The 55,126-nt window shown below is 61.0% G+C and carries 57 protein-coding genes (1 of these 57 cut by a window edge); 38 read left to right on the forward strand and 19 right to left on the reverse strand.

Annotated features, from left to right (window positions below; all coding sequences use genetic code 11):
• Positions 1-308 (reverse strand): AraC family transcriptional regulator ligand-binding domain-containing protein (locus tag H7995_RS03310; RefSeq protein ID WP_185817989.1); only part of this gene is annotated, 308 nt, incomplete at its 3' end.
• Positions 309-532: 224 nt separating this feature from the next.
• Here H7995_RS03310 and H7995_RS03315 point away from each other — a divergent pair.
• From H7995_RS03315 to H7995_RS03365, 11 genes are all read left to right on the forward strand, one after another.
• Positions 533-1,054, forward strand: coding sequence for a 2,4'-dihydroxyacetophenone dioxygenase family protein (locus tag H7995_RS03315; RefSeq protein ID WP_166591228.1), 522 nt, complete (start codon positions 533-535; stop codon positions 1,052-1,054).
• A 132-nt stretch (positions 1,055-1,186) separates the two neighbouring features.
• A complete protein-coding gene (locus H7995_RS03320; RefSeq protein WP_198422817.1) occupies positions 1,187-2,209 on the forward strand; it encodes an NAD-dependent epimerase/dehydratase family protein in 1,023 nt (340 codons plus the stop codon).
• 68 nt (positions 2,210-2,277) lie between these two features.
• Positions 2,278-3,876, forward strand: a complete 1,599-nt coding sequence (locus H7995_RS03325; RefSeq protein ID WP_185817990.1) for an arylsulfatase — start codon at positions 2,278-2,280, stop codon at positions 3,874-3,876.
• A 69-nt stretch (positions 3,877-3,945) separates the two neighbouring features.
• The gene (locus H7995_RS03330) at positions 3,946-5,025 is read left to right on the forward strand and encodes a zinc-binding dehydrogenase (protein WP_182344433.1); all 1,080 of its coding nucleotides are present in this window, start codon (positions 3,946-3,948) and stop codon (positions 5,023-5,025) included.
• A gap of 324 nt (positions 5,026-5,349) precedes the next feature.
• Positions 5,350-6,765: an SRPBCC family protein gene (locus tag H7995_RS03335; RefSeq protein WP_166591225.1), complete on the forward strand. Its 1,416-nt coding sequence runs from the start codon at positions 5,350-5,352 to the stop codon at positions 6,763-6,765.
• Positions 6,766-6,926: 161 nt separating this feature from the next.
• Entirely contained in the window at positions 6,927-7,937 is a 1,011-nt protein-coding gene (locus tag H7995_RS03340; RefSeq protein WP_166591224.1) for a thiamine pyrophosphate-dependent dehydrogenase E1 component subunit alpha, read from the forward strand.
• Between the two features lie 9 nt (positions 7,938-7,946).
• A complete protein-coding gene (locus H7995_RS03345; protein ID WP_166591223.1) occupies positions 7,947-8,990 on the forward strand; it encodes an alpha-ketoacid dehydrogenase subunit beta in 1,044 nt (347 codons plus the stop codon).
• An 11-nt stretch (positions 8,991-9,001) separates the two neighbouring features.
• Positions 9,002-9,250 carry a lipoyl domain-containing protein gene (locus tag H7995_RS03350; RefSeq protein WP_166591222.1) on the forward strand — a complete coding sequence of 83 codons (249 nt, stop codon included), beginning with the start codon at positions 9,002-9,004 and terminating at the stop codon, positions 9,248-9,250.
• A 5-nt stretch (positions 9,251-9,255) separates the two neighbouring features.
• On the forward strand, positions 9,256-9,945 hold the full coding sequence (locus H7995_RS03355; protein ID WP_166591221.1) for a 2-oxo acid dehydrogenase subunit E2: 690 nt from the start codon (positions 9,256-9,258) through the stop codon (positions 9,943-9,945).
• On the forward strand, positions 9,945-10,685 hold the full coding sequence (locus H7995_RS03360; RefSeq protein WP_182344435.1) for a lipoyl protein ligase domain-containing protein: 741 nt from the start codon (positions 9,945-9,947) through the stop codon (positions 10,683-10,685). Before H7995_RS03355 ends, H7995_RS03360 begins: the two co-directional genes overlap by 1 nt.
• Before the next feature lie 132 nt (positions 10,686-10,817).
• Positions 10,818-11,606, forward strand: coding sequence for a hypothetical protein (locus H7995_RS03365; protein ID WP_166591219.1), 789 nt, complete (start codon positions 10,818-10,820; stop codon positions 11,604-11,606).
• A gap of 126 nt (positions 11,607-11,732) precedes the next feature.
• Here the strand turns inward: H7995_RS03365 and H7995_RS03370 are convergent, their stop codons facing one another.
• The 8 genes from H7995_RS03370 to H7995_RS03405 form a co-directional block, all read right to left on the reverse strand.
• Positions 11,733-12,953 carry a BatD family protein gene (locus tag H7995_RS03370; RefSeq protein ID WP_185817991.1) on the reverse strand — a complete coding sequence of 407 codons (1,221 nt, stop codon included), beginning with the start codon at positions 12,951-12,953 and terminating at the stop codon, positions 11,733-11,735.
• Positions 12,950-14,413, reverse strand: coding sequence for a VWA domain-containing protein (locus H7995_RS03375; RefSeq protein ID WP_185817992.1), 1,464 nt, complete (start codon positions 14,411-14,413; stop codon positions 12,950-12,952). Before H7995_RS03375 ends, H7995_RS03370 begins: the two co-directional genes overlap by 4 nt.
• Positions 14,413-15,384: a VWA domain-containing protein gene (locus tag H7995_RS03380; protein WP_185817993.1), complete on the reverse strand. Its 972-nt coding sequence runs from the start codon at positions 15,382-15,384 to the stop codon at positions 14,413-14,415. The genes H7995_RS03375 and H7995_RS03380 overlap by 1 nt, the downstream gene beginning before the upstream one ends.
• Entirely contained in the window at positions 15,371-15,847 is a 477-nt protein-coding gene (locus H7995_RS03385) for a DUF4381 domain-containing protein (protein WP_182344443.1), read from the reverse strand. Before H7995_RS03385 ends, H7995_RS03380 begins: the two co-directional genes overlap by 14 nt.
• Positions 15,844-16,842: a DUF58 domain-containing protein gene (locus tag H7995_RS03390; protein ID WP_185817994.1), complete on the reverse strand. Its 999-nt coding sequence runs from the start codon at positions 16,840-16,842 to the stop codon at positions 15,844-15,846. The genes H7995_RS03385 and H7995_RS03390 overlap by 4 nt, the downstream gene beginning before the upstream one ends.
• Entirely contained in the window at positions 16,824-17,795 is a 972-nt protein-coding gene (locus H7995_RS03395) for an AAA family ATPase (protein WP_166591213.1), read from the reverse strand. Before H7995_RS03395 ends, H7995_RS03390 begins: the two co-directional genes overlap by 19 nt.
• A gap of 57 nt (positions 17,796-17,852) precedes the next feature.
• On the reverse strand, positions 17,853-19,406 hold the full coding sequence (locus H7995_RS03400; protein ID WP_232534606.1) for an arylsulfatase: 1,554 nt from the start codon (positions 19,404-19,406) through the stop codon (positions 17,853-17,855).
• A gap of 415 nt (positions 19,407-19,821) precedes the next feature.
• Positions 19,822-20,823: an AraC family transcriptional regulator gene (locus H7995_RS03405; RefSeq protein ID WP_166591212.1), complete on the reverse strand. Its 1,002-nt coding sequence runs from the start codon at positions 20,821-20,823 to the stop codon at positions 19,822-19,824.
• A gap of 341 nt (positions 20,824-21,164) precedes the next feature.
• Here H7995_RS03405 and H7995_RS03410 point away from each other — a divergent pair, with 341 nt between their 5' ends.
• The 3 genes from H7995_RS03410 (at position 21,165) to H7995_RS03420 (ending at position 23,578) form a co-directional block, all read left to right on the forward strand.
• Positions 21,165-21,836, forward strand: coding sequence for a glutathione S-transferase family protein (locus tag H7995_RS03410; protein WP_185817995.1), 672 nt, complete (start codon positions 21,165-21,167; stop codon positions 21,834-21,836).
• A 301-nt stretch (positions 21,837-22,137) separates the two neighbouring features.
• The gene (locus H7995_RS03415) at positions 22,138-22,668 is read left to right on the forward strand and encodes a CPBP family intramembrane glutamic endopeptidase (RefSeq protein ID WP_244647605.1); all 531 of its coding nucleotides are present in this window, start codon (positions 22,138-22,140) and stop codon (positions 22,666-22,668) included.
• Between the two features lie 73 nt (positions 22,669-22,741).
• Positions 22,742-23,578 carry an MliC family protein gene (locus tag H7995_RS03420; RefSeq protein ID WP_166591209.1) on the forward strand — a complete coding sequence of 279 codons (837 nt, stop codon included), beginning with the start codon at positions 22,742-22,744 and terminating at the stop codon, positions 23,576-23,578.
• A gap of 279 nt (positions 23,579-23,857) precedes the next feature.
• On the opposite strand, the gene H7995_RS03425 is transcribed toward H7995_RS03420, so the two are convergent.
• Positions 23,858-25,288, reverse strand: coding sequence for an IS1182 family transposase (locus H7995_RS03425; RefSeq protein ID WP_166591208.1), 1,431 nt, complete (start codon positions 25,286-25,288; stop codon positions 23,858-23,860).
• Positions 25,289-25,575: 287 nt separating this feature from the next.
• Between H7995_RS03425 and H7995_RS03430 the strand changes: the two genes are divergently transcribed.
• A complete protein-coding gene (locus tag H7995_RS03430) occupies positions 25,576-26,475 on the forward strand; it encodes an alpha/beta fold hydrolase (RefSeq protein WP_185817997.1) in 900 nt (299 codons plus the stop codon).
• 45 nt (positions 26,476-26,520) lie between these two features.
• On the opposite strand, the gene H7995_RS03435 is transcribed toward H7995_RS03430, so the two are convergent.
• The gene (locus tag H7995_RS03435) at positions 26,521-27,075 is read right to left on the reverse strand and encodes a YdeI/OmpD-associated family protein (protein ID WP_166591206.1); all 555 of its coding nucleotides are present in this window, start codon (positions 27,073-27,075) and stop codon (positions 26,521-26,523) included.
• Positions 27,076-27,309: 234 nt separating this feature from the next.
• Between H7995_RS03435 and H7995_RS03440 the strand changes: the two genes are divergently transcribed.
• Positions 27,310-28,026 (forward strand): class I SAM-dependent methyltransferase, encoded by a 717-nt coding sequence (locus tag H7995_RS03440; protein ID WP_166591205.1) that lies wholly within the window; start codon positions 27,310-27,312, stop codon positions 28,024-28,026.
• Between the two features lie 31 nt (positions 28,027-28,057).
• Here the strand turns inward: H7995_RS03440 and pdxR are convergent, their stop codons facing one another.
• Complete coding sequence (gene pdxR / locus H7995_RS03445) at positions 28,058-29,458, reverse strand: MocR-like pyridoxine biosynthesis transcription factor PdxR (protein WP_182344461.1); 1,401 nt, start codon at positions 29,456-29,458, stop codon at positions 28,058-28,060.
• Between the two features lie 87 nt (positions 29,459-29,545).
• Between pdxR and H7995_RS03450 the strand changes: the two genes are divergently transcribed.
• The 4 genes from H7995_RS03450 (at position 29,546) to H7995_RS03465 (ending at position 31,710) form a co-directional block, all read left to right on the forward strand.
• Positions 29,546-29,992, forward strand: coding sequence for a GNAT family N-acetyltransferase (locus H7995_RS03450; protein WP_166591203.1), 447 nt, complete (start codon positions 29,546-29,548; stop codon positions 29,990-29,992).
• A complete protein-coding gene (locus H7995_RS03455) occupies positions 29,989-30,609 on the forward strand; it encodes an FMN-dependent NADH-azoreductase (protein WP_166591202.1) in 621 nt (206 codons plus the stop codon). The genes H7995_RS03450 and H7995_RS03455 overlap by 4 nt, the downstream gene beginning before the upstream one ends.
• A 27-nt stretch (positions 30,610-30,636) precedes the next feature.
• Positions 30,637-31,068: a carboxymuconolactone decarboxylase family protein gene (locus H7995_RS03460; RefSeq protein ID WP_185817998.1), complete on the forward strand. Its 432-nt coding sequence runs from the start codon at positions 30,637-30,639 to the stop codon at positions 31,066-31,068.
• 141 nt (positions 31,069-31,209) lie between these two features.
• Complete coding sequence (locus H7995_RS03465) at positions 31,210-31,710, forward strand: DUF2867 domain-containing protein (protein ID WP_425312218.1); 501 nt, start codon at positions 31,210-31,212, stop codon at positions 31,708-31,710.
• Between the two features lie 7 nt (positions 31,711-31,717).
• Here H7995_RS03465 and H7995_RS03470 read toward each other — a convergent pair whose 3' ends face one another.
• On the reverse strand, positions 31,718-32,152 hold the full coding sequence (locus H7995_RS03470; RefSeq protein WP_095169736.1) for an Lrp/AsnC family transcriptional regulator: 435 nt from the start codon (positions 32,150-32,152) through the stop codon (positions 31,718-31,720).
• Between the two features lie 139 nt (positions 32,153-32,291).
• Between H7995_RS03470 and H7995_RS03475 the strand changes: the two genes are divergently transcribed.
• On the forward strand, positions 32,292-35,339 hold the full coding sequence (locus H7995_RS03475) for an aminotransferase class III-fold pyridoxal phosphate-dependent enzyme (RefSeq protein ID WP_166591199.1): 3,048 nt from the start codon (positions 32,292-32,294) through the stop codon (positions 35,337-35,339).
• A gap of 247 nt (positions 35,340-35,586) precedes the next feature.
• Entirely contained in the window at positions 35,587-36,117 is a 531-nt protein-coding gene (locus tag H7995_RS03480; protein WP_185818000.1) for a glyoxalase superfamily protein, read from the forward strand.
• A 40-nt stretch (positions 36,118-36,157) separates the two neighbouring features.
• On the opposite strand, the gene H7995_RS03485 is transcribed toward H7995_RS03480, so the two are convergent.
• On the reverse strand, positions 36,158-37,408 hold the full coding sequence (locus H7995_RS03485) for a 2-aminoadipate transaminase (protein ID WP_185818001.1): 1,251 nt from the start codon (positions 37,406-37,408) through the stop codon (positions 36,158-36,160).
• Between the two features lie 370 nt (positions 37,409-37,778).
• Between H7995_RS03485 and H7995_RS03490 the strand changes: the two genes are divergently transcribed.
• The 4 genes from H7995_RS03490 to H7995_RS03505 all read left to right on the forward strand — a co-directional run bounded on the left by H7995_RS03490 (position 37,779) and on the right by H7995_RS03505 (position 40,712).
• Positions 37,779-38,567, forward strand: a complete 789-nt coding sequence (locus H7995_RS03490) for an ABC transporter substrate-binding protein (protein ID WP_166591196.1) — start codon at positions 37,779-37,781, stop codon at positions 38,565-38,567.
• Between the two features lie 63 nt (positions 38,568-38,630).
• On the forward strand, positions 38,631-39,278 hold the full coding sequence (locus tag H7995_RS03495) for an amino acid ABC transporter permease (RefSeq protein WP_159995468.1): 648 nt from the start codon (positions 38,631-38,633) through the stop codon (positions 39,276-39,278).
• A 10-nt stretch (positions 39,279-39,288) separates the two neighbouring features.
• Positions 39,289-39,948, forward strand: coding sequence for an amino acid ABC transporter permease (locus H7995_RS03500; RefSeq protein WP_166591195.1), 660 nt, complete (start codon positions 39,289-39,291; stop codon positions 39,946-39,948).
• The gene (locus H7995_RS03505) at positions 39,945-40,712 is read left to right on the forward strand and encodes an amino acid ABC transporter ATP-binding protein (protein WP_166591194.1); all 768 of its coding nucleotides are present in this window, start codon (positions 39,945-39,947) and stop codon (positions 40,710-40,712) included. The genes H7995_RS03500 and H7995_RS03505 overlap by 4 nt, the downstream gene beginning before the upstream one ends.
• Positions 40,713-40,843: 131 nt before the next feature.
• On the opposite strand, the gene H7995_RS03510 is transcribed toward H7995_RS03505, so the two are convergent.
• Positions 40,844-41,458 (reverse strand): histidine phosphatase family protein, encoded by a 615-nt coding sequence (locus H7995_RS03510; protein ID WP_342345326.1) that lies wholly within the window; start codon positions 41,456-41,458, stop codon positions 40,844-40,846.
• Positions 41,459-41,572: 114 nt separating this feature from the next.
• On the opposite strand from H7995_RS03510, the gene H7995_RS03515 reads away from it, so the two are divergent.
• Together H7995_RS03515 and H7995_RS03520 are read left to right on the forward strand one after the other, a co-directional pair.
• On the forward strand, positions 41,573-42,313 hold the full coding sequence (locus H7995_RS03515) for an AzlC family ABC transporter permease (RefSeq protein WP_166591193.1): 741 nt from the start codon (positions 41,573-41,575) through the stop codon (positions 42,311-42,313).
• Positions 42,310-42,636 carry an AzlD domain-containing protein gene (locus H7995_RS03520; protein WP_166591192.1) on the forward strand — a complete coding sequence of 109 codons (327 nt, stop codon included), beginning with the start codon at positions 42,310-42,312 and terminating at the stop codon, positions 42,634-42,636. Before H7995_RS03515 ends, H7995_RS03520 begins: the two co-directional genes overlap by 4 nt.
• Positions 42,637-42,666: 30 nt before the next feature.
• Here H7995_RS03520 and H7995_RS03525 read toward each other — a convergent pair whose 3' ends face one another.
• A complete protein-coding gene (locus H7995_RS03525; protein WP_166591191.1) occupies positions 42,667-42,876 on the reverse strand; it encodes a hypothetical protein in 210 nt (69 codons plus the stop codon).
• A gap of 403 nt (positions 42,877-43,279) precedes the next feature.
• On the opposite strand from H7995_RS03525, the gene H7995_RS03530 reads away from it, so the two are divergent.
• A complete protein-coding gene (locus tag H7995_RS03530) occupies positions 43,280-43,507 on the forward strand; it encodes a hypothetical protein (RefSeq protein ID WP_166591190.1) in 228 nt (75 codons plus the stop codon).
• A 32-nt stretch (positions 43,508-43,539) separates the two neighbouring features.
• Here the strand turns inward: H7995_RS03530 and H7995_RS03535 are convergent, their stop codons facing one another.
• Positions 43,540-43,740 (reverse strand): hypothetical protein, encoded by a 201-nt coding sequence (locus H7995_RS03535; RefSeq protein ID WP_166591189.1) that lies wholly within the window; start codon positions 43,738-43,740, stop codon positions 43,540-43,542.
• Positions 43,741-44,029: 289 nt separating this feature from the next.
• Positions 44,030-44,506, reverse strand: a complete 477-nt coding sequence (locus H7995_RS03540; RefSeq protein ID WP_166591188.1) for a PA2171 family ribosome-binding persister protein — start codon at positions 44,504-44,506, stop codon at positions 44,030-44,032.
• Between the two features lie 310 nt (positions 44,507-44,816).
• Here H7995_RS03540 and H7995_RS03545 point away from each other — a divergent pair, with 310 nt between their 5' ends.
• On the forward strand, positions 44,817-45,860 hold the full coding sequence (locus H7995_RS03545; RefSeq protein WP_185818002.1) for a sterol desaturase family protein: 1,044 nt from the start codon (positions 44,817-44,819) through the stop codon (positions 45,858-45,860).
• On the opposite strand, the gene H7995_RS03550 is transcribed toward H7995_RS03545, so the two are convergent.
• Positions 45,852-47,189, reverse strand: a complete 1,338-nt coding sequence (locus H7995_RS03550) for an MFS transporter (protein WP_182344471.1) — start codon at positions 47,187-47,189, stop codon at positions 45,852-45,854. The two genes, H7995_RS03545 and H7995_RS03550, sit on opposite strands and share 9 nt — an antisense overlap.
• Positions 47,190-47,456: 267 nt before the next feature.
• On the opposite strand from H7995_RS03550, the gene H7995_RS03555 reads away from it, so the two are divergent.
• From H7995_RS03555 to H7995_RS03590, 8 genes are all read left to right on the forward strand, one after another.
• Entirely contained in the window at positions 47,457-47,762 is a 306-nt protein-coding gene (locus H7995_RS03555; protein WP_166591185.1) for a hypothetical protein, read from the forward strand.
• Positions 47,763-47,941: 179 nt separating this feature from the next.
• Positions 47,942-48,121 carry a ribbon-helix-helix protein, CopG family gene (locus H7995_RS03560; RefSeq protein WP_166591184.1) on the forward strand — a complete coding sequence of 60 codons (180 nt, stop codon included), beginning with the start codon at positions 47,942-47,944 and terminating at the stop codon, positions 48,119-48,121.
• A gap of 644 nt (positions 48,122-48,765) precedes the next feature.
• A complete protein-coding gene (locus tag H7995_RS03565; RefSeq protein WP_166591183.1) occupies positions 48,766-48,990 on the forward strand; it encodes a hypothetical protein in 225 nt (74 codons plus the stop codon).
• A gap of 104 nt (positions 48,991-49,094) precedes the next feature.
• On the forward strand, positions 49,095-49,328 hold the full coding sequence (locus H7995_RS03570) for a hypothetical protein (protein ID WP_166591182.1): 234 nt from the start codon (positions 49,095-49,097) through the stop codon (positions 49,326-49,328).
• 346 nt (positions 49,329-49,674) lie between these two features.
• Positions 49,675-52,506, forward strand: a complete 2,832-nt coding sequence (locus H7995_RS03575) for a xanthine dehydrogenase family protein molybdopterin-binding subunit (protein WP_185818003.1) — start codon at positions 49,675-49,677, stop codon at positions 52,504-52,506.
• Positions 52,499-53,038, forward strand: coding sequence for a (2Fe-2S)-binding protein (locus tag H7995_RS03580; RefSeq protein ID WP_095168494.1), 540 nt, complete (start codon positions 52,499-52,501; stop codon positions 53,036-53,038). Before H7995_RS03575 ends, H7995_RS03580 begins: the two co-directional genes overlap by 8 nt.
• A 2-nt stretch (positions 53,039-53,040) precedes the next feature.
• Complete coding sequence (locus H7995_RS03585; protein WP_185818004.1) at positions 53,041-54,288, forward strand: cytochrome c; 1,248 nt, start codon at positions 53,041-53,043, stop codon at positions 54,286-54,288.
• A 1-nt stretch (position 54,289) separates the two neighbouring features.
• A protein-coding gene (locus tag H7995_RS03590) for an XdhC family protein (RefSeq protein WP_166591179.1) crosses the window boundary here: on the forward strand, positions 54,290-55,126 show its 5' portion. The gene runs 135 nt beyond the window's last position; the window shows 837 of its 972 coding nt (coding positions 1-837); it begins with the start codon at positions 54,290-54,292; the stop codon falls past the right edge of the window.

Genomic DNA, 55,126 nt, shown 5'->3' on the forward strand with positions numbered 1-55,126 from the left:
AAGTAATTGCCCAGCTCGACCAGGGCCGCGCGTACGTCTTTGGCATTGCGGATCAGGTAGAGCAATGGGCCAAACACATTCAGGCCCTGAAACAGGCCGTATTGCAGGGCGAACAGTCGGTTGCGGCTTTGCAGCTCGCATTCATCGAGCAGGTTGAGCACCTTGCGATAGGAAATCAGGCTGTCCGGATGGGCTTCCAGGTCACGGGGCAAGCCGGCTTGCAGCAGCAAGATTTCAGCGTTCAAGCCCTGGCTGGCGGCAAATGTTGAAAAGTTGGCTAGACCAGAGGCCCGGACAAAGTCGGTCATGATGTGGGCACCTATTTATTTTTATTGGGCCATGGCGCCAGAAAGTCTGGGGCTGCCGGCTTTTTATGAGTGGTTACTGCGGCAATGAGTCGTCGCCGCAGCCAGTATACGGCTGTCGCGTATTGAAATGTTTATAGCGGTAATTATCAAATCTTTGCGCAGTGCCTGGGGCAGTATGAATCTCAGATTGGATATTGATTCAGCAGCCTTCCAGGAGAATAACAATGGCCTTTCCAATTCCTTTTTATGACCACAAAGACTTGCTCAGCCTCGACACCAATGAGTTGCCGATCTACGAAAACGCCATGGCACCGTATTTCCCTGGTGTTGACGTGCAGCCGCTGTTCCTTGATCCGAGCGTCGGCATCTGGGTGCTGCGGGTTATTTTCCACCCAGGCGTAATGCTGCCCTGCCATTACCACACCGGGACAGTGCACTTGTTCACCCTGTCCGGAAAGTGGAACTACGTGGAGCACCCGGACCAGCCGCAGACCGCTGGTTGCTACCTGTACGAGCCAGGTGGCTCGATCCACACCTTCATGACACCGGCGGATAACACCGAACCGACCGATACCTTCATGGTGGTCTACGGTGCCAACGTCAATTTCGACAAGGACGGCAACTACGTCAACATGATGGACGCCAGCGACATCATGCAAATGATCGATCGCCTGACCAGGGAGCGAGGCCTGGAACCGGCCAAGTACATTCGTCCAGGCCCGGCCAGCTACAGCATCGGCCGTTGATGTCTACCTGTACCAGAGTCGTTCGGACGCTGGTACCGACCCCCTGAATTCCTATCCTGTGTGCTCCGTCTGGCTGGAAACTTCCACGCTGGCGCTTGAGCGTGCACGAGTGTCAGCCGTGAAGGACAGATCATGACAAACGCCACTATGCCCATCGGCAGTGCCGGACAAACCCCTGACGTACCGCGCTCGGTATTTATCACTGGCGCCAGCGGCTTTATCGGCCGCGCCTTGGCCAACCGCTACCGGGCATTGGGTGCCGAGGTGCGCGGTATGGACTTGCAGGCCGACCCGGCGAGCAATGTCGTCGCCGGCAACCTGACCCAGCCAGCGGCCTGGTCCGGGCACGCCAAGGGGTGTGAGCTGTTTATCAACACAGCGGCAGTGGTTTCGCTGGCCGCACCCTGGAAGCTCTACCGTGACGTCTCGGTGCAGGGCGTGCGTAATTGTCTGGACGCCGCCGTCGCCGGGGGCGCCAAGCGTTTCGTGCAGTTTTCCTCGATTGCAGCGCTGGGCTGGGACCACCCCAATGACGCCGATGAGCATTGCCCGGTGGTCATCGGCAAACAGTACCGCTACGGCGTGGCCAAAGGCGCCAGCGAGCATCTGGTGCTGGCCGCCCATGCTGCCGGTGAGATCGACTGCACCGTGATCCGTCCGGGCGATGTCTACGGGCCGGGTTCGCGCGCCTGGCTCAGCGAACCGCTGAAGATGGCCAAGGCCGGGGCGCTGATTCTGCCCAATGGCGGGAGCGGTGTGTTCACGCCGGTGTATGTCGACGACCTGCTTGACGGCGTGATGCTCGCGGCGGGCTTGGCGCAGGGGGCCGGGCAGATTTTCCACCTGTGTGGCGACGGCCCGGCGACCTGCAAAAGTTTTTTCTCCAACCACTGGCGTTGGGCTGGTCGCAGCGGTTCGCCGCGCAGCCTGCCGCTGTCGGCCGCCGTTGCGCTGACCCGCGTGATCTGGGGCGTCAACAAGCTGCTGCAAACGACCAATGAAGTCACCCCGGATGCCATGTACATGTTGGCCCGCAAGGGCAACATTTCCAGCGCCAAGGCCCAGCGTCTGCTCGGTTACCTGCCCAAGGTGGACCTTGCGGAAGGGGTGCGCCGCTCCGAAGCCTGGCTGCGTGAAACCGGCCAGATCAGCTGACTCGATGAGCCCTGTGGTTGTGGGTGCGCCAAGTGCCCCGGCCGCTTTTACTGATACGGAGAACAATAATGAAGATAAAACTCTCGTGTACAGCATTCGCCCTGGCACTGGCAGCGTTGCCATTGGCGGCGACGGCGGCGGGCGACCCGTTTCTCAAGGCGCAGATGATCGCCGAAAACCTGGAACCGGTGATCGTTCATCCCGAGCAGCAAAAAGCCGTACAGGAAAAACTCGCGGCACTGGAAAAACACAGCGGGCGTAAGCCGAATATCCTGATCTTGCTGGTCGACGACCTGGGGTGGGGCGATGTCGGTGCCTATGGCGGCGGTACAGCCGTCGGTGCGCCGACGCCGCACATCGACAGCCTCGCCAGTGGGGGGCTGAAGCTGACCTCCACTTACGCCCAGCCGACCTGTACGCCGACGCGTTCGGCGATGATGACGGGCCGCCTGCCGGCGCGCACCGGCCTGACCCGGCCGATCCTCACGGGCGAAAATCCCAAGGTCAACCCCTGGGCCTCTGAGCAAACCGCCGCGGGCCTGCTTTCTGCTGCCGGCTACCGCACCGCACTGTCCGGCAAATGGCACTTGGGCGAGCCCGACGGTTTCCAGCCGCAGCAAGTCGGTTATGACGAATACCTGGGCATCCTCAGCGTTTCCAGTGAATTCTCTCAGGGGCTGGATGCGCGCTTGGTGCCCAACCTGGTGCTTAAGCCGGAGCGCATGGCCGCATTGAAAAAAGTCAGCCGCTCGGCGATCACCGCCGGCAAGCGCGGTGAACTGGCGCAGGTGCTCGAGCCCATCGACTCAATCGAGGCGCTGGCACAAATCGACCAGAAGTTCGCCAACTTCTCCGAGGACTTCATCCGTCGTTCAGTGAAGGCCCAGAAGCCGTTCTATCTGATCCACTCCTTCTCGCGGGTGCACAACGACAACTACCCGGCCAAGGGATACGCCGGGAAAAGTCCGGCCGGATTTCCCTACAAGGATGCCGTGGTTGAGGTGGACGATATCGTTGGCCGGCTGATGCAGACCCTCAAGGACACGGGGCAACTGGACAACACCCTGGTGTTCTTCACCTCGGACAACGGGCCGTCCGACGACCTGCTGCCCGACAGCGGCTACACCCCGTTCCGGGGTGGCAAGGGCAGCACCTGGGAAGGCGGCGTACGCGTACCGGGCATCGCCTACTGGCCGGGGATGATCAGCGCCGGGCGCCAGAGCGATGGTTTGTTCGACCTGATGGACCTCTTCAACACCAGCCTGGCTGTCACGGGTAACAGCGCCAAGGTGCCGAAAGATCGATACATCGACGGTATCGACCAGAGCTCATTCCTGCTCAGTGATCAGGGGGTATCCAACCGTGAAAGTGTCTACATGTATGCCGAACGCCAACTGATGGCGATCCGTTGGGAAGAGTTCAAGGTGCACCTCAAGGTCTTCGACGTGAAACGCGCGGGCGCCAACCTCGACGAGTCGCTGGTCTCCAGCACCGGCATGTCGCCCTGGGTCTACAACCTCTACGTCGACCCGAAAGAGCAGGTCAGCACCGGCCACCGTAACTTCGAATGGGGCCTGCCACGGGTGGTCGGTATAGCCGGACGCCACCTGGCGACATTCCAGAAATACCCGGCCAAAGACCTCGGCCTGGCCAAGCCGGTTCAGTAGTAACCCGAGCTGGTGGCCTGTAGCGCTGTGCGCCAGCTCGAACCTTTCCTGATGAGAGCGAGAATTACGATGAAAGCAGTCGTCATGCGTGACAAGCAACTGTTGGTCGAGAGCATCCAGGCGCCCACCCCGGGGGCCGGCGAAGTGTTGGTCAAGACCCTGGCCTGCGGTATCTGCGGCTCTGACCTGCACATGTTCCACCACTGTGAGCACGTGCTGGCCAACTTCAAGCGCGGCAATATTCCAGTGGCGTTCGATGTCCGACAGGACGTGGTGTTCGGCCACGAGTTCTGCGCGCAGATCCTTGACCACGGTCCCGGCAGTGACAAGAAACTCAAGGTGGGTACACGGGTCTGCTCGCTGCCGTTCGTGATCACCCCGAGCAGCTTTGACCACGTGGGTTACTCCAACCGTTATCCGGGTGGTTTCGGCGAGCAGATGGTTCTGTCCGAGTCCATGCTGGTGCCGGTGCCGGGTGATCTGCCGGCGGAAATTGCCGCGCTGACCGAACCCGTGACGGTGGCCGTGCATGCGGTCAACCGCGCACAACTGGCCGGTGATGAAGTGCCGATAGTGATTGGCTGCGGGCCGATTGGCCTGGCCATGATCGCCGTGCTCAAGTCCCGCGGCATTGGTCCGGTAATCGCTTCGGACTTTTCCGCCAAGCGCCGCGCGTTGGCCGAGAAGATGGGGGCCGACGTGGTGGTGAACCCGGCGGAACAATCGCCGTATCAATCCTGGCTGCAGGTGGCGGCGCCGAGCGGTTACGACATCAACGGGCCGATGGCATTGTTCGGCCTGGGGCCGCAGCCCAAACCCTGTGTGGTGTTCGAGTGCGTCGGCATCCCGGGCTTGATCCAGCAGGTGATCCAGAACGCGCCGCCGCGCTCGCGGCTGATCGTGGTGGGCGTGTGCATGGAGTCGGACACAATCGAGCCGTTGATTGGCATCGGCAAGGAAATGAATGTGCACTTCTCCTTCGGCTACAGCGGCGAAGAGTTCGCACAGACCCTGCACGACCTGGCTGACGGCAGGCTTGACGCGACCCCGCTGATTACCGGCACGGTGCAGATGGCCGGGGTGGCAGAGGCCTTCAGTGCGTTGGGCAAACCGGATGAGCACGCCAAAGTGATGATCGCCTTCGACTGATTCGTCGGGCATTGATAGCGCCCGGTGCTCATCGCCGGGCGCTTTAGCATCACCCCCCAGCGAACCGGGCGGGTTTCAGTGAGTGGCAGGTGCCTGCGTTCTGTTGCTCCTCAGGGGTTGGCGTAGTTTGTCAAATAGCTGGCGCGCACTGCCTATCTAACGCTTTGACCCCGTACCGATAATGCAACCCGACATGACTTCCCATGGGACATGAGGCCCTGACCGAATGCGCCTCAGCCGAACGCTGCCAATCAGCCGCGTTCGCGCCGAACGCGTTGAGCGCCAGGCCATGCCCCCAACACAACAACAAATAGGGTCAAAGTGATGAGCCAGCGGCTTTGCCAGATTGCCTTTAGCGTCAGCGACCTGAGGCGCAGTCACCAGTGGTACCAGGACCTGTTCGGCTTTGTGCCGAGCGGCGGCACCGAAGCATTCAAGGGCTGGGCCGCCGAGAAGGTGCAGGGCGTACCGGGTGCGGCCAGCACCTGCTGGTGGTTGCTGGACACTCAGGAGCAGTTCCAGATCGAGCTGTTCCAATTTCATCGGCCCGAGAGCCGGCCGCTGCCGGGTGACTGGCGTCCGTGCGACATCGGTTACAGCCTGGTCGGTATCCATGTGCCGGATTTCGATGCGGCACTGGCCCGGGCCGAACGTCTGGGCAGCCCGCTAATCGGCGCAGTGGTAGGCACCGCCGGTTGTCGCCGCGTCTGCCTGCGCGATCCGGACGGGGCCCTGCTGGAGCTGATGGAAGACGATCCGCGTGCACCCAATCCGCGTGCCCGGCCACGTTCCGGGATGCTCTCAAGCGCTCGCTTCATCACCCTCTCGGTGGCCGACCTGAAGCAGTCGCGTGATTTCATGCTCAATGCCCTGCAGCTGGATGAAGCCCATGGCGTTGCTCTGCACGGACCCGAGCACGAGGCGCTGTGGGGGCTGGTCGGTGCGCGGCGCGAGAGCCTGCTGTTCTGGGCCGATGACATGCTGATTGAGGTCGTGCAGTACCTGGATCCGCCAGGCCGGGGGTTGCCGGCGGATTACCGAATCAGTGACTTGGGTATCCTCAACCTGGCGTTCGGCTACCGCAGCCAATCGGAGCTACGCCGGGTCTTCGACCGCACGGTGAATGCCGGTGCGAAGCCGAACTTTCCGTTTCCGTTCAGCGTGTACAACTGGGGCGTGATGTACGTCAACGACCCCCAGGGTTTCTCCTTCGAACTGCTGGCGGTGCGCAAGTATTACGACCGCTTCATGGGCTTCACACCCAAGCATTTCGACACCGAGGTGGCTCATCAGGTGTTGGTGGACGCACCACTTGAATTGATCTGGGAGCGTCTGGCCGATCACGCCGGCATCGGAGACTGGTTCTGCTACCAGGGCAAGCTGCTGCAGCCTGGCCAGGGGCATCCCGGCGGGGTGGGGGCGATACGCCAATTGACGCGTTTGGGCGAGCGGGTGGTGGAAGAAGTAGTGACCTTCGAACCGCTCAAACGCATGGATTACCGCCTGATCAGCGGCGCGCCGGTGAAGTTCCACTTCGGCCGCATCGAGCTGAGCCAGAGCGCCGATGGCAGGGTCTGGCTCGACTACAGCATCCGTTTCGCCGCACGCATTCCCGGCAGCCAGTGGTTCCTGCGGATGTTGATCGGCGGGCGCATGCGGCGCGGGGTGGAGCGCTTGAAGGTGATCTGCGAACAGCAGGCCCGACAGGCGCAAACACGCGGCCAAGTGCAGACGGCATGAAATGCCATACACCCGTTCGCTCGACCGGGCGACGACTCAATTGTCACAGCGCAAGCACTGTTGGGCTATCGAGCCAGGGTGACGGCGTGCGTCGTTCCTGGGCCTGGCTGTTCGAAACCGGCCAACTGGCTTGAACGGGTCCAACCTGAAGGGAGATTTCAATGCAACCGACTCATGAGCAGCTGTCGTGGATGTACCACCGCATGCTGTTGATCCGCGAATATGAAGACACCTTGGCCATGGTGTATTTCGAAGGCAAGTTGCCACCCAATGTGCAAAAAGGCCTGGCCTTCGATATTGGTGCCGGCAGCATTCCCGGCGAGATGCACCTGTCAGCCGGCCAGGAAGCTGCCGCGGCGGCCGTCTGTGTGCACCTTCAAGACAGCGATTCGGTGTGGGGCACTCATCGTGCGCACCACTTCGCCATCGCCAAGGGCGTGCCGCTTGATCGCATGACTGCAGAAATATTTGGCAAGGTCGACGGCCTCTGCCGCGGCAAGGGCGGGCACATGCATTTGTATGATGTCGAGCACAACTTCGCCTGCAACGGGATCGTCGGGGCCGGCATTCCCCATGCGGTGGGCGCCGCCCTGGCCGCACAGCTCAAGGGCAACGGGGCGGTGTCGGTGGCCGAGTTCGGTGAAGGGGCAGCCAACCAGGGCTCCTTCCACGAGTCGTTGAACCTCGCCAGCTTGTGGAAGCTGCCGGTGGTGTTTGTCTGCCAGGACAACAACTACGGCATATCGGTCAACAAAAAGGCGTCCACCTCGGTGGCCAGCAACGCCGAGCGCGCCGCCGGTTATGGCATGCCCGGCATCCAGGTGGCGGAGAACGACGCCGTGGCCATGTTCGCCGCTGCCGGCGAAGCCATCGCTCGGGCGCGACGTGGTGAAGGCCCGACGCTGATCGAGATGCAGGTGGACCGTTACTACGGCCACTTCCAGGGCGACCCCGAGGGCTATCGGCCCAAGGGTGAGGTCCGTGCCCTCAAGCAGCGCGATCCGATTCTACGCCTGGAGCGTCAGTTGCTGGAGCAGGGTCTGCTCGACGAAGCGGCGCTCAAGGCAGCCCGCGAGCAAGCCAGGCAGCAGGTCGCCGAGGCCATCGCCTTCGCCCGCGCCAGTGCCTATCCCGAGGTCGCCGAGGCCTTCCAGCATGTATTCGCAGAGTGAGAACCGTCCATGAGCCAATCAACTACCACGGCTGAATCCCGCAAGTTGCCGTTCTATGCAGCCATGGTCGAGGCCATCCGCCAGGAGATGCAGCGCGACAGTTCGGTGTTCTGCCTCGGCGAGGACGTCGGCCAGATCGGCGGGGTGTTCCAATCCACCGTCGGCCTGTTCAAGGAGTTCGGTGCGCAGCGCGTGCGTGACACGCCGATTTCGGAAACCGCCATTCTCGGCACTGCGCTGGGCGCAGCGGCGCAGGGCATGCGGCCGATCGCCGAGCTGATGTTCGTCGATTTCATGGGGGTGTGTTTCGACCAGATACTCAACAACATTTCCAAGACCACCTACATGTCCGGTGGTGCCATCAAGTTACCTCTGGTGATCACCGCGTCCACCGGGGGTGGCATCTGCGACGCAGCGCAGCACTCGCAGACGCTGCACGGTTACTTCGCCCACACCCCCGGTATCAAAGTGGTGATGCCGTCCAACCCCTATGACGCCAAGGGCTTGATGACGACGGCGATCCGCGACGACAGTCCGGTGGTCTATCTGTTCCACCGGGCCTTGCTCGGCCTGCCGGTGATGAACTTCATCGACGCCAGGTTTGCCGAGGAAGTCCCTGAGGAAAGCTACAGCATTCCCTTCGGCCAGGCGCGCCGGGTGCGTGAAGGCAGCGACGTGACCGTGGTCGCCTTCTCGCAGATGGTACCCAAGGCACTGGTTGCAGCGGGTGAACTGGCGGCCAAGGGCATCAGTGTCGAATTGCTCGATCCGCGCACTCTGGTGCCGCTGGACATGGACGCGATCTTTGCCTCGCTGGAGAAGACCGGCCGCCTGCTGGTGGTCGACGAGGATTACCTGAGTTTCGGCGTCACCGGCGAGATTATCGCGCGGGTGGCCGAGCAACTCGACCGCATCAAGCTGAAGGCGCCGCCGCGTCGCCTGGCCATTCCCGACGTCTCCATCCCTTATAGCCCGGCGCTGGAAAGTGCCGTGATTCCACAAAGCCGTCACATCGTTGCGGCGGTGGAAGAGTTGATGACCTTTAACCTCTGAGAACTGAAGCCATGATCAATATCCAACTGCAAGATGAAGCCTGGGAAAACCTTGAAGTCGAGATCGAGGCGTTGCTCGATGAGTGGCACGTGAAGGTCGGCGATACGGTCCAAGCGCAACAGTTGCTGGCCAGCGTGATGGTGGTCAAGACCAGTTTCGACGTGCTGGCCCCGGCCGCCGGAACCATCAGCAACCTGTTGGTGGCGGCTCAGGACAACTTCACCCGCGGCCAGGCCCTGGCTGAACTGACAGAGGCCTGACGATCATGACGCAGCAACCGAGTCCCGAGGACCGTAAACGGATACCGATAACCGGCCTGCGCGGCATCATCTCGCGCAGCATGACCCAGGCCTGGCAGGCACCCCGCGTGGCGCTCGGGCTGGAGCTGGAAATGGGCCCGCTGCTGGCCAGGGCCAAGGCCATGAGTGCCGTCGAAGGGGTCAAGATCACCCCGACAGTGCTGCTGTTGGTCGCCCTGGCTCGCACGCTCAAGCTTCACCCACGGCTGAACGCGCTGCTCACCGACCAGGGCATCGAGGAGGTGCATGCGGTCAACCTGACGGTGGCGGTGCATACCGAAAAGGGCCTGCTGACTCCGGTGATCCGTGATGCCGAGCAAAAGTCGGCGGTGCAACTGGCGGCCGAACTGGGCGAGTTGGCGTCCCGCGCGCGGGAGGGCAAGTTGCCGCCGACGGCCTATCAGAAAGGCACTTTTACCCTGAGCAATCTGGCCGCAGCCGGGATCGACTGGGTGACGCCGATCCTCAACGCGCCGCAGGTCGGCATTCTCGGGGTTGGTCGTACCCGCGAAGGGGTGGTGGTGCGTGACGGCGCACCGGCGGTGGCGCAGGTCGCCACGCTCACCCTGGTGTTCGATCATCGCGCGGTGGATGGGTATCCGGCCAGCCTGTTTCTACGTGACCTGGGCGCTTGCCTGACGGCGGCACAGTTCTGATGTCAGCGTTGTGCGGCAATCCACCCGCCGAGCCCAAGCTGTTCGGTGCACGGCTGCAGTGCGCGTATGCCGAACAGGCCTGGATCAAAGAACAGTTGGCGGTCGGGATCGGGGGGCCGCAATTGGCCCTGGTGGAATACCTGCGGCCGGCACTGATCTACGGGCGCCGCGGTGGTGATCAAGAGGCGGCGCAGCGGCGCGCCGGCGCGCTCGGCTACGGGGTTGCACGGCGCAGCAGTGGTGGCGGGGCGGTACTGGCCGGTCCCTGGTTGCTGGGCGTCGAACTGCTGTTGCCGCACAGCCATGTGTTGGCGCAACTGAGTCCGGTGGAAAGTTTCCGCTGGTTCGGTCGTTGCTGGCAGCACGTGCTGCGTGAGCAGGGCTATGCCAGCCGGCTGGCCGATGCTGCCAGCATCGCCACGCACAATGCGGCGGCGCAGGCGGCAGCGGTGGACTGGATCTGCTTCGCCGGTCTTGGGCATGGCGAGCTACTCGATACCGAGGGACGCAAGCTGCTTGGCCTGGCTCAGTACCGGGGTCGCGCAGGGGTGCTGTTGAGCGCCGGTTTGCTGCTGGCCGCGACGCCCTGGGAAGACCTCGAATGGATTCACCTGGGCCAGCGCACCCGCTATTCAACCATGCAGCAACAGGCTTCAGCGGGGTTGCCGGGGCTACAACGGGACCTACTTTGCCAGCGTCTGGTGCTAACCCTGCAGGCGGAACTGGCGAGCGCGTCATGAGCATTTGACTGAGCGCATGACTGGCTGGCGAGCGCTCGGAAACTCCCGACCCAAGAAGCCGGCCGACCACGCTCGGACAATGATCCACTAACAGCCCGCGCGGCGGGCATACGGTTTTATGAGGTGTAAACGATGAATACCCAAGACTGGCAGGCCTGCCCGTTGGATATGAGTGACCTGGATCTGTCCGGGGACAAGCTGCGCGAGCAGTGGGATCGGCTGCATGCCGGGAACCGCGAACCCTTCCCGCCATCCGCGCAGTTGCAAGAGGCGTGGCGCCAGTATCACTTGGGCAACTTTGCCCAGGCGGTCAATATCGGCCTTGAAATGGATGGGCAAGGGCTGGTGCCAGCGGCTTTTGCGACCACAATTTATGCGCAGTACATCGAAAAGAACGACAAGAACAAGACTGAACTGTTCAAAGAAGCCATGGCAATGTGCAAGAAAGCCGAGATGAGCGGTGTATCGAGTGCCAATGTGCATTACATGTACGCGGTTGCCATGGGGCGCTACAGCCAGTTTATCTCGATGATCGAGGCACTGGCTCAGGGCTTTGGCGGGAGCATCAAGGAGCAGCTCGAGAAGTGCCTTGGCCTCGAACCGGATCATGCCGAAGCGTATGTCACCTATGGCGGTTGGCATGCCGGCATCACCGATCAGGCCGGTGCTCTTATGGCACGCATGCTCTATGGTGCGACCCAGTGCGGCGCCCATGAGCACTACGACGCGGCAGTCAAGCTGGCGCCTGGGGCGGTGGTGCCGTTTATCGAGTACGCGCGTGGACTGGAGGTGATGTATGGCAGTGACGATCCGGGTGTCGTCGAGAAGCTGCAGCGGGCCCTGCAGTTGACGGCTCACGATGCCATGCAGCGCCTGGATCAAGAGCAGGCGCGGCAGCAACTTGCCCAGCTCCAGGCCTGAATCCAACGTTACGTGCAGTCCTGATGAGGTGTGCGTGCGCGCGCGGATCGGATGTGGTTGAGGGCTATCCCCCGCAGGTTGAGCGCCAATCGCTGTCCGGTCCGTGAGCTACCTGGCGGCGCAGGTTCAGTCGCTGTCCGGGTTGAGTTGTTGGGGGTGAGCGGTTGGCTTGGGGCGTGTTTTGCGCTGTTGGCGAACCTGAGCCGCCGCCCGGTACAGCTCCTGGACGTCGAAATGGCTGGCGTTAGCGGCATAACGCGCCCGCAGCAGGGCCTGGATCGCCTCGTGCAGGTTCGTGTCTCTGACCCGGCGCAAAGGTTCTGGCGCCGGGTTCAATTGCAGCCAGTGTTCCAGGGACGTTTCCACCGCATCGAGGTGGCCTGAGGCGCAGGCCTGACGGAAGGCGCGCCAGTGTTTGCGCTCTTCCTGCCAAGCGGCGCAACGCTGCCGCCACCCTTGCCAGCGATAGAGTGTTCCGCCCAGTAATGCGATGAGCAGACCAAACAGGCTCAGGTGTACGGCATAGCGCTGGACCGGCGCGGCCAGCGGCTCGTCGTGTTCAGCAATGCTCAGGTGACGGGCGGGCAGCTCCGCCGTTTCCAACTGCCCTGTCAGGGTATTGCGCCAGTGCAGCTGAATGGCGGGGAGCACGATTGGGCCGGCGCGCTCAAAGAGGTAGTGAACCTCGTCGATGCGGCGAATCGTTTGTCCGCTGCGTCCATCGGTCTTTTCCAGTTGCGTGGCCCGGCGATACACCCGTACCCCTGTGGGGGTATTGAGTGTCGGCGTCGGCGGCAGCAGGTGACCGGGCTCGCGCAATTCGATCTGCAGTCGGCGGGTCAGTAGGTCGCCGCTCTGCAATGGGGTCGTGTCCGGCTGGTAGGTTTCGCTCACGCTCAGTTGTGCGCGTGTGTGGGATTGGGCGCTGTACTCGGGGGCCATGGAATTGACTTGAATACGCATGTTGGGTAGCGACAAGCGGGCGTCGAGCGCGCGGTGATGCTCGTCGGCATAGCGCAGCCGGACCTCGGCGGGAGCAAGCGAGTGCTCGCCCGCCGCAAGGGGGGGAAATCGATAGGTGCGTTCGATGCCGGCATAGTCTTGCTCATCGATGCGCTGGAACACGTTGCCGCCACTGTCCTGCAGCTCGCCAGCCGGCCCACCGACCCATTCGATTCGCGGAAAATCGGGGGCGCCCAGGAAGTAATTGGGCACCAGGACCTGCACTCTGAGGACGATGCTTTGGCCGGAGTGCACCGCACCTTCCGGTTCCTGGATCACTCGTATCAGCGGCTCCTGTGCCCAGCAGGGTGAGCTGAGTAGAAGCAGCACAAACAGCTTGCTCATGGTTCGTGGCTCTCGCGCTGTTGCAGTTGCAGGGCCATCTTGTTTCTGAGATAGCCGCTAAGGTTTGCGTCCAGAGAGTCGAGCCAGATTTGCGCCTGTTCCTCTGGCGTGACGTGCTGGGAGGCTTCGGTCTCAGCGCGGCGAAGTTGTGGGTCTGATTGCAATCCGTCCGGTGGAAGGTTGGGTTCGCCCGGATTGTCGGGAGCGCGTGGCTGCTCAAGCAGGTTCAGCAGCAAGCCGAGATTGTCCTGGGCCTGTTGCCAGCTCGGCCGCACAGTGAGCGCCTGCCGATACTGCGCGATCGCGTCCGGGTAGCGGCCGAGCATGGCCAGGGCGTTGCCCTGGTTGTAATGGGCGTGGGGCGTGTTTTCGACACTGAAGGCTTGCGCTGCGGATGCGTAGTCGCCCGCCCGATAGTACGCAATGCCTTGCCACTGAGGGTCCTGGTAGAGGGCCGCGGCTGCAGCGAAGTCACCGCGGTCAAACAGGCGCTGGGCCTGTTGGTCAGGTGTGCGCCAGAGCTGCCAGAACCGCCACTCGCCAGCTTCCGCTTCAGGGGCTGGCCCGAATACGAGGAGCAGAAGAAGCACGGGCGCCATACGACGAAAGCGCAGGAGCAGGAGCACGGCGACAGGCCAGAGGAGCCACCAGCCCTGATCCTGCCAATGGCTGCCGGCGCTGGATTGAAGTTGTGCGCGGTAGTGATCGTTGAGTCGCGCCTCCAGTCTGTCGAGGTCGCTGGAGTCCAGGCGCATGGGAACCACGGGCACCTCAACGGTGTTGGCCAGTGCCTCGGCATCCGCCGTGGCGGCCCAGATGACCACGGGGCGTTCGTTCAGCGTGTGCCTGGCGGCGGGTTCCACGGAGTCAGTAATCAGCAGCAGGCTGACGGGGGACGGCTCCTGTCTCTGCATTTGATCCAGGGCTGCGAGCGCCGCAGTGGTGTCCTTGCCGGGACGGGGCATCAGTTCGGGAGAGAGTCCGTCGAGGTAATAGCCGAGCAGGCTTGGGTCATCACTGAGCGGCAGCAGCATGTGGGCCGTTCCCGCATAGGCCAGCAGGGCGGTGCGTGCACCCTGACGCCGGTCGAGCAGGTCATGCAGCTTGCTCCTGGCCCGTTCAAATCGGCTGGGGCGAAGGTCGGAACTTGCCATTGAACTCGACAGGTCCAGTGCGATGATCAGGGGGGCGCGTTGTTCGGCAAATGGCGGTGGCTGGTAGGTCCAGCTGGGCCCTGCGGCGGCGAGCACAGCCAGCGTGGGCAGCAACAGCGGCCAGAGGCGCTGGCTCCGGGCCTGTCCGGGCACGTGAAGGTGCGCCAGCAAGTGGGGCGCGATCAGTTTGCGCCATGGCGCCAGGCTGTCCAGCCGTGGTCGGGCGAGGGCGTGGCCGAGTAGTAATAGCGGCAGCAGGGAGAGCCACAGGGGGCGCAGAAAGTGGATGGGGTAGAGACTGTCCATCAGGCACCTGCTCGCGTGCGGACGCCATGCCAGTTGGCCAGCCAACCCAGCAGTAGCAAGCCGAGGGCGGTGCCGAGTGGGTAGACGTACAACGGGCTGGCTGGCTGGTGCTGGAGGTGGCGTTGCATGACCGGGAGCAAGCGGTCCAGCTCATCGATCGCGAGTGCCAGCTCCTGCTGGTCGCTTGCGTGCAGATAGCGGCCGCCACTGTCGTGGGCAATGCGTTGCAGGAGGGCTTCGTCCAAACGGTTTTCCCCTTCGCCCTCGGTCGATCCGAAACCAATGCAATACAGGCGAATGCCATGCTGGCGTGCAATGAGCGCCGCCTGTTCCGGGGGCATGCGGCTGGCCGTGTCGCGGCCATCGCTGAGAAGTATCAGGGCCTTGTCCTGGGCGGCGCTGGAGGCAAACTGTTTCACGCCCAGACCGATGGCATCCCCTAGGGCGGTCCTGGGGCCGGCGATGCCAGGTTGCAGTTCGCCAAGGAGCGTACGCAAGGTGCTCTGGTCCTGGGTGAAACCGGCCTGGGTATAGGGGCGGTCACCGAAGATCACCAGGCCCAGGCGGTCATTGCGGCGACGTTCGATGAAGGTGTCCATAACCTGTTGCACGGCTTGCATGCGGCTGAGCCCGGCACCCGTGTCGGTGGTTTCCATGGACTGTGAGGTGTCTATTGCCAGCAGCAGGTCGCGCTGGGGTTGCAGTTTCTCGATGGGCGGTTCAAGTCGAGTCGGTGCCGCCAGTGCCAGCACCAGTAGACACCAGGCCAGCCCGTTGAGCAGGTGAGCGAGAAACCCGACCGGGCGCTGGGTTGCTGTGCGGCCAGGGCGTTGGCCGGTGGCTTCGGCCATCTGCTGGAAGAAGGGTGTACGTACGGCGTCCTGGCGGCAATGACGGGCGGGCAGCACGTAGCGCAGCAGCCAGGGCAGTGGCAGCAGCAGGAGTAGCCAAGGCAGTTCAAGGACGTACATGGTGTTTTAACCAGACACGTGCTGATTGGAGCAGGGCTGAACGCTCGCCTTGTCCGAGGGCGAGGATACGCTCGGGTGGCCAGTAGGCCAGTTCGCCAAGCACCTCGGGAAAGTGGTGACCGGGGCACTGTTGCTGGATGAAGGCCAGCCAGTCCGGGCCGGACAGTGCCGCCACGCTTTCGCGAGGCCAGGCCTGCAGTGCGGCAAGTTTGAGGAGCGTCGGCAGCTCGGTGAGACGCGCCGGGTCGGCGGTGCAATGGCGTTGCAGCGCATCCAGTGTCGCCAGGGCGCAACGCCGATAGCGATTGGATCGCCAGCGACGCAGTTGCAGGCAGACTAGCCCGAGCAGAGTGAGTACGAGCAAGAGGGATAAGCTCAGGGCCAAGGGCGTTTGTGGCCAGGGGCTGATCGCGGCGGGCAGGGCGAGATCCTGCAGCTGTGCCAGGTTGGGTCGTTCAGTCATGGACGGGTCTGGCGGGCTGTCAGTTGACCGAGCAGGCGGTGCAATTGCTCGGCACAGGGCGCTGCGCTGGAGATCGGCAGCAGTGGGATACCCAGCTGCCGTGTCGAACGGTGCAACGCCTCCAGTCGAGTCGCCTGCAGCTGTTCGAGTCCTCGGCGTTGGGTCCCATGCCCAAGGTCGACAGTCATTTGTCGCTCCCCCTGACTGACCACCAGTCGACTCGATGGCAGTGGCCCGGCGAGTAGCGGATCGTGGGTCCAGCAGGCGATTACATCGTTGTGCCGGTCCAGCTCGGCGAGCAGTCGATGCGTCTGTTCGTCCAGGCCGTGGAAATCGCTGATCAAGAGAATCAAATGACCGTGGCGGGCGAGGCGGATGGCACGGCGTAGTACTTGGTTGAGCTGCTCTGGGGCGTCGTGCTGCAAGTCCGCCGACAGGGCGCGATTGTGCCGCACCAGCACCTTCAGGGTCTGCAGCAGGTAAGCGCTGCCCCGGTTCGGGCGCAGTTCATCGATCAAGGTATCGCCGAAGATGAGCGCGCCCACGCGGTCCTGCTGGGCCAGGCCAATCCAGCCGGCGAGGGCGGCCAGTTCAGCGGCGAGCACTGATTTCATTGCACGCTGGCTGCCGAAAAACTGGTTCATGCGCTGATCCACCAGTAGCAACAACGGCCGATCGCGCTCTTCGGCGAATTGACGGATGAAGGGTTTGCGCAGGCGGGCCGTGACTTGCCAGTCGATCAGTCGGGCATCGTCGCCGGGCCAATAGGCTCGCAGTTCCTCGAAGTTCAGGCCGCGGCCCCGTAAGCGCGAGTCGTGCGCTCCGGCGAGCAGGCTTCCGGGCAATGGCTGCGGTAGCAGGGACAAACCGCGGCTGGCAGTTCGCAGGGCGACCAGGTGCGCCAGGTCGACATAGATACCTTCCTCGTTCACCGCCGTGGGCGCTGTCCGTTGCCATGGCAGCGTCGACATGAGTTTCAAGCGACGGCGACCCATTGCAGCAGTTGCTTGAGCACATCGTCAGCCGCGATACCCTCGGCCTGTGCCTGATAGCTCAGGCCAATGCGATGGCGCAGAACGCGCAAAGTGACTGCGCGCACGTCGTCCGGGGTGACGAAGTCCGCCCCACGCATCCAGGCTTTGGCTCGCGCCACCTGCTCCAGGCCGAGGGTGCCGCGGGGGCTGACCCCGCGAGCGATCTGCAGGCCCAGGCGGGCGTCATAGCGATGTGCGTGGCGAGTGGCGCGGACAAGGTCGAGGATGTAGCGTTCGATACTGGCGCTGACATGCACCTGGCCGACTTCTGCACGAGCCGCCAGCAACGTCGCCTGGGGTAATTTCTTTACGGTCTGGGCCGCAGGCTTCAAGCCATAGCGTTCTTCGCGCACCACACGCAGCATTTCTTGTTCGGAGGCTGCATCGGGGTAGTCGACTTTCAGGTGTAGCAGGAAGCGATCCAACTGCGCCTCAGGAAGGCAATAAGTACCTTCCTGTTCAATGGGGTTTTGGGTCGCCATCACCAGAAACAACTCGGGCAGGGCATGGTGCATGCCTGCGGTGGTGACTTGTCGCTCCTCCATGGCTTCGAGCAGGGCCGCCTGGACCTTGGCCGGGGCACGGTTGATCTCGTCGGCCAGCACCAGGTTGGCGAATATCGGTCCCTGACGAAAGCGCAGCTCGCCGTGGCCGAACTCACCGTAGTATTGCTCCGCACCGGTGATGTCGGAGGGCAGCAGGTCCGGGGTGAACTGGATGCGCGAGAAACTAGCGTCGAGGAAGCTGCCGAGGCTTTTGATTGCCCGGGTTTTCGCCAGCCCCGGCACCCCTTCGACGAGCAGGTGCCCATCGGCGAGCAAGCCCAGGAGAATGCCCTCGATCAGCTCTTCCTGGCCCAGTACGGTGCTAGCCAACTGGTTGCCGAGGTACTGCAGGTCATGCCAGTTGCTCATAGGAATCCATGGCGCTGAACGCCCACGCGAGGTGTGGCTCGCGTGGGGACGTGTGGGTCAGAGAGAGAGTTCGCCAGCTTTGATCTGCTCGATCAGCTTGCCGATGTCGGCGGACAGCGGTTTCTGTCGAGGCGGGAAATCCTTGAAGCTTTGCAGATGCTGGATCATCTGGCCGAGCGCCGGCAGCAGCAGCCAGGTCTTGCGTTCGGCCAGTTGGCGGTTGAGGTCACCATCCTGGCGCTCGAACGGGTCCATACGCAGGTTGGTGACCAGCGGACGGCCCAGCGAGACCAGCGGGTTGTCCCACTTGCCGTCGAGCTTGGCGCGGAAGGTGATTTTCCAGGGGCCTGTACGCAGGGCGGTGAATTCCGACTCATCGTAATAGAACAGCAGGTTACGGTTGGAGTTGGGCTGCTGGCCCGTGAGGAAACTGCGCTGGTCGAAACCGTCCAGGTGCACCTTGTAGGCGTTGCCATTGTATTGGGTACCGGCCTTCAGTTTTTGCACCGTGTCCGGCTCGCCAGCAAAGGCTGCGAGAGTCGGGAACCAGTCTTCCATGGAGAAAATTTCCGCGCTGACTTTGCCCGCTGGAATATGTCCAGGCCAGCGCACCACTGCCGGCACCCGCACGCCACCTTCCCAGGTGGTGCCCTTGTCGCCACGGAACGGCGAGGTACCGCCCTCTGGCCACATGTATTGATAGGCACCGTTGTCGGTGGTGTAGAGGACGATGGTGTTGTCGGCGATGCCCAGGTCATCGAGTGACTTGAGTAGCTCCCCCACGTGACCGTCGTGCTCGGCTAGTGCATCGCCGTAGATGTCGGCGGTCTTCGAGGCGCGGGATTTGCCCTGTGACTCTTTTTTCAGGTGCAGGAACACGTGCAGGCGGCTGGCGTTGTGCCAGACAAAAAACGGTTTATCCGCCTTGACCTGGCGCTGCATGAAATCGATCGATTTGGCGGTGATTTCGTCGTCGAAGGTTTCCATCCGCTTGACCGTCAATGGCCCTTCGTCCTTGGTCGCGCCATCGGCGGTGCCGGATATGATGCCGCGTGGGTTGAAGAGCTTCTGGTAGGCCGGCGCTTGTGGACGGTCCATGTCTTCGAGGTCTTCGTTGGCATTGAGGTGGTAGAGGTTGCCCCAGAATTCGTCGAAACCGTGGCGGTGCGGCAGATGCTCCTCGCGGTCGCCGAGGTGGTTCTTGCCGAACATGCCGGTGGCGTAGCCTTTGCTCTTGAGCACTTCGGCCAGGGTCGGGTCTTCCTTTTGCAAGCCCGTGGCCGAGCCAGGCATACCGACGGTGGTCAGGCCGGTGCGCACCGGCAACTGCCCGGTGATGAACGCGGAGCGGCCAGCGGTGCAACTGGCCTGGCCGTAGAAGGAGGTCAGGCGCATGCCTTCCTGGCCTATACGGTCGATGTTCGGCGTGCTGACGCCGAGAATATCGCCGCCGTACGAGCTGATGTTCATCCAGCCGACGTCATCGCCGAAAATCACCAGAATATTGGGCTGTTTGTCTGCGGCTTGTGCAGTACCCAGGCTGGTAGCCAGTGCTATTACACTCAAGATGCCACCGATGCGTTGCATCGATGAGCGCAGGCTAAGACGCATATGACCTCCTAATGTGCGCGAGTGCCGGAGGAGAAAGCATTTGTTCTCTGCGCCGCTTCATCAGACGGTTTGTTAAGGCAAAGAAACTTCACTCGGGCAGCGGCAAGGTTTGTTGTTATTGGGTGCGAGTGTCGCGGTACATCTGGTCAATATTAAGGGATGTGGGTTACCTAAAATCCTACATTTGGTGTCATAAACGTGGCAGATAACGCCTTGGTCAGCGGATTTCAGGAGTCACTGAGCCGACCTGCAAGCGAGGCAGGGAAGGGGGCCTGTTGTCGGCCATGTTCTGCAAGCTGGGGTCAGCACCGTCATGGCAGTGCAGGATCAGATCAATGGCGCAGGGGGGCGGACCTGCTCTGCCGGCGTGCCGAGTCATCACTGAATGTGAATGAGGCGGGACACGCTGTGAGTTCTAGCTGCGCCGATAAGTCCCCGGGGCGCTTCCCGTCCAGTTCTTGAACGCGCGCTGGAACGCGGCGCTGTCAGCAAATCCCAGCTCGCAGGCGAGCCTTGCCAGCGGCACCTGGCTGGTGGTCAAACGGACGATTGCACAATCACGGCGCAGTTCATCTTTCAACGCCTGGAATGACGATCCGTCGCTGGCCAGCTGCCTTTGCAGGGTGGACTTCGCCATGTGCAGGGCGTCGGCCGTGGCTGCGAGGTCAGACCAGGCAGGCTGTGTTTTCTGCAAATGGCAGCGTACGCGCGCACTGATGGAGTCATTGCTGCGTCTGGGAGCAATGACATGCGCTTGCGCGTTGGCCAGGAACGCCTGCAGAGCACCTTCGTCACGACGTACGATGGCTTGCAGGTGCGTTGAGTCAAACCAGAGTGTCGACTGATCCGTGTCGAATTGTCGGGGACTGGGAAATACCTTGGCATAGCTGTCCGCGTAAGGCGGGCATCGGAACGCGAAGTCAAAGCGTATGGCAGGAAGTCGTCCGCCCACCAGCCATGCCAATAGTCGCCAACTGACACGCAGTAGTAATTCATGCAAAAAATGCGGCCGTTCAAGCCGCGGATTGGTAAAGCGCAGGGTCAGCCCGGTCAATTCGCCATCGTGCACCGTCTCCAGCACCACGTCGTCTTGCAGCAATCCGAATGTACGGGCGATACGACCGATTGCCACCTCCAACGTGGTGGCGCTGACGCCAGAACGGGCGATCAGGGCAAAGCTGCCGCGCCTGAGGGGGCGAGAAAAAAAACCGAGGAAGTCGTCGTCCAGGCGCTGGATCAGCAGCCGATACAGCCCTACGTACTGGTCTACGCTCACCCGTGCATTGACCTGCTGGAGCAGTTCCGAGGCGATACCTGCATCAGCCAGAAAAGCATCGCATGGCTGACCGCGAGCCCGCACGCCAGACAATATGCCATGCACGAAGGCGATAGGAATGGTGACTGGAGACTGGAGCATCAAGAGGCGAGGCGTCGTGAGTTGAGGTCTTTTGTCATCTGATCGACGCAATCGGCAATATTGGATTCGGTCAGTTGCTTCTAACATAGCCGGCGCAAACAAAACAATTGACCCACCAAGCCCGCCACACCGCATGAGACATTAAAAGGTATGACTCGACCCTTACACGGTGCGGTTCAGCGGTACCCATGCGCTGCGCCGGATGAGGCTGCGGGTGCGGTGTAGTTGCAGTGTGTTCCCGAATCCGGCTATGTGAGTGGCCAGACGCTGATGTGCAGCGGCGCCTTGACGGGGAGCCAGGCGATGACAGTTCCAGTTCAAATCGAGAAGAGCATTTAACGATGATCGTCCTATACCATTGCATGAGTGCACGTTCTTTTCGGCCATTGTGGATGCTTGAAGAGTTGCAGGCACCCTATGAGCTGAGAATGCTGCCCTTTCCTCCGCGAGCACACGCTCGGGAGTACCTGGAGGTCAATCCACTGGGAACAGTCCCTGCGATGATTGACGGTCAACTCCTGATGACAGAGTCGTCCGCCATTTGTGAATACCTTGCTGTCCGTTACAGCACCAATGGTCTTCACCTGTGTGCTGACGAAACTGACTTCGGGCTTTATCTGAACTGGCTACACTTTGGCGAAGCAACGCTGACCTTTCCGCAAACCCTTATCCTGCGCTATAGACGCTTTGAAACGGTGTCGCGCCGAAGCCCCCAAGTGGTAGAAGATTACACGCGCTGGTTTCTTGGCAGGCTGAGGGCCATAGATTCAGCCCTGGCGGGGCGTACCTACCTCTGTCAGGAGCGATTTACTGGCGCAGACATCTCGGTGGGTTATGCGCTGATGCTGGCAGAGTTCATTGATCTAGGTGGGCATTTTCCAGAACGCGTCCAACAGTACTGGACGAGATTGCAACAACGAGCCGGTTTTCAAAGGGCCCTGGCTGCACAGCAACAAGCAGCTGAACAGCAAGGCGTGAGTCTTATCCACTCGCCGCTTACCGGCTCTGACTAAACACCCTTTCTACTCACGCCGAACTCAGCTGAAAAAGGTTCTTCACGCGATACTGGGAAACACAGAAACAAGAACGCCGATTTAATTGATACAGAGGCCTTTAGGTTGTTTGTTCGATCTCGGGCTGCGCACCCTATACGATTGTCAGGCCTTACCAATGCGCCACTAAAATGCCTCGCGGGATCTGGCCAGCGGGGCTTTTTCGTTTTTGGCTCCACCGGAAGGCAAGCAAAATCCAAAGAAAAGCAGTGCGGCCATGCGCGCACTGGTGTTTGATTTGAAATCGGCCCGCCCCTCAAAAATGCAGGGCCGTCGACCCTTGGCATCATTCACGCTTTCAGCCTTCGATGGGCTGACCCCGCTGCGCTTATGGTCCCCAAGTGGCGAGGTGCAGATCGGCTTTGTGTCGAATCCGTGGGTCCTGGCCTCCTTGGGTTTTCTGTCATTGGCGATCATCGCCGCACTGTCCCGGATCGCCCCGGGGCTAGGGAAACTCGTGATCTGGCGCAAGGGCAACCTGGCCGTCGGACTTGCTCCGCGCATCGCGCTGGAAGAGGTGCTGTTTCGCGGGTTCCTGCAAGGACACCTCGAACACCTCACGTCTGCACTACGAGCCGCCCTGATCAGTGCCATCGCCTTCGCCGCCTGCCATTCCTTCCTGGCGCTGAGCGTGACCGAGGTTGGCTGGCCGATTTTGCTGTTCACGCAGGTTGAGGGGCTGGTCTGTGCTTTCGTCCGTATGCGCTATGGCGTAAGCGCCGCGATCAACCCTTCGCGGCAGGGACATGCCGGCCAAGAACGGCCCCAGGGACTTCAGCTAGATCGGATATGATTACCCGAACGTTGAGGGATGAGTCAGGCTTAGGTCGGTGCTTGGCAACTGCTTAAATCAAAAGGGAGCACGCATGAGCAAATATCTGGTTTTGTTGTTGGTTGGCGCCACAGGCGTTGCTCAGGCTCAATCGTTATGCACTTACCCATGGTATCAATCGATCGATAAGATACTGCATACAACTGACGGGCAAGGGCATGGGCCGGATATAGGCTCCGATGAATGGAAGTCGGTTATCGAATTCAAATTAGGGGTTCGCGATGGGGCAAATGTCCCTGAACGAAGCTCTGATCAGTGGTGCCAATACATTGATCGGCATATCAATGGGATGCAGGCGACCGGGGGCAGTACGGGGAAGTCGTCGATAGCCAATGTGACACTGGGCCCTTCTTACGATTGCACCAAGGTGAAGCCTGGCGCTATCGAAGCGATGATATGTGAAGACAAGGTGTTATCCGCGCTCGATCGCAATCTGTCGCAAGTGTATGCCAGCGCGAGTATCAAGGCCGGCAACGAGCATCCCCCCCGGCTTAAAGCAGAACAACGTGGATGGATAAAGGGTCGCGATGACTGCTGGAAAAGTGATGACGTCGGTGCATGCGTGCGCATGGAGTACCAGCGCCGCATCGCCGAGTTGCAAGCACGGTACCGATTGGTACCGGAAACCGGGCCTGTCTATTACGAATGCGAAGGCAACCCTGCCAGCGAAGTTGCTGTCATGTTCTTTAAAACCGATCCGCCGACATTAATCGCCGAGCGTGGCGACAGCGTATCGCTCATGTACCAGCAGCCAAGTGGCAGTGGCGTAAAGTACCTTGGACGCAATGAAACGCTTTGGGAACATCAGGCCGAAACCATAATCACTTGGGGATACGGGGCGCCCGAATCACATTGCAAAAGAAAGCCTTGAGCAACGATCCAGTCAGCTGGGGAATTGCATTGTGGCGAAAGCTAGCAAGTGGCCGGATGCAGCTTTCGTGAACAGATGCAAACGGCCAATTGCTGCTGTTCACTACAGGCAGCTTTTGGCCCAGAGTGTGTAAAAACGCTCTGACCTCATCGTCTTGGAACATCGATCTTTGTTGGCTGAGCGATCGCATGGTCAATGCGGCGGCGTCGCATCGGTCGCGACCTGGAACACGTTAACGCTGTTTTTACAGCCTCTGGGATGGGCCAAAATCAGCCTTTTTTATGCCGACAGCGCCTTCATCAAACCGTTAGCACCCATGATTTTCATCACCCGTTTCATGTTGTAGGCGAGCACGTTCAAACTCATCTCCGCACTTACCCCGGCCAGCTTTCGCGTCAGGAAGTGAGTTGCACCCATCCATTGTTTGAGCGTCCCGAAGGAATGCTCAACAGTCCGTTTTCGGACTCGCATCATCTCTGGTGCTTTGCTCAGCCGAAGCTGCATCTCCTCCAATACGTCTTCATACTCCCAGCGTCGAACTCGTCGTTCCGTGCTCGGTGTGCACTGCGATTTCAACGCACAGCCCCGGCATTTCGAACTCCAGTAACGATGCATCTTCAGGCCTTTTTCAACGTAGGAATAGTGCCAGATCAGTGCCTCTCCAGCCGGGCAAATGTATTCGTTTTTCGTCGCGTCATAAACGAACGCATCTTTGTTGAATCGACCATCCGCCTTGGCGCTTGAAGTCATCGGCTTTGGCACGTAGGCAGTGATGTCCGCGTCGTGACAGGCAAGGATTTCTTCACTCTTGAAGTAACCTCGGTCAGCTACCACCGCCAGCGTTTCGGACGCCATGGCATCGCGAGCCTGCTTCGCCATCGAGCTGAGTTGATCTCGGTCGGAACCGAAGTTGGTGACCTCATGAGCAACGATCAAATGGTTCTGGGTGTCGACCGCTGTTTGCACGTTGTAGCCGACAATTCCCGTGCCGCGCGTCATCATGGAGCGGGCGTCTGGATCGGTCAGTGAGACCTGTTTATCCGGCGATTCGTTGAGCTGGATTTCGATCGCTTTAAGCTCTTTCATTTGCGTCTTCAGCTTGGCAATTTTCTCCTCCAGCCGCACGGCGCTGGGCTCGGAGGCTGTTGGCTCTTGCCGATCGGCAGCATCGAGTGCTGTCAGGTAACGGTTGATGCTCGATTCAGTTTCTTCCATTCGCCGCTTCAGTTTGGCGCTGGTGAAATTGCGGTCGCGGTTGTTGACTGCTTTGAATTTACTGCCATCGATGGCGACCAGATTTTCTCCGAACAGTCCCAACTGCTGACAGAGCACAACGAACTGGCGACAGACGCCTCGAATGGCCTTGCTGTTGTCTTTTCGGAAGTTGGCGATGGTCTTGAAATCCGGCATCAAACGCCCGGTCAACCACATCAGCTCGACGTTGCGTTGAGCTTCTCGCTCCAGGCGTCGGCTCGACTGGATGCGGTTGAGATAGCCGTAGATGTATATCTTCAACAGAATCGCGGGGTGGTAAGCGGGACGGCCGGTGTCAGCCGGAATAGCACCGTCAAAACCCAAGGAAACCAGGTTGAGTTCGTCGACAAAAACGTCGACTACGCGCACCGGATTGGTATCGCTGACGTAGTCGTCGAGGCTCTCGGGAAGTAAGGTGCCTTGGCCTCGATGTTCACCTTGGATAAAGCGCTTCATGGGCGATCCTTGCGATGAAATCTTCAGAAATCATAGCAAGTGTTCGCGAAGGCGTTTTTACACACTCTGGGCCGGAAGCAGCCCTTCGTGACAGCCTGCAACCGCCCCAAAACAGACGCTAAGCATTACAGGAATCGATAGTTTCCTGGTGCCTTCGTGCGCCGTATAGTGGGAGTTTTTTCGGTCAAAGGAATGGCTATGAAGCCCTCAAGCTGCCTACTCGTCGGTGTGATTGGCGATTGTGATATCGCCAATGTCTCTTCGCATTGCGCTAAAGGGGGAACGTCATGCGTGTGGGAATGATCCTTGCTGGGATCGGCACAACGTTGGCGCTGGTGTCGGCATCACCAGCCCAGCCCGCGTCCCTGTCGCCAGCAGCGATCGACCAGGGTGTGATTTCGGTGCGGGTCCAAGGCTCGGGGCCAGACGTTATTTTGATTCCGGGATTGGCGTCGTCTTACGAAGTCTGGGCTGATTTGGTCTCCAGATTACGGCAGAGTCACCGTCTCCATCTCGTACAGGTGGCTGGCTTTGCCGGCTCGCCTGCCGTATCCGATCCAGGCGCGAAAGTGGCAGCGCCGACGGCCGAGGCGATCGCTGAATATATTCGCAGCCAGCGCATCGAGGCACCGGCCATCATCGGTCATTCGTTGGGTGGTGAGGTGGCACTGATGCTAGGTGCTCGTCATCCGGAGCAAGTGGGACGCCTGATGATTGTCGATGCGTTGCCCTTTTATACGTTGCTGTTTGACCTCTCTGCGACCAGTGAAACGGCGATCCCGCAGGCTGCTGCGGTGCGCGATGCAATGTTAGCGGCAACGGCTGAGCAGGCGGAAGTCATGCAGCATGCATCCATCGCCCGTCTCGTCAAAACTGAAGCGGTCCGGCCAGGCTTGGCCGCTGCGGGAATAAGCTCGGACCGAAAGACCATGGCCGATGCCATGTATGAGCTGATGGTCACCGACCTGCGGCCTGAGCTTGGACGCATCAGGGTGCCGGTCGAGGTTGTCTATGCCTATGACCTGCTTTACGGCATACCTGCGACCCACGTTGATGCAATGTTCCGTAACGCCTATGTCTCGACACCAAACATCAGTTTCAGACGCATTGACGGCAGTTTTCACTTCGTCATGCTTGATCAGCCAGAACTGTTCGCCAATGCGGTCATCAAGTTCCTGGACCAGTGAGTAGCGGCTGCGAGGGGGGGCTAGGGATAAAAAATCCCCCCCTTTTCAGGCGTCGTCTGCCTCGGGCGCACGGAAGGCCTTGCTGTAATAGCCGGACTGGTCGAAACAGCAAACGTGCTTCTTGCCGGACGCGAGCATGTCGCAGGCATCACCTATTCGCTTTGCGCGCGTCTTGAGTTGCTTGGCTGAAGAAATCCAGTGTATCCAGTCGACTCGTGCGATGGTCGTGGTGCTCTTCCAGACTTTATGGGCCTCTGGAGTGGCCGCCAGTGCCTCCCGAAAATCCGGCGGGACTTCAGGCTCGGGTTCCTTTTTCACAGGGGTTAGCTCGAGTGTCACGACATCCCCAACGGCCGCGCCTGCGGCTTCGAGTAACGCTCTGTCTACTTGCAGCCAATGACTCAGTTGACCATCCGGCTCAAGGGTTGCCTGGAAAGGGTGCCCATTGATTGTGCCTTCAACTGTCGTCCTTCCGCGCCTGGGAAGCTGTTCACTCGCGTCTCTTGGCAGTACCAGGAACGCCCACGACGTATCGTTGCCAGGCTTTGCCGGACGAAGGAGCTTTGCGTCGAATCGGGATTTCACATCGACTGTTGTCATTGCAACGCCTCCAACTGATACGTCTGGAAGGTCGACGCTACCGACTAGCCATTAGCCTGTCCAGCGGCTGCTGATGGCCGCTGGTTGCCCTTCGCATCGCGCAGCTAACGCTCCATAAGACCCCGGCCCGAACGTGGATTCGACATTCTTCCCGGGAATGCATCTTATAAAATTAATGAATTTTTCTTATTGGTTTGGCTGGCGTAGTTTGATTCAAGGACACGGAGAACCGCCTTGAAATCATCCCCTCTGAACTCAGCTGAAAAATTTGATACGTCACGGGCCAATGAGTACGCACGCCAGAGCCGTATTGCATTGGCCGGGTATGACGCCTGCCAGGATCTTGCTGCGTGCATGCTGGCGGCAAGCCTGGGCGGTGCAGGTTCGGCGAAAATACTGGTGGTTGGCGCGGGGGGTACCGCTCAAGAAATAATTGCGATGGCAGCGCTGGAACCGACCTGGCGCTTCACGGCGGTTGATCCCTGCGCGCCGATGCTGGAAGCCGCGACGCAGCAGTTGCAGGCCAACGATGTGCTCGACAGAACACACCTGCATCTTGGCTATGTTGAAGACCTGGCAGCGGATGCGTCATACGACGCCGCCACCTTGATCGGGGTGCTCCATCATCTCGATGGGGATGCTGCGAAGCGCCAAACGCTACGATCCATTCGGGCTCATCTAAAGCCCGGTGCGCCGCTGATTGTCGCGGGCAATCACTATGCGTATGCCAGCCAACCGCTATTGCTTGCCGCCTGGGGGCAACGGTGGCGGCAGCATGGCGCCAGCCCGGATGAAGTGAAGGCCAAGTTGGGGAAGATTCTTCAGGGCGCTGACCCGCCCCATTCCGAGGCGGCGGTTCAACAATTGCTGTTTGACTCGGGATTCGCAGACGCTACGCGTTTCTTCAGTAGTCTGTTCTGTGGGGCCTGGCTGACGCGTAAAACCAGTTGAGCGACGCGCTCAACGTCGGTGCCCCCATGCCCTAGATGATTTGCGCCAAGCGCAGCGCCACCGCGGTTGCCTGTTCGGCACTGCTGATGTTGGTGAAGCCAAGGACCAGGCCATGCCTGGGCTCGGCTTCCAGGTACCACTGGGACAGCGGCTCGACGGCGATACCCACGGTCCGGGCACGCTGGGCCAGTTGGACATCATCACCTTCGCGAAGGCCCACCACCAGGTGCATCCCGCCGGCCTGGGGGTTGATCAGCAGGCGTTCACCCAATTGTTGTTGCAGTGCCTCCACCAGCCATTGGCGGCGGCGGGCGTAGAGACTGCGCATTTTTTTCAGGTGGCGGGCGAAGTGACCCTCGTTGAGGAACGCCGTGACGGTTGCCTGCAGGAGGTGGGGGCAGTGGTTATGCAGACGGTCCGCCTGGCGGGCGAACGCTTCGCTCTGTTCGACCGGCACCACCAGGTAGGCCAGGCGCAGGCCTGGGAACAGCACCTTGCTGAAGGTGCCGGTGTAGAGCACGCGACCCTGTTGGTCGAGGCTCTTGAGGGCGGGCAGGGGTTTGCCCTGGTAGCGGTATTCGCTGTCGTAATCGTCCTCGATGATCCAGCTGCCACGGCGGTTGGCCCAATCCAGCAGGGCCAACCGCCGTGGCAGTGACAGCGACACACCCAGTGGGCTCTGGTGGGTGGGCGTGACCACGGCAAAGCGGGCATCCGGGGCGCGGCGGATGCCTTGCGCGACGTCCAGTCCCTGGTCATCCACGGGCACCGGTACCCACTGTGCGCCGGCTTCCTGCAGGGCGTTGCGGGCCATGAAATAGCCGGGCTCTTCCAGCCAGCAGCTATCACCAGGCTGCATCAGGGTGTGGCTGATCAGGTCCAGGCACGCGCGATAGCCAGCGCAGACAAATATCTGCTGCGGGTGACAGGTGATGCCGCGGGAGATGCCCAGGTAGGTGGCGATGGCCGCACGCAACGGGGCGTGGCCGCGAGGGTCCGGGTAGACCAGGCCCTCGACGCCGGACTGGCGTAACTGGCGGCCCGCCAGTCGGGTCCAGAGCTTGCGCGGAAAGGCATCCAGGGCGGGCAGGCCCATCTGCAGGGCGAGCGGCTGAGCTCCGCTGTGGGTGGTCTGGTACGCGGTCGAGGCCAGCGGGGGGTGAAGGATGGGCGAGGAAACGGTTGCCAGGTGTGGTGTCACCACCGTTCCGGCGGCCCCGCGAGCCGTCAGGTAACCCTCGCCAATCAGTAGCTGGTAGGCCGCGTCCACGGTGCCGCGCGCTAGGTTCAGTTCCGCCGCCAGTGCACGGACAGCAGGCACCCGGTCTCCCGGACGCAGGCGGCCGTCGGCGATGGATTCACGAAATCGCTGATAGAGCTGGCGATAGATCGGCGCTGACTGGCAGCGGTCCAGTTGGAAGGGCGCAATCATGGCCTAGTCGTTTATGCATTTTTCGGCCCTGTAGCTTAAGCCATTGCCGCCCTAAAGTGTGCCATCTCTTCACGGCGGACCACGGACATGCCTTACACCTTTGAACATCTTGACGACGAGCAGGCCTTGGCGGCCAGCTTTGAGCTAATGAGGGTCTTGCGCCCGCACGTTGTCGACCCGGATCGCTATGTCGCGCAACTGGTTCGGCAGACGGCGCAGGGCTACCGCGTGCTGGCAGCGAAGGAGGGTGGGCGCCTGCTTGGCCTGGCCGGTTACCGCGAGCTGGAGAACCTGCTCTACGGGCGTTTCATCTACGTCGATGACCTGGTGGTCAGCCCCGAACTGCAGCGTAGCGGCGTCGGCGCGCAACTGTTGAGCGCGGTTCGCGAGCAGGCCCAGCAGCGCGGTTGTGATCACCTGGTGCTGGATACCGGCCTGCACATGCCGCTGGCTCAACGCTTCTATTTCCGCCAGGGGCTATTGGCCCGTGGCATGCATTTCACCCAGAGCCTGCGGGCAGGAAGTGCGGCATGAACACTGTTTTGTTGATCAATGCCAGCCCGCAGGGGCAGGTGTCCCATGCCAACCAGTTGGCACTGGAGTTAGTGGCCTCCCTGCGTAACCGTCATCCGCAGCTCGAACTGGTCGAGCGTGACCTGGGCGCCCAGCCGTTGCCCCCGCTGGGCATGGACTATGCCCGCGCGCTGACCACGGCCACGCCGTTCGACTCGCCAACGTTCGAGGTATCCGAGGCGTTGATCGGCGAGTTGGAACGCTGCGACATGCTGCTGATCGCCACGCCGATGCACAACTTCACCCTCCCGGCCGCGCTCAAGCTGTGGGTCGACTATGTCCTGCGCATCCACCGCACATTCAGCTCAGGCCCCGAGGGCAAGACCGGTCTGCTGCGCGATCGCCCGGTGTACGTGTTGGTCGGCTCCGGTGGGTTCCACCAGGGCGAGCGGGCCCGGCAAGCGGATTTCCTGACCTCGTACCTGCGCCACGTGCTGAACACCCTCGGGCTGTTCGACCTGCACTTTTCTTATCTCCAGGGTTTGGTGCTGGGTGAGGAAGCTGTCCGCGCAACGCTCGACAACAGCCGCGCCCGCCTGGCATTGGAGCCGCTGTTCAACCACCTCGTTTGTGCCTGATCCGTTTTACTACCCAGGAGTTTTACCATGAGCCAACTCAGACTGCCGTTTCCTTCCCTGTCACCTGCCGCTTACCAGGGCCTGCTCGCCACCAACACGGCGCTGGCCGCCAGCCCCCTGGGCCTACAACTGCTGGAGCTGGTGTATTTGCGCATCTCGCAGATCAACGGCTGCGCGTTCTGCCTGGGCAAACATGCGCAGACACTGCGTGAAAGTGAGGTGGCGCAAGAGAAGCTGGATTGCCTGGCGGGCTGGCGCATCAGCGAGCTGTTCAACGACCGCGAACGCGCCGCCCTGGCCTGGGCCGAGACGCTCACCTACGTCAGCGAGAAGGGGGCGCCAGACGAATTGTACGCGCCGTTGAAAGCACACTTCAGTGATGTCGAGATCAGCGACCTGACGTTGGCCGCAGCCTTGATGAATGCTTTCAACCGGCTGGCGGTGGGGATGAAGCTCTAAGGGCAAGAAGCCTATTCTCAAACCCCTGGGTGAGGCCGATAATCCGAGCGAGTGTGAATTTTTCGAACAGCTGGATGAGCTGTTCCAGCACTCCTCATGGTGGATCAATCCGCAGTCTTCACCCAGGTTGAGGGATTATCCTTGGTTGGCACATCAGTTGTTCACACCCTGCGTCCACTGTCCGAACTGGATTACTACGACTGCCGCTCGGCCGCGCTGGCGGCGGACATCAGCGTGCTTGAGGCATGGAACATCATCACGGCGCAAACGGGGTGGTTCATGCGTCTGGCGTTCCGGGTCAGGGACCGGATTTCCTCGTTGTTCGGCGTCAAGCGCATCGGCGGTTTTTCCGGGAGCCGGCGCCAGACAGTGAGTGTGGGGGACTACCTGGATTTTTTCCTGGTGGAGCATTGTGCCCCCGACGTGCTGGTGCTGACCGAGCGTGACCGGCACCTGGATGTGATGATTTGCCTGTCGATAACCGCACGGGTGGTGACGATCACCTCATCGGTGGTCACCCACAACGCCTTCGGCCGCGCCTACATGGTGCCGGTGGGGCCAGCGCACAAGGTCATCATCCAGCGCAACCTGCGGCAACTGCAGCGCGCGCTGGCGGAAGGCGCATCAGCGCTATCGGATTAGGCGCCGATCACTGGCGATCAATGTCGCGCCGCAGGACCACGGCGGTGGTGATGTCTTCAACGGATTCGTGAATGGCGACGGCGTCCCGGACGCGGTTGAGGTCATCGATGGTGCGCGATTCAACCTCGATCACCAGGTCGAGCTGGCCACTGACCGAGGACACGCGGCGTACCTGGGAGTTCTGGGCCAGCAGGTCCAGCAGGCCGATGGCGGGGGTGCGTTTGAGGCTGACCAGCAGGATGGCGCGAATCACGTGGGCGTCGATTTCGCCGATGTCGGCACGGTAGCCGCGGATCACGCCATTGCGTTCCAGGTTGATCACGCGCTCGCTGGTGGCACTGCGTGACAGTCCGATTCTCGCGGCCAGGGCCTTCAGGGCGATGCGCGCTTCTTTCGACAGGATCTCCAGGATTTCGCGGTCTTTGGTGTCCAGGTCGCGCATATCAACTCCCCTATTTTGCTGCCGATTTTGTGCCGGTCGATTCCGACAATATGCAGGCCAAAGCCGACCGTATACTTACTGCCTTCCCTGGTTTCGCGTGCCAAGCTATCTGAAAAAAATGGCTTGGAAAACAATTACTATGACTAATCTTTCCCATCCTGCCCCGCAGTTCTCGACAGGCGATGCCGAAAAGCTGGGCGTGCAGCTTTTCAACGTAATCGGTACGGCCACGCCTCTGGACGGTGAGCGAGATCGCAACTACCGGTTGCAGACCCAAGGCGATGCGGGGTGGATCCTGAAAGTCGTCAACTCCACCGAGCCACGGGTCGAAAGCGAGTTCCAGGCGGCCATTCTCAGCCACCTCGCCAGTCACAATCCCGAGCTGACCGTGCCGTTTCTGAAGAAGAGCCTGGCCGGTGATTTCCTCGCCACGGCAGTGGCGGCCTCTGGCGAGACCCATGCGGTGCGCCTGGTCAGTTGGCTGCACGGCACACCGCTGGCCGAGGTCGAGCGCACCTTCGAATTGATGCGCAGCCTGGGCCAATCCTTTGGTGATATCGATCGAGCGCTGCAGGGCTTCATGCACCCCGGCGCGGTGCGCGACCTGGACTGGGATCTGCGCCACGCCGCCCGTTCGCGCGAACGCCTGCACTTCGTCAAGGACCCGGGCAAACGGGCGATTCTGCAACGCTTCATCGAGGCGTTCGAACAACACGTCCAGCCCCGGCTGGCGCGCCTGCGCGCCCAGGTCATTCACAATGACGGCAACGACTGGAACATCCTCGTCGATTCCGGCAATCACCAGAAAGTCTCGGGCATCATCGATTTTGGCGATGCGGTCCACACGATTCTGATCGCCGAAGTGGCCATCACTTGTGCCTATTCGATTCTCGACATGGAAGACCCCATCGGCGCGGCGGCCGCCCTGGCTGCCGGGTTCCATGACAAGTACCCGCTGCAGCCGGAAGAGTTGGACGTCCTGTTCAACCTCATCGCCATGCGCCTGGTGACCAGCGTGACCTTGTCGGCCTCGCGGCACGACCAAACGCAAGACAACCCTTACCTGGCCATCAGCGAAGCCCCGGCCTGGCGCCTGCTGGAGCGCATGGACGCGATGAACCCGCGCCTGGCGACGGCGATCCTGCGCAAGGCCTGTGGGTTTGATGCGGTCGAAGGCGCCGGTGCGATTCGCCGCTGGGTGGCCGAGAACAGCCAGTCATTCGCGGATATCGTGCGGCCGTCGGCGGCGAGCATGAACAAGGCGATTGCGCCGTTCGGCGATGCCTCCCATGTGATGACGGTTGCTTCAGCCGAGCAGCGTCCGGCAGAGGCCACCCAGTGGTGGGAAGACTTTGCGGCCGAGCACAAGGTGCCGCTGGGCATCGGGCCATGGGGCGAGGAAAGAACCATCTACACCGACGCCGCGTTCGAGTCGCGCTTCATCCAAGGGCAGCGGCGCATCGTGCACGTCGGTGTCGACCTGATCATGCCGGCAGGAACGCCGCTCTATACGCCGGTCGCCGGGGTGGTGCAGAGCGTCGAGGTCGAGTTGGAGCCGCTGGGCTACGGCGGCCTGATCATGCTCAAGCACACCCCTGAAGGGTGCCCGCCATTCCTGACCCTGTGGGGCCACATGGCCCATGAAGCGCTGACTCGCCTCAAGCCCGGTGACCGGCTTGAAGCGGGTGCGCTGGTCGGGTACATGGGGGCGGATCAGGAAAATGGCGGGTGGATTCCCCACGTGCATTTCCAGATGTCCACGGACACCGGCCTGCAAGCGAGCGAGTTCATCGGTGTCGGTGAACGGGCTTATCTTGAGGTCTGGGCCGATGTGTTCCCCGACACCTCGACGCTGGCCGGGATCCCGCCGGAAACCTACAGCCAGGATGGACGCAGCAAGGCTGAGATTGTCGCCAAGCGCAAGGAGCTGTTGCTGCCCAACCTGTCGATTTCCTATTCGGACCCGATCAAGTTCGTGCGCGGCGATGGGGTCTGGTTGATCGATAACTTCGGTCGGGCCTATCTGGACTGCTTCAACAACGTGTGCCACCTCGGCCACTCCCACCCGGATGTGGTGCAAGCACTGTCGCGCCAGGCGGGACGCCTGAACACCAACACCCGCTACCTGCACGACAATATCGTGGAGTATGCCGAGCGACTCACCGCGACCTTGCCGGAAGGCTTGGCGGTGGCGTCCTTTGGTTGTTCAGGCAGTGAAGCCAACAGCCTCATGCTGCGCATGGCGCGCAACCACACCGGGCGCAACGACGCCATCGTGCTGGATTGGGCGTACCACGGCACCACTCAGGAACTGATTGACCTGAGCCCCTACAAGTACAAGCGCAAGGCCGGTAAAGGCCGGGCCGAGCATGTGTTTGAAGCGACCGTGCCGGATGCCTACCGAGCACCACAGGATTGGCCGTTCGAGGAGCTGGGCAAGCGTTTTGCGCAAAGTGTGGCGGAGCAGATTGACTGCATGCGCAAGCAGGGCAGGGCCCCGGCGTTCTTCTTGGCGGAATCGATTCCCAGTGTCGCCGGGCAACTGTTCTTCCCGGAAAACTACCTCAAGGAAGTCTATGCCATGGTCCGCGCTGAGGGCGGCCTGTGCCTGGCGGACGAAGTCCAGGTCGGCTTTGGTCGTGTCGGTAGCCACTGGTGGGCGTTTGAAACCCAGGGCGTGGTGCCCGATGCGGTGACCATGGGCAAACCCATTGGCAACGGCCATCCGATGTCGGCGGTGGTGACCACTCGGGAGATCGCCGACAGCTTCAACAACGGTATGGAGTACTTCAATACCTTTGCCGGCAGTCCGGTGTCTTGTGCGGTAGGGCTCTCGGTGCTGGAGGTGATCGAGCGCGATAACCTCAAGCTCAATGCGCTGACCATGGGTAACTATCTGCTCGAGGGTTTCCGCAAGCTGCAGCAGCGCTATGACGTGATCGGCGACGTGCGCGGACAGGGCCTGTTCCTTGGGATAGAACTGGTCACTGACCGCAAGACCAAGGAGCCCGCCACGCACATGGCCAAACGGGTGGCCGATGGTGCCCGGGAGCGAGGCATCCTGATCGGTACCGAAGGTCCGTATGACAACGTCCTGAAAATGCGTCCCTCGATGATTTTCAGCCAGGCCAACGCGGACTTCCTGCTGGAAGTGCTGGACGACAGCTTCAGGGCTGCACTGCAGTAAATCCCCGGGGCAGGGCGTGCGACAACAAACGTGTCGCACGCCGTCCGCGGTCGCCGCAAGGCCTGAGGTGATCAAGCGGTTGGCGCTTGCAGAGCGGTTGTGTACTATCGGCGCTGGCCGCTGCTGCCCGCCGCTCGCTCCCTTGGGGAAAGGTGAAAGCAGGTTTTCTTCAAACTCTCCTGTATCACTCTTGATAGTCGAGGTTTGGCAACGCGAGCACCAGAATGCTTCGACTCCGGGAGTCACAATGCTGTCTATTCTCAAAGCCAAGCAGATGGCCAAGCACCTGCGTGCTTCGCTCGAGCAGCACCATCAACCCGTGTCCCACTCCACCGCGCTTGAACTGGTCGCCCAGCAACTGGGCTACAAAGACTGGAACACCGCCTCGGCACTGCTGCCAGAAGAACATCCCCAACCCGCTGTGACCTTCGACAAAGCCATTCCGATCTTGCGAATGTTCGACGAAGCCAAGGCGCGGGAGTTTTATCTGGATTTTCTGGGTTTCAGCGTCGAATTCGAGCACCGCTTCGAAGCGGATCTGCCGCTGTACCTGGGCATCAGCCGTAACGGCCTGCAACTGCACCTGTCCGAACACCATGGCGATGCGAGCCCCGGGGCGACGATATTCGTGCCGATGCACAACATCGACCTGCTGCGCGATGAGTTGCAGGGCAAACGGTACGGTTACGGACGTCCCGATATCGTCGAGCAGGGCTGGGGCAAGGTTCTGGAAGTGTACGACCCGTTCGGCAACCGGATCCGCTTCTGTCAAAGCTGATGGGGGGCGGGCCCTGAGCCGTAGCCAGGGCCCGCCCGGTTTAGCGAATAGCTGCCAGGCAGCGCTCGAAAATATCCAGGCCTGCTTCCAGGACGTGCGGCTCGATCGTCAGGGGTGGCAGCAGACGGATGATGTGCCGGGATTTTCCGCTGGGCATCAGCAGCAGGCCCTGCTGTCTGGCGCTTTCGAGTAGCTGTGCCAACACCGCCGTGGCGGGTGCGCCTTCGGGCGTGAGAAGTTCAATACCGCGCATGGCCCCGACACCGGTCAATTTGCCGAGATAGGGCGACAGCTTGTTCTGCTGCCAGGCCTGATAGCGGTTGAGGATCGCCTGTTCCTGGGATTCACCCCAGGCCGCCAGGTTGGCATCGGTCATCTCGTCCAGGGTGGCCAGCGCCGCCGCGCATGCAATCGGGTTACCGGAGTAAGTGCCTCCCAGTCCGCCTTTGGGCAGGGTGTCGAGCAGTGCTTTTTTGCCGACCACCGCGCCCAGCGGCAGGCCGCCGGCAATGCTTTTGCCCAGCAGGATCAGATCCGGTTCTATGCCCAGGCGGGTGAAGGCAAACCGTTGCCCGGTACGCCCGAATCCCGACTGGATTTCATCGACGATGAGCAGAATGCCTTTTTCATCGCAGAACCTGCGCAGTGCTTGTGCGAACGACGGCTCGAGCGCCAGGAACCCGCCTTCTCCCTGCACCGGTTCGAGAATGAAACAGGCCACTTCATTGACGTCGATTTCGACGCTGAACAACCGATCCAGGGCTTTGAGCGCCTCCTCGGTCGTGACCCCGTTGTCTTGACTGGGGTAGGGCAGGTGGTAAACCGGGCCGGGCAGGGTCCCGACTCGCTGCTTATAGGGCGCGACTTTGCCGTTCAGGTTCAGGGTGGCCAGGGTCCGTCCATGGAAGCCGCCATCAAAGGCAATGACCGCCGTTCGGCCGGTCGCCGCGCGGACGATTTTCAGCGCGTTTTCTGCCGCCTCCGCACCGCTGTTGGTCAACATGCCGCTGACCGCATACGACACCGGGATGAAGCTGGCCAGGCGCTCCATGAACTGCTTGTACGGTGCGTGTGGCGCGGCGTTGAAGGCGTAGTGGGTCAGTCGGCCGGCTTGCGTGCAGACCGCCTCGACAATCCGTGGGTTGCAATGGCCCAGGTTGAGCACGCCGATGCCACCGACGAAGTCGATGTAGCGCTTGCCGTCCGTGTCCCAGACATGGGCATTGAGACCGTGGCTCAAGGTGACGGGGTGGACAATGGCGATGGACTCGCTGATGGATGACGCGGTCATGGGGTGGTCCCTGGCTTCATGGATTTTTCCCTATGAAAGCGAGGATCGCCTGGCCACCACAAGCGAAAAGAAATGCCCCGGTCATTCCATAAACTCCTGAAGTGTCCCGACGCTGGATTTCTCAACCCGGCACGGCATTGCGCCAATGCCGCATCCAGCAGCCGAGGACCTGTGCCATGGCGCACGAGGCAGAGGTTTGCCGCGAGCATTTCGCGGTCAACCCGGCATAGTGTCGGTCAACTCCGGCAATGTGTCAGGCAGGCTGACACCTTGCTTGGTGCATTCCAAAATTGCCTATGCAAAACTTTTTGTGAAGGCTGGGTGAACAACCCCTGAAAAATAAATAATAACTCTTCGAAGGTGCCAACCGATGCTAACCAGAAAGCTCAAAGGCTTGATTGTCGCTTCCACCGTGGCGGCTGCGGCGTTACTTTCCACCTGCGCTGTTCTGGCTGACGATCTGCAGAAGATCCAGGACGCCAAAGAGATCCGGATCGCCATGAGCGGTCAGTACTCCCCCTTCAGCTTTGCCAACGAACAGAACCAGATTGTCGGCTTCGACGCCTCCATCAGCGAGGCCCTGGCGGAACGCATGGGGGTCAAGGTGACGATCGTCACCACGCCATTCGACGGGATCATCGCCGGCCTGCTGGCAAAGAAATACGACGCCATCATCGCCTCCATGACCATTACCCCGGAACGCCAGAAGGCCGTGGATTTTGTCGGTCCCTATTACCATGCGGGCCGCACGATCGTGGTCAAGGAGGGCTCGCCCATCCAGAGCCTGGATGACCTCAAGGATGTGACCGTCGGCGTCACGCTCGGCGATGCCCACGACAAGTGGGCCCGGGCGCGCGGCAACCTCAAGGTCAGGACCTACAAGGGGCTGCCGGAAATGCTGGTTGACCTGGAGGCCGGGCGGATCAACGCACTGGTAATGGACAGTGTTCCAGTGCTGGTTGCCGTCAAGGAAACCGGGCAGAAGGTGCGCATCATTACCCCGCCCGAGAGCGACGGTGGCATTGAAGGCATGGGCATTGCGCTGCGCAAGAACAACCCTGAGCTCAAGGCGACGATGCAGCAGGCCCTGCAAGACATGCTCGCCGACGGCACCTACGAAAAGATCTCGATGAAGTGGATCGGCAACGATATCCGCTGATTCATCGCACGCCTGGCTCGACCTGGGGTCGGGCCAGTCAATCCGACTTTTCCGAGGGTTCCCATGGATCTGACACTCATACAGCGCACATTCCCGTTTTTCCTCGAAGCGGCGTGGATTACCGTGCAGATCTCGGTGCTGGCTCTGCTCCTGGGGTTACTGGTGGCGTTCGTGCTGGTGGCTGCGCGGTTGTCCACGGTGTTCCTGTTCCGGTGCCTGGCAAGAATCTACGTCAGCGTTTTTCGCGGCACGCCGTGCCTGGTTCAATTGTTCATCATTTACTTCGGCGGGCCGCAGATCGGCCTTGAACTGGAGCCGTTCGCGGCCGGGGTGATTGGCCTGGGCCTGAACATTGCGGCGTATATGGCCGAATCCATTCGCGGCGCCATCAGCAACGTCGACCCGGGCCAGGAAGAAGCGGCGCGTTCCATTGGTTTCGGACGCCGCCAGACGTTATGGCTGGTCACGCTGCCCCAGGCGGCCAAGTTGATGATTCGGCCCCTGGGGGTGAACGCGGTCGCACTGATCAAAGGCTCGGCCCTGGTATCGACTATTTCGGTGGTTGAACTTTCCTATACCGCGCAGCGTTTTATCAGCTCGACCTACAAGCCCTTTGAAATTTTCATGGTGTCTGCGCTGCTGTACATCGTGATGGTCTACTCGGTTCGATTTGTCGTCGACTATCTCGACAATCGTTTCGCGGCAAGGTGAGAACATACCCATGCAAGGTCTGGATCTAAGCATCGTTACACCTTATTCCGAGTTGCTGGCGACGGGTCTGTGGTGGACGGTCGTGATGTTTGTCAGTTCCAGCATCTTGAGTTTGCTGGCAGGGATCGCCTTTGCCCTGATCGTGCTGTACGCGCCAAAACTCATGGCGTTGCCGGTGCGTTTTATGACCTGGCTGCTGATGGGCACGCCACTGCTGCTGCAGTTGTACGTGATTTATTACGGCCTGGTGCAGGTGGGGATAGACATTCCCGCCCTGGGGGCGGGCATCATCGGTCTTAGCCTGCACTTTGCGGTCTACAACGCCGACGTGATCCGCGCTGGCGTGGTGTCAGTCGACCCCGGGCAGATCGAAGGCGCCCGCTCCATCGGCCTGAGCCGTGGCCAGACCCAGCGCTACGTTGTCGTCCCGCAAGCGTTGCGCAGCACCATTGCCCCCCTGGGCAACAACCTGATTGTCCTGCTCAAGGACACGTCTCTGGTTTCCATCATCGGTATTGCCGAGTTGGTGTATAGCGCCCAGCTTGCGGTGAGTGAAACCTACAGCCCATTTGAGTTTTATCTGACTGTTGCGGTTATTTACTATGCAGCCAACCTTGTTCTGGAAGTCGGCCTGCATCTTCTCGAAAAAAAGGTAGAGATGTCACGATGATCAGCGAAAAATTCATGGTTGAGGTCAAGGGCGCACGCAAGGCCTACGGCGCACTCGAAGTACTCAAGGGCATCGATCTTTCGGTCTCGCGCGGACAAATCGTCGCCATCATCGGCCCCAGCGGATCGGGTAAAAGCACGCTGTTGCGGTCAATCAATCAACTGGAAGTGCTTAACGATGGCGAGATCTGGCTGGAGGGTGAACAAGTCAATCGGCCATTGAAAGGTCGTGCCTATGAGCAGCATATAAACGCCGTGCGTCAGCAGATGGGCATGGTGTTCCAGCACTTCAATTTGTTCCCGCACTTGACCGTGTTTGAAAACATTGCGCTTGGCCCGATCAAGCTCAAGGGCCTTTCGAAAAAAGCTTCCCGTGAACTGGCAATGGAATATTTGTCAAAAGTAGGGTTGGCCAACAAGTTCGATGAGTACCCCTCGCGCCTGTCGGGCGGCCAGAAGCAGCGCGTGGCGATTGCCAGGGCACTGGCGATGCAGCCCAAGGTCATGCTGTTCGACGAGGCGACATCGGCACTGGACCCCGAGCTTGTCGAGGAGGTCAACCAGGTCATGAAGCAGCTCGCGGCGGAACACATGACCATGTTGATCGTCACCCACGAAATGCGGTTTGCCGGCGAAGTGGCAGACCGGATTGTGTTCATGGATGGGGGGGTGGTTGTGGAGGAGGGCGCACCGCAGGATATTTTGCAAAACCCGGTCCACGAGCGGACGCGGTCATTCCTGAAAAAGCACCTGCATGATCGATAGCGTGTAGGGCTGCGATCTTTTGATCTTGGCCATGTGGGAGCGAGCTTGCTCGCGATGGGGCCGGCACAGCCAACATCGACGATGCCTGGCATACAGTCATCTCGAGCAAGCGCAACGCCGCCCGGCGGCTCCTACAGATGCAGAGCGCTTGACCAGCGCTGTCCGTCAAAGGTGAAGCAAACAGACTCACCATTAACGATTGGGTTCGCCTGGTCGAACTCACGAAACGCGTCCATGGCCGCGGCATCGATTCGCTGGGGTGCCAGCAGAATCAGCCAGCGTACGACCTGCATGAACTGTCCGTGGCCGAACACCAGCACCGAGCCGGTTTTGCCTTGCAGTTGGCGCAGCGTTGTTTGCGCGCGCAGCACCAGGCCGCGGAAGGACTCTGTCCCGGGGCCGTTGCTGTGATCCGGCTCGCTGGCGCGCCAATAGGCTTCTACCCAAGGACGTCTTTGCGCCGCCGTTGTCTTCATGCAGTTCGCGGGCGAGAGGTAGGTGAACTCCTCGACCGGCCACACCTCTACCGGGACGCCCGGGAATTTGCGCAGGGTGGGGGCTGCGGTATCTTGGGCTCGGATGAACGGCGACATGACGATCAACTCCGGTGCCGCCTCAAAAGACTGGGCAATGGCCTGGGCCTGGGCTTTGCCGCGCTCAGTGAGGGCAATCAGGGCCGGGTCCGATGATGCTCCGCCGGCATTGGCGGCGCTCTCGCCATGTCTGATCCACGTTACCGTCAACACCAGGTCCTGCCCCTCGCTGATTAATTCATCCGGGCACAATAAATCCCCCGGCAGGGCTTTGTAAGCTTTATGGTCTCGATACCTGGCGACGCGAACACACTACAAGGAGTCCACATGCCCTACCGAACAGCAAGGGAAGCATTCATGCACGGTGTGCGGGCGCTGTTGCCATTGAGTCCCGGGGTCGTGCCCTTTGGCTTGTTGACGGGGGTCATGGCTATCAGCCTGGGCCTTTCGCCCGGCACGACCATGGGCATGACGCTGCTGTTCTACTCCGGATCGGCGCAGATGGTTGCGCTGCAATTGCTGCATACGGGCGTCATGCCGCTGGCGATTGTGGTGACGGCCCTGGTGATCAACTTGCGCTTCATCATGTACAGCGCATCACTGGCACCCCATCTGCATCATTTGCCCCGCCGCTGGACCTGGCCCTTGTCCTACATGCTGTCCGACCAGTCCTACGCCCTATGCAGTGTCAAACTGGCGTCCGGCGAGCTCGGGCGATTTGCCCAGCATTACTATGCCGGCACCGCCGTTGCCATGTGGCTGGTATGGCAACTGTCGGTATTGGCAGGCATCTACCTGGGCGCCAGCATTCCCGAAAGCTGGTCGCTGAGTTTTGCCATCCCGCTGTCGTTTCTCGCGTTGCTGGTGCCCGGTATACGCAATGCACCGAGTCTGGGGGCCGCCACGGTAGGCGGATTGATCGCCGTGTTTGCGGTGGACATGCCCTATAACCTGGGCCTGGTCAGCGCCTCTGTGGGTGGCGTGGTGGCGGGGGTGTTGCTCGAGAATCTGCGCAAGCGCCCATCGAGCGAAGCGCTGGCCGCTGACGCCGAGGGGGAAACACGATGAGCGACCTGAGTTTGTGGGGGCTGTTCCTGGCGGTCGGGTTGGGCACGTTCGCCATGCGTCTTTCCTTTGTCGAACTGTATGGCCGACTGCGCATCCCGGCGCTGCTCAGGCGAGCCTTGCTCTATGTGCCGGCGAGTGTGCTGGCGGCCCTGGTGCTGCCCGCCGTGGTGTACCCCGGTGGCCAGGGTGAATTTGTCCTGGCCAATGCGCAGATCCCCGCCGCCATTCTGGCTGCCTGGGTCGCCTGGAAGACTCGCAATACGCTGCTGACACTGGTGGTCGGGATGGGGGCGTTGTGGTTGTTGAAGTATTTTGCCGGGTAACGGCCACCTGTGCTGTGGGCAAGCAGGAGGTCACTCGGGCGTCATCAGCACCGCCAACGTCAGGCTGATGAATTCCTCGTTGTGGTCGATGGTGTCCAGGGCGCCGCGCACCTGATCGGCAACATCGGCCGAGCCGCGCAGCTCGACCCAGTTCGACAGTTCCAGGATGGCCGCTTCGAGGGCGAGCTGGTTTTCGTTGAGCTTGAAGAGCAGGGAAGGCAGCAGGTCGGAATTGGGCATGGTGGATCCTCCGTGGTGGTTTCAGCGTAGCAGCCACATCAGCGGGAGGAGGCGGGAAGGGCGGGCAGGGGGCAGGCGCCGGGTGACTGGAGAAACGTGATCGGGTAATTGAAGATCGGGCGGTTCTCATCGATACATCGAGGACGCCGCGGCTGGTCGAGAGTATTTTTGTGTTCGGTGATGGCGTATTGATATTGCTGCCTGCATACTCTCGAACGGCACATTTGCCTGCCATCACGCCGCCTGGGCATGGAAGTCCGCACTTGATAAAACAAAAAATCTTCGCCGCATTGATCTTGGTTGCCGCTACGGCGTATTCGGTGTTTAACCTATTCAACATGCTGACCTACGGCTAGTCGCGACCAGGGTCAGACACCCCCGTTACCGTCAATTAGTGAGTCTTATGAAAGATGACCTGAGGAACCAGGCGCTGACCAACTGGCGCAGACTGTTCCTGATGCCCCAGAACCTGATCAACGCCGAGGATCGCTATGAAAAGCTGCTGCGCGCTGCCGATCATATGGAGCGCACGCAGTTGATCAGCAGTGACGAGTGGCGTGCGCTTGTCCAGCAGGCGGGTACTTCTTTTGCCAGTACCGCGCAATGCATGGGGGGATCGGTTCAGGAGTGAAAGGGTGGAGGCTGATGGTTGACGCCTGCGCGTTAGTAGCTGGTGGCCTGGCCGAGGGTGTTTTCCTGCGTGCAGGCCATGAGGTGCAACGGCATTGGCGGTTGCTCATCGGTGCAGGTAATTTCCAGATTGCCCACCACCTGGGGCGCGCGCTCACTCAGTCGGGCCGACTCTTGTTCCTTTTCCTTGGCCATTTTCGCGTGGTTCGCTGCGATTTCATGAAGAGTTGACACGTTACATCTCCGGTGACTGACCAAGCGTTTCGCTGGTGTCCTTTAACGTTAGATTGAATTAGCCCTGCGCGTCAGAATTTCGTCATTGCGCGGCGCTAGTGCGGGCTTGTGCAATCCCTAAGCCAGACAGTATAGGGCTAACCCCATGACTTATCGCTACGCGACGAATGGTGGGGCAGTTGCGTTAAACAATTGTGACTGAGCCTGATGCCAGGCGATCACTCGTTCGCCTGCCGAGCGGGCAGTGCGGGCCCCGCCGTCGACGTGGGGCCCGCACTGCCGGTGCCGGTCAGGCGGCGACTTTGCCGGCGCTGAGGTCTTTTTTGTACTGCGCCTTCATGGCTTCCATCTGTTTACCCAGCTCTTGCAGCGTGGCGTTGCCCAAGAGCTTTTTCGCCTGGGGAAACATCTCGGTTTCTTCCTCCTTGATGTGATGCTCCAGCAGCTCCTTCACCACCTTGGCCCGACCGGCAAATTCCGGGGTGGTGGGGTCGGTCAGCTTGAGGTCGGGCAACACCAGGGAATCGACCGTGCGGTGTTCTTCCTTGGCCTCGTAGTACATTTCATCCTGCTCCTTGCCCCCGGCTTTTTTGAATGCCGGGTACAGGATGTCCTCTTCCAGGCGGGTGTGGATGGCGATCTCCATCTCCAGCTTGGCCACCAGTTCGGTGCGTTTTTTCACGGCGCGGTCGGTCGACTCACTGAGTTGGGTGAGGAGGGCTTTGACGCGCTCGTGGTCAGCTTGCAACAGGTCAATGGCGTTCATGCAGGTCACCTCTTTGGTCACGGGGGCATTGCGGTTCGGTCTGTGCCTAGCGCGGGAAACACCCAACAGATATTGCAGGGCCTGTGCCAACGAGATGAATTAATTAGATTTGTAAAATCAAATACTTACGATGAGTCTTGGCGCGGTTTGCCATGCAGCTTGCACGGAACGGCGTAGCGCGCCGTGCAAAAAACGTGATGCCAGGGCCTGAAAAAACCTCGGGCCAGGCACGCCCCGGAGCAGGGCCTGCGCGGCCAATCAGGGGCGAAATGATTTACACTAGCGCCCCTTTCGTGGAGGCCGGTGATTGGTGGACGTTTTAGCATTGCTTTATAACGGCTTGCACAGATGGGTGATCGGTCCTGTCACCCAGCAGTTCCTGGGCATTTTTGATCTGAACGGGCGCCTTGGCCTGGTCTTCCTGCTGATGTCCTACAGCATTGCCTACGGTCTGTTCCAGTTCCGCCGGCGTCGCGGCCTGATGGATGCCAGGTCATTCTGGCAGTTCATCGGCGGGCGGGGTGTACACCTGCATCGCTCGGCCTTGCTCGATTATCGCTATTACTTCGTGCGGGCGATTCTCAAGGTCGCGTTGGTGCTGCCGATCGTCGCTCTAGTGGACCCGTACATCTTGCGGTCCGGGGACTACCTGCAGTTCTTCACCAACCTGTGGGGCGCGCGGGAGCAGGCAGGGCAGCACCTGGGGCTTTCGCTGCTGTTCGGCCTGGGGGTGTTCCTGGTGCAGGACTTCACTCACTACTGGGGGCACCGGGCCTTTCATAGCCGATGGTTGTGGGCATTTCACAAGGTTCATCATTCGGCGCCGGTACTGGTGCCTGCGACGGCCAGCCGGGTGCATTTCCTGGAAAAAATCGTTGAGAAACTGATGACCACGGTGACCGTGGGGGCGTACGCCGGGACCTTCTGGTATGCCTGTGGGGGCGAGGTCAGTCGTTACACCCTGTTCGGCGTGACCTACCTGGTGTTGATCCTCAATAGCCTGGCGGCCAATTTGCGCCACAGCCATGTCTGGCTCTCTTTCGGACCGGTGCTGGAACACGTACTGAACAGCCCGGCCCAGCACCAGATTCACCACAGTGACACGCCCCGGCACTTCCACAAGAACTTCGGCACCAACCTGTCACTCTGGGACTGGATGTTCGGCACGCTCTATGTCACCCGCGCCACGCCCGAGCCCATCCGGTTCGGTACGGGGGAGGGCGATCAGGATCGCTACCTGACGGTCTACAGCCTGATCGTCACCCCCTTTGTCGACACCGCGCGCCGGATGGGCTGGGTCAAGCGCCCAATGACCCCAGCCTCGAGCCCATCCGGGCCGCGCCCGTCAGTGTGACACTGGCGATTGGGCAGGCACGGCCTGGGGCTGGCTGCGGATGATCAGCAACCCGGCGGTCGCAATGACCAGGGGCACGATCAGCGCACTGTAGTAGCCCGACGGGCCACCGTGTTCGAGGAACCAGCCGCCACTGGCCGAGCCAATGATGGCGCCGACCCGGCCCAGGGCAATCGCCCAGCCGGTGGCGGTGGCCCGCAAGGCGGTGGGGTAGGCCTGGGCGACCATGTAGTTGAGCACGATCTGCTGACCGCCGATGCCCAGGCCCGCGGCGCCGGCGAGGATGAACACCAGCGACCAGTGGGTACCGCTGTTGGCCAGGCCCCAACTGATGGCGATACCGAACAGGAACAGCGCCAGCAGCAACAGGCGCGCGTTGACTTTCGGCAGGATGATCGCCAGTGGAATGGCGCAGACCACGAATACTGTGTTCACCGCCACGGTGCCCATGGGCGCCTGTTCGGCGGGTAGGCCGGTGGCCTTGAGCACGGTCGGCAACCAGGAAAGGAACATGAACCAGGCGACCCAGTTGAACAGGTAGATGGTCCAGATGCCGCAGGTGGTGCGCGCCAGGCCGCCGGTGAACAAGGAACCGACGCTGGTTTTGATCTCGACTTCGGGCACGCTGAAGGTGCTGCCTGCCGGCGTCTGACGCCCGCTGATGGTGGTGATAATGCGTTCGATCCGCGCGCGCTGGCTGGCCAGGCGATGGCGGGTGAGAAAATGCAGGGACTCCGGCAGCCAGATCATCAGCACCGCCAGCAACACCAGTGGGGCGATCCCGCCCACCAGGAAAATCCCCTGCCAGCCAATCACCGGCAGCATTTTGGCCGCCAGCAATCCACCGAGAATGGCGCCGGCAGGCAGGCCGAGCAGGACGGTGGTCATGATGGTGCCGCGGTTTTTCGCTGGCCCGTATTCCGCTGCCAGCGACAGCACTACCGGGGTTGCACCGCCCATGCCCAGGCCGGCGATAAAGCGCAGGACCAGGATCTGCTCGGTGGTTTGCGCGAATGCGGTTGCCAGGGTGGCGCAACCAAAGAGCGCCACGGCGCCGATGATGGTGGGGCGCCGCCCCAGTTTGTCACCCAACAGCCCCAGCGACATGGCGCCGAGCACCATGCCAACGATGCCAGCGGTGAGGATGGGCGCCAGGGCCCCGGGACCCAGTCCAAAGGCCTGGATAATCGACGGCCCGGTAAAGGCAATGGCCTGGGTATCAAATCCATCGAGGATCGCCACCAGGAAACACAGGGTGAAGATCCGCCACTGGAAGGCGCTGAGGCGCGCGCCATCGATCAGTTCGGGTATGGAATAGTGACTGCTCATGGGGGGCTCCGAGTGCTTTCTAGTTGTAGTTTTTCAGGCGCACCTGTTGAGCATCACGCTAAAGCCTGGGCGGGCCGGGCGTCTAATATCAAATGGGTGCAGCACCATACCTGGTGGGTATGGTGCTGCACTGGGCCATTGCCCTAGGGCGGTGTACTAGTTGGGTACTTTACTTTGTCATTGAGTCGCAAAGTGAGTGGGTGGTATTTCACCGGGAAGTCGCGTTACTGTTGGCAACTAGTGGGTGCTAAAGCCAGGAGTTGTTAGATGTATATAAGATCCAATGTGTATCACGTGTTCATGCAGCAATACCCGGATGCGCACTTTGTGACGGTTTACCATGAAAACGGCCGTGTTTCGGAAATTGCCTCTGGCAAGCGCGAGGGAAAAGTCGAGGTGGTTTTTGTCGGGACCTACGAAGCGACGGGGTGCCTGGTGGTCGAAAGTCGCATCACTGAAGACCCTTGGGGCCTGCCGGAAACGCTCTGCAGCGCAGGTCCCATGCACTACTACAGCCTGGGCGCCGAACGCGCGATGACTCACGCCAACAGCCCGATCTGCTCCAAGCGATGAAGGCACAGCGCGCTTGAAGAAGCCGCATCGCTCAGGTGTTTCGCGCAGAAAGTTAGGCATTACCTGAGGGTTGGACTATGGTCCACTGGGCTTAAGAATATTGTATTTATCATTTAAACCAGGAACTGGAATTCCGCTCGCAGCCTCAATAGCGCTGCGCAGGTCACAAGGATCGTAAAATGCCCAATAGAACTGCACGCCTGACGATACTGATTGACCAGCAGACCAAGAAAGAACTTGAAGAACTTGCTGCGCTGTCTGATCTGACCACTTCGCAAGTTATTCGCAAGCTCATAAAAGACTATCTGGAAGATTCCGATAGCCCGCCGATGCACCCCCAAAAACACCTTATCCAGTAGCCCGTCGGGTTCAGCGCACAGCCGTGGCCGCGGTCTTGTCTCGACCGTCGAGCCACTGTCCGGCAGTGGCTGTCCAAGGCGTTTTTGATGATCGGTAATCCGCCTTTTACGTAAAAAAAGTGTGGTTATTTAAGCACTTAGCTAAAATTTATTTCATTTTTTTACATGTAAATATCTTGTTACAACTCCCCATGTCGGGTTAATATCGCCCCGCGTTCACCACCACGGTTTATGCATTTTTAAGCCCCAAGTTTCCATCAGCTACTTGGGCTTTTTTTTGCCTGAAATTTGACCTCAAGGCCGGGTAGCGGATATTCCCAGGCCCCATAAGGCCAGGACAAAAGGTTATTAGACCGTCTCCCGGGCCTCTGCTAAAAAAGTAGCTGCACGACAGTCGCCCCGCACCAAGGTGGGTCGACGTGCGACGTGCACTGCATCTCCATTTGCTCAAATGGAAATCGCCCAACATTGTGCTGGGCAACGATCAATGAGTCCGATGCCACCCTTCGGGTCAATTGCTGCGCCTCTGGCCAACTGCTCGCGCAACGCGCAAAGGGCTCATTGATCACTTTCCCTCCTGCTGCCCATCCTCCGCCCGCACTGCCGTTAGAATGACTGCACTTGAACAGGCGGGTGGGTCACTGATGCGCAGAGAAATTGGTTATTGGCACCGGGAAGGGCGCGAGCTGTTCTATTACCTGGAATTCGAACCACAGACCGCGCAGTTCTTCCTCACCTGCGAGCACAGGCCCCCCGGCGCTGAGATGAGCGTCAGGCGCGTACCGCTGAGCGAAGCCCGCGGCGAGCGTTACTATGAGGATGCCCTGCTGATCATCAAGGAAGAGTTGTTCCGGGATTATCGGATCTGAGCGTAGGGCCAAGGGCAGCCCGGCGCGATCAAGCCGGGCGATTAAGGTGCTACAGTTTTCCCATGCACCTTATCCAGTCGTACCCAGAGACGGAGGCCATTGTCATGTTACTCAACAAACCGGAACAGCAATTGCGACGCGACCTGCAAGGCATTGCATCGGACCTGCGCTGGTCAGCGGTGGACATCAAGGTCATTGCCGAGCGACTGCACCAGGCCGGCAACCCGGCCGACGCGCAGGCCTTGCTGAGGATGTGCGAGGTGTTCGAAAAAACCGAAGCGCGGCTCGTCAGCTACGCCAATGAGGTCAAGGCTCACAAAATCAATCTGAGCACCTGAGCACCTGAGCACCTGAGCACGAGTGCCTGGGCTGCATGACCAGAGCTTCAGCCAGGATCTTCCCGCCAGCACCTTCAATCAAGAGCCCCGCGCTCACCCAGTTATCCGCCCATCAAGGAGCAGTCACCCGACTGCTCCCGGCCAAGCCCTGCGCCCGGATAAATTTCAGCGTGCTACTACTATTACTTTTGCCCAGGCCGGGCAAATTCGATAAAGTTAACCATTAGGTCAACTTTTTTCGGTTTGTCGGCCCTTCGCGTCTTCAGGAAGGGTTTCTGTATGACCTGAATTTTCCAGAACACCATAACGACATGGACGGATTTCATAGCCGTCCAGAGGATGATCCATGTCCAACCGTGACATATCCCGGCGCTCCTTCCTGCAGGGCGGGTTGATCGCTGGCGTCAGCGTAACGCTGACACCGCTCAGCTCCCAGGCGCTGGCTGCCTTGATGGAAAACAGCGTGACCGTGCCGTCCGAGCAATGGCTTGGCAACAACGGCAAGGCCCGCATGCGCAACGACTCGCTGTCCAAGGTCTGCGGCAGCAAGGTGTTTGCCCGCGACATCCGTGCCAAGGACATGCCGGGCTGGCCCCAGCAGCAGGGCCACGCGATGCTGCTCAAGACCATTCGTGCCGACCGCCTCTACGAAGGCTTCGACCTGGCGCTGCTGGGTGCCGACCTGCAACCCGATCGCATCGTTACCGCCCAGGACCTGGAGCAGGACGGCATTGTCTTCCCCGAAGACCACGCTCCCGATCCGCTGCTGCCCACCGGTAAGGTACCGATGTTCATCGGCCACCCGGTGGCGATCCTGATCTGGAACGACTTCGAGCGTTTCCGCCAGGCCAAGAACAAGCTCAAGTTCAACGACAAGGCGATCCGCTACGGTGCCCAGGCGCCGCTCTATACCCGCGACCCTTATGGCAGCTTCCGCTACGTGCGGGTGGGCGGTGCGACGTCGGCCGACGAAGACGAATTCGCCAGCCTCAAGGACTCGATCCTGTTCCCGATGATTCGCGAACGCCGCCCGGTATGGAATGCCCAGCCCAACGTGCACGGCAACCTGACCGAGCGCGGGCTGTTTTATGCCGACCGCATGCAACAGCAACTGCAAACCCCGCCGGAAGGCTGGATGGTCTTTGACGAGCGCTACAAGACGCCGTCCATCGAGCCTGCGGCCCTGGAACCGGACAACGGCAACGGCTGGTACGACCCGGCGACCAATACCCTGCATTTTGTGGTCGCGACCCAGTGCCCACTGGAAGCCGCCTCGGAAACCGCGAAGATGATCGCGCCGTCGCGTTTCGGTCTCGCCACGCTGAACATGCACCCCGGCTACACCGTGGGTTATGGCTCCAAGGACCACAACATCTTTGTCTACTACGCGGCCCTGGCGGCGTTGTACGGCAACGGTGTACCCGTGCGCCTGGCGAACGATCGCTACGAGCAGTTCCAGAGCGGGATCAAGCGCCACCCGTTCGACATCCGCTACCAACTGGCGGTCGACAAGCAGGATCACAGCTTCAAGATTTTCCGCGCCGACATGACCGTCGACGGCGGTGGCCGGATCAACTACAGCCCTTCGGTGGCGGCAGTCGGTGCTACCGCGGCGCAGTCGATCTACTACATGCCGCAGAACGACCTGCAAGTCACCGCCTACCACTCGCGCGGCGTTGAAGCCGGCTCCATGCGTGGCTACGGCACCCTGCAGAGCATGGCCGCGACCGAAATGATGGTCGACGAAATCGCCGATCGCCTGGGCATCGACGCCATCGCCCTGCGCCAGAAAAACGTGCTGCGCTCGGGCATGAAAAACACCCAGGGCGCGGTGCCGGCCGGGGCCTTGCGCCTGCACGAGATCCTCGAGAAGGCCGCCGCGTTCGACCTGTGGAAAAACCGCAAGGCCTTGAAGCAGGCCGAAGACGCCAAGGACCCTGACAACTGGTACGGGATCGGCTTCGCCATCTGCCAGAAAGACTTCGGCACCGGTTCGGAAGCGCCGATGGCCAGCATCGAGTTCACCGCCGAGGGGCACATTACCCTGCGCCACATCGGCATCGAAATCGGTACTGGCATGTCCACCTCCCAGGCCCTGGTGGTTGCCGACTTCCTCGGCAGCCCGGCCAGCGAAGTCAAGACCGGTGAAACCGAGTGGGACGAGTTGCAGCTGACCAGCAGCGGCAACCCCTACATCATGAGCCAGGCCGAACAGGACAGCGTGCTGCGCAATCCGCGCTGGGTCGGCAAGATTGCCTCGGCATCGTCGGCCACCAACTCGGCCTACTACTTCAGCCATGCCACCCGCGAAGCGGCGCGCGTGCTGTTCAACCACGGCCTGTGGCCTGCCGCCCTGGAAATCTGGCGCCAAGGTCCGTTTGGCGGCCAGGCCAACCCCTACGTGGTGCGCCGTGAAGACGCCCATTGGGTCGACGGCAAGCTGACGGCCAACGGCATGGAACCGCTGTCCTTGGCAGTGCTGGCCAAGCGGGCCCATGAACGTGGGCTGGTGACTGGCGCCACAGTGCATGGTTTCAACCGCTGGAGCTGGGCCGAGGCCGAGTACAGCATCAATGGCGTGCGCGAACGCCTGCCGCTCGATGCGCTGGCCGTGAAGTACGGCGATGGCGCGCCGCAGGCGATCAAGGCGCAGATGAAGTCCGCCGGTTTCCACCTGCTGGACCGTCAGAACGTGGCTTACCCGGCCACGCAACTGAACAATGCTGCCGTCACCTACTACAGCCCGGTGGCGACCATCGTCGAGCTGAAAGTCAACAAAGGGTCGGGCGAGGTGCAAGTGCTCAACCATCACTCCTGGCTCGAATGCGGCCGGGTGTTGGTGCCGGAACTGGTCAAGGGTCAGCTCGAGGGCGGGATCGCCATGGGCATCGGCCACGCGTTGCTGGAAGAGATGCCGTTGTACGAAGGCGGGCCAGGGGAGGGTGACTGGAACTTCAACCGTTACCGTCTGCCGCGGGCCAAGGATGTCGCGGTGTGGAAACAGACCTCGGAAATCCTGCCGCCGTTGTCACCCAGCGACCCGTCCAAGGGCATCGCCGAGGTGGTGATGATCCCGGTGGTGGGTGCCATCGCCAACGCCGTGGCCCACGCCATCGGCAAACGGGTCCGTGACCTGCCTATCACTCCAGCGCGCATCAAGGAGGCCCTCAATGGCTAACCGTCCGCTCCAAATGACCCTCAATGGTCAAACCGTCGGTCCTGTCGAGGTCCCTGATGATCTGCCGATGATCGACTACCTGCACGAGTACCGGAACCTGACCGGCTCGCGCCTGGGTTGTGGCCAGGGCATCTGCCACGCCTGCGTGGTGATCGTCGACAACCCCGATGGCACCAGCGAGGAAGTGCGCACCTGCATCACCGGCGCGCACTACTTCGAGGGCAAGAAGATCCGCACCATCGAGGGCCATGCGACCCGCGACGAGGCTGGCAAGGTCACTGAGCTGAACCCGATCCAGCAGCGCTTCGTCGACGAATTTGCGTTCCAGTGCAGCTACTGCGCGCCGGGGTTCGTCAACGCCGCGACGGTGCTGGTGGAAAAACTGCAGCGTCAGCCGATCAAGCAAAGCCAGCTGGAAGCGGTGATCGAGGACAGCCTCGGCCACCACATCTGCCGCTGCACCGGCTACGTGCGCTACTACAGCGCCACGCGCAACGTGCTCAACGATCTTGGCCTGGTCAAGGAGGGTTGAGCATGAACCGACTACTTAGCGGCGTTGCCACTGCCGTGGGCCTGGCGGTTGCGTTGCTGGCCAGCCCAGCGGTCCTGGCGGCGGACCCACAGCAGGTCAAGCAGGGCGAATACCTGGCGCGGGCGGCCGACTGCATGGCCTGCCACACCGCACCCGGTGGCGCGCCTTATGCCGGCGGCCTGCCGATCGTCTCGCCGTTCGGCACCATTTACGGCACCAACATCACGCCGGACAAGGAGCACGGCATCGGCCTGTACAGCGATGACGAGTTCTTCGCCGCCTTGACCGAAGGCAAGCGGCGCGACGGCGCCAACCTGTACCCGGCAATGCCCTACACCTCCTATCACCTGATACCCCGTGCCGATTCCGACGCGATCCACGCGTACCTCAAGACGATCGCGCCGATCAATCGCGCGGCACCGGTGACCAGCCTGAGCTTCCCGTTCAACGTGCGCCTGGGCCTGATGGGCTGGAACATGCTCTACGCCAAGGACGTCAAGCTGGCACCGGCCGAAGGCAAGGGCGAGGCATGGAAACGTGGCCAGTACATGGTCGACGTGCTCGGTCACTGTGGCGAATGCCACACCCCGCGCGGCCTGCCCGGCGCCATGCAGCAGGACAAACGCATGATCGGCGGCCTGCTCAACGGCTACCTGGCGCCGAGCCTGCTGGCCAACGACCTGGCGGCTCGCGGCTGGAACCATCAGGACCTGAGCTCGTTCCTCAAGCATGGCATGAGCGCCCAGGGCACCATGTTCAACGAGATGTTCCCGGTGTTCCACAACAGCACCCAGCACCTCAGCGACCCGGACCTGGCGGCCATGGCCACCTTCCTGCTGGGCGAGCAGCCACCGCAACCCAAGGTGCTCACCGAGGTCAAGCTGGACCAGCTCACTGCCAGCGCCCAGCGCGGCCGCCAGGACTACCTGAACGTCTGCGCCGGTTGCCACGGCGGCAATGGTGAAGGCAAGCCGCACATCGCTGTGGCGATGCAAGGCAACACCACCTTGCGCCTGGAAGATCCGCGCAACCTGTTGCGGGTGATCGAGGACGGGATTGGCGAGCAGCAGTTCGCAGGATTCGAGCGCATGCAGCCGATGCCGGGTTTTGCCGACAAGTTGAGCACGCAGCAATCCACCGACCTGATCAACTACCTGCGCCAGGCCTGGGGCGGGCAACCGGCTGATCTGCTGATCAGCCAGATCGAACAACTGAAGGCAGAGGCTCCCGCGGAGCACAAGGCGCACTGATATGCAGCATCTTGACCTGCAAGTGATACGGCGCGCGCTGGCCTGGTCCAGCGCGGGCCAACGTGTGTGGTTGTGCAGTGTGCTCAGTACCTACGGTTCGGCGCCTCGTGCGCCAGGCTCGATGCTGGCGGTCAACGACAGTGGGCACTGGATCGGTTCGTTGTCCGGTGGCTGTGTCGAGGACGACTTTCTCGAGCGCATGGCCGAAGGACTGTTTGCCGAGGCCGTGACGGTGGTGCGCTACGGCGAGGGCGATGATCCGCGCTCCCAGGTGAAACTGCCCTGCGGCGGACTGCTGGATGTACTGGTGGAAAGGCTCGAGCCCGATTGCGAGGTCCAGGCTCACCTGCGTGAACTGGAGTCCGCGCTATTGGGCCAGCGCCGGCTGATCCGTGAAGTCGACCTGCAAAGCGGTGCTCGCGGCCTGCTGGTCGACCGCGAGCACGGGCCACGCATCGAGCGCGAAATCGATCGGGTGCGGTTGCGTGTCGGGGCGGCTCAACGGCTGTTGCTCGCCGGCTACTCCAGCGTGGCGCAGGCGTGCGCCGAGTTTGGGGTCGGCCTGGGGTTCGAGGTGATCCTCTGTGATCCCCGTGAGGAGGTGCTGGAGGGCGTGGTGCTGGAGCATGTGGAGATTCGCCGCCAGTTGCCCTCGGTGTTCATTGCCGAGGGCGGGTGCCACAGCGACACGGCGGTGGTCGCCTTGACCCATGATCCGCGTATCGACGACCTGGCCATGATGGAAGCCGTACGCACCGATGCGTTTTACATCGGGGTCATGGGCTCCCTGCAAACCTCGCAGAAACGCTTCGAGCGCCTGCGCCGGATCGGTGGTCTG

This window comes from Pseudomonas kielensis (genome assembly GCF_014236655.1).
GTDB lineage: Bacteria > Pseudomonadota > Gammaproteobacteria > Pseudomonadales > Pseudomonadaceae > Aquipseudomonas > Aquipseudomonas kielensis.

Excerpts from the sequence above, each read along its gene's own strand:
- H7995_RS03315 (WP_166591228.1), top strand. The coding sequence starts at position 533 with ATGGCCTTTCCAATTCCTTTTTATGACCACAAAGACTTGCTCAGCCTC.
- H7995_RS03320 (WP_198422817.1), top strand. The coding sequence starts at position 1,187 with ATGACAAACGCCACTATGCCCATCGGCAGTGCCGGACAAACCCCTGAC.
- H7995_RS03325 (WP_185817990.1), top strand. The coding sequence starts at position 2,278 with ATGAAGATAAAACTCTCGTGTACAGCATTCGCCCTGGCACTGGCAGCG.
- H7995_RS03330 (WP_182344433.1), top strand. The coding sequence starts at position 3,946 with ATGAAAGCAGTCGTCATGCGTGACAAGCAACTGTTGGTCGAGAGCATC.
- H7995_RS03335 (WP_166591225.1), top strand. The coding sequence starts at position 5,350 with ATGAGCCAGCGGCTTTGCCAGATTGCCTTTAGCGTCAGCGACCTGAGG.
- H7995_RS03340 (WP_166591224.1), top strand. The coding sequence starts at position 6,927 with ATGCAACCGACTCATGAGCAGCTGTCGTGGATGTACCACCGCATGCTG.
- H7995_RS03345 (WP_166591223.1), top strand. The coding sequence starts at position 7,947 with ATGAGCCAATCAACTACCACGGCTGAATCCCGCAAGTTGCCGTTCTAT.
- H7995_RS03350 (WP_166591222.1), top strand. The coding sequence starts at position 9,002 with ATGATCAATATCCAACTGCAAGATGAAGCCTGGGAAAACCTTGAAGTC.
- H7995_RS03355 (WP_166591221.1), top strand. The coding sequence starts at position 9,256 with ATGACGCAGCAACCGAGTCCCGAGGACCGTAAACGGATACCGATAACC.
- H7995_RS03360 (WP_182344435.1), top strand. The coding sequence starts at position 9,945 with ATGTCAGCGTTGTGCGGCAATCCACCCGCCGAGCCCAAGCTGTTCGGT.
- H7995_RS03365 (WP_166591219.1), top strand. The coding sequence starts at position 10,818 with ATGAATACCCAAGACTGGCAGGCCTGCCCGTTGGATATGAGTGACCTG.
- H7995_RS03370 (WP_185817991.1), bottom strand. The coding sequence starts at position 12,953 with ATGAGCAAGCTGTTTGTGCTGCTTCTACTCAGCTCACCCTGCTGGGCA.
- H7995_RS03375 (WP_185817992.1), bottom strand. The coding sequence starts at position 14,413 with ATGGACAGTCTCTACCCCATCCACTTTCTGCGCCCCCTGTGGCTCTCC.
- H7995_RS03380 (WP_185817993.1), bottom strand. The coding sequence starts at position 15,384 with ATGTACGTCCTTGAACTGCCTTGGCTACTCCTGCTGCTGCCACTGCCC.
- H7995_RS03385 (WP_182344443.1), bottom strand. The coding sequence starts at position 15,847 with ATGACTGAACGACCCAACCTGGCACAGCTGCAGGATCTCGCCCTGCCC.
- H7995_RS03390 (WP_185817994.1), bottom strand. The coding sequence starts at position 16,842 with ATGGGTCGCCGTCGCTTGAAACTCATGTCGACGCTGCCATGGCAACGG.
- H7995_RS03395 (WP_166591213.1), bottom strand. The coding sequence starts at position 17,795 with ATGAGCAACTGGCATGACCTGCAGTACCTCGGCAACCAGTTGGCTAGC.
- H7995_RS03400 (WP_232534606.1), bottom strand. The coding sequence starts at position 19,406 with ATGCGTCTTAGCCTGCGCTCATCGATGCAACGCATCGGTGGCATCTTG.
- H7995_RS03405 (WP_166591212.1), bottom strand. The coding sequence starts at position 20,823 with ATGCTCCAGTCTCCAGTCACCATTCCTATCGCCTTCGTGCATGGCATA.
- H7995_RS03410 (WP_185817995.1), top strand. The coding sequence starts at position 21,165 with ATGATCGTCCTATACCATTGCATGAGTGCACGTTCTTTTCGGCCATTG.
- H7995_RS03415 (WP_244647605.1), top strand. The coding sequence starts at position 22,138 with ATGCAGGGCCGTCGACCCTTGGCATCATTCACGCTTTCAGCCTTCGAT.
- H7995_RS03420 (WP_166591209.1), top strand. The coding sequence starts at position 22,742 with ATGAGCAAATATCTGGTTTTGTTGTTGGTTGGCGCCACAGGCGTTGCT.
- H7995_RS03425 (WP_166591208.1), bottom strand. The coding sequence starts at position 25,288 with ATGAAGCGCTTTATCCAAGGTGAACATCGAGGCCAAGGCACCTTACTT.
- H7995_RS03430 (WP_185817997.1), top strand. The coding sequence starts at position 25,576 with ATGCGTGTGGGAATGATCCTTGCTGGGATCGGCACAACGTTGGCGCTG.
- H7995_RS03435 (WP_166591206.1), bottom strand. The coding sequence starts at position 27,075 with ATGACAACAGTCGATGTGAAATCCCGATTCGACGCAAAGCTCCTTCGT.
- pdxR (WP_182344461.1), bottom strand. The coding sequence starts at position 29,458 with ATGATTGCGCCCTTCCAACTGGACCGCTGCCAGTCAGCGCCGATCTAT.
- H7995_RS03450 (WP_166591203.1), top strand. The coding sequence starts at position 29,546 with ATGCCTTACACCTTTGAACATCTTGACGACGAGCAGGCCTTGGCGGCC.
- H7995_RS03455 (WP_166591202.1), top strand. The coding sequence starts at position 29,989 with ATGAACACTGTTTTGTTGATCAATGCCAGCCCGCAGGGGCAGGTGTCC.
- H7995_RS03460 (WP_185817998.1), top strand. The coding sequence starts at position 30,637 with ATGAGCCAACTCAGACTGCCGTTTCCTTCCCTGTCACCTGCCGCTTAC.
- H7995_RS03470 (WP_095169736.1), bottom strand. The coding sequence starts at position 32,152 with ATGCGCGACCTGGACACCAAAGACCGCGAAATCCTGGAGATCCTGTCG.
- H7995_RS03475 (WP_166591199.1), top strand. The coding sequence starts at position 32,292 with ATGACTAATCTTTCCCATCCTGCCCCGCAGTTCTCGACAGGCGATGCC.
- H7995_RS03480 (WP_185818000.1), top strand. The coding sequence starts at position 35,587 with ATGCTGTCTATTCTCAAAGCCAAGCAGATGGCCAAGCACCTGCGTGCT.
- H7995_RS03485 (WP_185818001.1), bottom strand. The coding sequence starts at position 37,408 with ATGACCGCGTCATCCATCAGCGAGTCCATCGCCATTGTCCACCCCGTC.
- H7995_RS03490 (WP_166591196.1), top strand. The coding sequence starts at position 37,779 with ATGCTAACCAGAAAGCTCAAAGGCTTGATTGTCGCTTCCACCGTGGCG.
- H7995_RS03495 (WP_159995468.1), top strand. The coding sequence starts at position 38,631 with ATGGATCTGACACTCATACAGCGCACATTCCCGTTTTTCCTCGAAGCG.
- H7995_RS03500 (WP_166591195.1), top strand. The coding sequence starts at position 39,289 with ATGCAAGGTCTGGATCTAAGCATCGTTACACCTTATTCCGAGTTGCTG.
- H7995_RS03505 (WP_166591194.1), top strand. The coding sequence starts at position 39,945 with ATGATCAGCGAAAAATTCATGGTTGAGGTCAAGGGCGCACGCAAGGCC.
- H7995_RS03515 (WP_166591193.1), top strand. The coding sequence starts at position 41,573 with ATGCCCTACCGAACAGCAAGGGAAGCATTCATGCACGGTGTGCGGGCG.
- H7995_RS03520 (WP_166591192.1), top strand. The coding sequence starts at position 42,310 with ATGAGCGACCTGAGTTTGTGGGGGCTGTTCCTGGCGGTCGGGTTGGGC.
- H7995_RS03525 (WP_166591191.1), bottom strand. The coding sequence starts at position 42,876 with ATGCCCAATTCCGACCTGCTGCCTTCCCTGCTCTTCAAGCTCAACGAA.
- H7995_RS03530 (WP_166591190.1), top strand. The coding sequence starts at position 43,280 with ATGAAAGATGACCTGAGGAACCAGGCGCTGACCAACTGGCGCAGACTG.
- H7995_RS03540 (WP_166591188.1), bottom strand. The coding sequence starts at position 44,506 with ATGAACGCCATTGACCTGTTGCAAGCTGACCACGAGCGCGTCAAAGCC.
- H7995_RS03550 (WP_182344471.1), bottom strand. The coding sequence starts at position 47,189 with ATGAGCAGTCACTATTCCATACCCGAACTGATCGATGGCGCGCGCCTC.
- H7995_RS03555 (WP_166591185.1), top strand. The coding sequence starts at position 47,457 with ATGTATATAAGATCCAATGTGTATCACGTGTTCATGCAGCAATACCCG.
- H7995_RS03560 (WP_166591184.1), top strand. The coding sequence starts at position 47,942 with ATGCCCAATAGAACTGCACGCCTGACGATACTGATTGACCAGCAGACC.
- H7995_RS03565 (WP_166591183.1), top strand. The coding sequence starts at position 48,766 with ATGCGCAGAGAAATTGGTTATTGGCACCGGGAAGGGCGCGAGCTGTTC.
- H7995_RS03570 (WP_166591182.1), top strand. The coding sequence starts at position 49,095 with ATGTTACTCAACAAACCGGAACAGCAATTGCGACGCGACCTGCAAGGC.
- H7995_RS03575 (WP_185818003.1), top strand. The coding sequence starts at position 49,675 with ATGTCCAACCGTGACATATCCCGGCGCTCCTTCCTGCAGGGCGGGTTG.
- H7995_RS03580 (WP_095168494.1), top strand. The coding sequence starts at position 52,499 with ATGGCTAACCGTCCGCTCCAAATGACCCTCAATGGTCAAACCGTCGGT.
- H7995_RS03585 (WP_185818004.1), top strand. The coding sequence starts at position 53,041 with ATGAACCGACTACTTAGCGGCGTTGCCACTGCCGTGGGCCTGGCGGTT.